Annotated in this window: 47 protein-coding genes (2 of these 47 only partly in view); 11 read left to right on the forward strand and 36 right to left on the reverse strand. The window is 68.6% G+C overall.

Going from position 1 to position 57,671, the window contains the following annotated elements; all coding sequences use genetic code 11:
- The 11 genes from CMC5_RS37780 to CMC5_RS37830 all read right to left on the reverse strand — a co-directional run.
- Positions 1–540, reverse strand: partial view of a penicillin-insensitive murein endopeptidase gene (locus CMC5_RS37780; protein ID WP_050434942.1) — the 5' portion only. 147 nt of this gene lie to the left of the window's left edge; only the first 540 of its 687 coding nucleotides appear in the window; the start codon lies at positions 538–540; its stop codon lies off the left edge, out of view.
- A gap of 24 nt (positions 541–564) precedes the next feature.
- Positions 565–1,188 carry a hypothetical protein gene (locus CMC5_RS37785; RefSeq protein WP_050434943.1) on the reverse strand — a complete coding sequence of 208 codons (624 nt, stop codon included), beginning with the start codon at positions 1,186–1,188 and terminating at the stop codon, positions 565–567.
- Positions 1,185–4,004, reverse strand: a complete 2,820-nt coding sequence (locus CMC5_RS37790) for a type VI secretion system Vgr family protein (protein ID WP_063796422.1) — start codon at positions 4,002–4,004, stop codon at positions 1,185–1,187. The genes CMC5_RS37785 and CMC5_RS37790 overlap by 4 nt, the downstream gene beginning before the upstream one ends.
- 9 nt (positions 4,005–4,013) lie before the next feature.
- Entirely contained in the window at positions 4,014–5,369 is a 1,356-nt protein-coding gene (locus CMC5_RS37795; protein ID WP_050434944.1) for a T6SS phospholipase effector Tle1-like catalytic domain-containing protein, read from the reverse strand.
- Entirely contained in the window at positions 5,366–5,782 is a 417-nt protein-coding gene (locus CMC5_RS37800; RefSeq protein WP_050434945.1) for a hypothetical protein, read from the reverse strand. Before CMC5_RS37800 ends, CMC5_RS37795 begins: the two co-directional genes overlap by 4 nt.
- Complete coding sequence (locus CMC5_RS37805) at positions 5,782–6,708, reverse strand: DUF4123 domain-containing protein (protein WP_050434946.1); 927 nt, start codon at positions 6,706–6,708, stop codon at positions 5,782–5,784. Before CMC5_RS37805 ends, CMC5_RS37800 begins: the two co-directional genes overlap by 1 nt.
- A gap of 3 nt (positions 6,709–6,711) precedes the next feature.
- Complete coding sequence (locus tag CMC5_RS37810; RefSeq protein WP_050434947.1) at positions 6,712–7,101, reverse strand: PAAR domain-containing protein; 390 nt, start codon at positions 7,099–7,101, stop codon at positions 6,712–6,714.
- Positions 7,102–7,167: 66 nt separating this feature from the next.
- The gene (locus CMC5_RS37815) at positions 7,168–9,387 is read right to left on the reverse strand and encodes a type VI secretion system Vgr family protein (RefSeq protein WP_050434948.1); all 2,220 of its coding nucleotides are present in this window, start codon (positions 9,385–9,387) and stop codon (positions 7,168–7,170) included.
- Between the two features lie 237 nt (positions 9,388–9,624).
- Positions 9,625–10,140 (reverse strand): DUF1579 domain-containing protein, encoded by a 516-nt coding sequence (locus CMC5_RS37820; RefSeq protein ID WP_050434949.1) that lies wholly within the window; start codon positions 10,138–10,140, stop codon positions 9,625–9,627.
- A 17-nt stretch (positions 10,141–10,157) separates the two neighbouring features.
- Positions 10,158–10,790: a lysophospholipid acyltransferase family protein gene (locus CMC5_RS37825; RefSeq protein ID WP_050434950.1), complete on the reverse strand. Its 633-nt coding sequence runs from the start codon at positions 10,788–10,790 to the stop codon at positions 10,158–10,160.
- A gap of 178 nt (positions 10,791–10,968) precedes the next feature.
- Positions 10,969–12,318 (reverse strand): agmatine deiminase family protein, encoded by a 1,350-nt coding sequence (locus CMC5_RS37830; protein ID WP_050434951.1) that lies wholly within the window; start codon positions 12,316–12,318, stop codon positions 10,969–10,971.
- 1,979 nt (positions 12,319–14,297) lie between these two features.
- Between CMC5_RS37830 and CMC5_RS37835 the strand changes: the two genes are divergently transcribed.
- Complete coding sequence (locus CMC5_RS37835; protein WP_156339157.1) at positions 14,298–15,251, forward strand: hypothetical protein; 954 nt, start codon at positions 14,298–14,300, stop codon at positions 15,249–15,251.
- 100 nt (positions 15,252–15,351) lie between these two features.
- Here the strand turns inward: CMC5_RS37835 and CMC5_RS46740 are convergent, their stop codons facing one another.
- The 8 genes from CMC5_RS46740 to CMC5_RS37875 form a co-directional block, all read right to left on the reverse strand.
- A complete protein-coding gene (locus CMC5_RS46740) occupies positions 15,352–16,077 on the reverse strand; it encodes a hypothetical protein (protein WP_218920167.1) in 726 nt (241 codons plus the stop codon).
- A gap of 218 nt (positions 16,078–16,295) precedes the next feature.
- Positions 16,296–17,048 (reverse strand): hypothetical protein, encoded by a 753-nt coding sequence (locus CMC5_RS46745; RefSeq protein ID WP_179955474.1) that lies wholly within the window; start codon positions 17,046–17,048, stop codon positions 16,296–16,298.
- A 31-nt stretch (positions 17,049–17,079) separates the two neighbouring features.
- Positions 17,080–17,838, reverse strand: coding sequence for a hypothetical protein (locus CMC5_RS46750; protein WP_156339158.1), 759 nt, complete (start codon positions 17,836–17,838; stop codon positions 17,080–17,082).
- A 123-nt stretch (positions 17,839–17,961) separates the two neighbouring features.
- Entirely contained in the window at positions 17,962–18,732 is a 771-nt protein-coding gene (locus tag CMC5_RS45395) for a hypothetical protein (protein WP_156339159.1), read from the reverse strand.
- A gap of 158 nt (positions 18,733–18,890) precedes the next feature.
- Positions 18,891–19,697 carry a hypothetical protein gene (locus CMC5_RS45400; protein ID WP_156339160.1) on the reverse strand — a complete coding sequence of 269 codons (807 nt, stop codon included), beginning with the start codon at positions 19,695–19,697 and terminating at the stop codon, positions 18,891–18,893.
- A gap of 151 nt (positions 19,698–19,848) precedes the next feature.
- A complete protein-coding gene (locus CMC5_RS46755; protein WP_082363167.1) occupies positions 19,849–20,670 on the reverse strand; it encodes a hypothetical protein in 822 nt (273 codons plus the stop codon).
- Positions 20,671–20,928: 258 nt separating this feature from the next.
- Positions 20,929–21,450 (reverse strand): DinB family protein, encoded by a 522-nt coding sequence (locus tag CMC5_RS37870; RefSeq protein WP_050434959.1) that lies wholly within the window; start codon positions 21,448–21,450, stop codon positions 20,929–20,931.
- A gap of 33 nt (positions 21,451–21,483) precedes the next feature.
- A complete protein-coding gene (locus CMC5_RS37875) occupies positions 21,484–22,752 on the reverse strand; it encodes a hypothetical protein (RefSeq protein WP_063796736.1) in 1,269 nt (422 codons plus the stop codon).
- 108 nt (positions 22,753–22,860) lie between these two features.
- Between CMC5_RS37875 and thiD the strand changes: the two genes are divergently transcribed.
- Positions 22,861–23,661, forward strand: a complete 801-nt coding sequence (thiD, locus tag CMC5_RS37880; RefSeq protein ID WP_156339161.1) for a bifunctional hydroxymethylpyrimidine kinase/phosphomethylpyrimidine kinase — start codon at positions 22,861–22,863, stop codon at positions 23,659–23,661.
- 83 nt (positions 23,662–23,744) lie between these two features.
- On the opposite strand, the gene CMC5_RS37885 is transcribed toward thiD, so the two are convergent.
- The 7 genes from CMC5_RS37885 to CMC5_RS37915 all read right to left on the reverse strand — a co-directional run bounded on the left by CMC5_RS37885 (position 23,745) and on the right by CMC5_RS37915 (position 29,050).
- The gene (locus CMC5_RS37885) at positions 23,745–23,999 is read right to left on the reverse strand and encodes a DUF4266 domain-containing protein (RefSeq protein WP_050434962.1); all 255 of its coding nucleotides are present in this window, start codon (positions 23,997–23,999) and stop codon (positions 23,745–23,747) included.
- 112 nt (positions 24,000–24,111) lie between these two features.
- Positions 24,112–24,702 (reverse strand): hypothetical protein, encoded by a 591-nt coding sequence (locus CMC5_RS37890; RefSeq protein ID WP_050434963.1) that lies wholly within the window; start codon positions 24,700–24,702, stop codon positions 24,112–24,114.
- 312 nt (positions 24,703–25,014) lie between these two features.
- Positions 25,015–26,364, reverse strand: a complete 1,350-nt coding sequence (locus CMC5_RS37895) for a PD40 domain-containing protein (protein WP_050434964.1) — start codon at positions 26,362–26,364, stop codon at positions 25,015–25,017.
- Positions 26,355–27,218: a TonB C-terminal domain-containing protein gene (locus CMC5_RS37900; protein ID WP_156339162.1), complete on the reverse strand. Its 864-nt coding sequence runs from the start codon at positions 27,216–27,218 to the stop codon at positions 26,355–26,357. The genes CMC5_RS37895 and CMC5_RS37900 overlap by 10 nt, the downstream gene beginning before the upstream one ends.
- A gap of 20 nt (positions 27,219–27,238) precedes the next feature.
- Complete coding sequence (locus CMC5_RS37905) at positions 27,239–27,682, reverse strand: biopolymer transporter ExbD (RefSeq protein WP_050434965.1); 444 nt, start codon at positions 27,680–27,682, stop codon at positions 27,239–27,241.
- A 7-nt stretch (positions 27,683–27,689) separates the two neighbouring features.
- Positions 27,690–28,472, reverse strand: coding sequence for a MotA/TolQ/ExbB proton channel family protein (locus CMC5_RS37910; RefSeq protein WP_050434966.1), 783 nt, complete (start codon positions 28,470–28,472; stop codon positions 27,690–27,692).
- A 29-nt stretch (positions 28,473–28,501) separates the two neighbouring features.
- Positions 28,502–29,050 (reverse strand): OmpA family protein, encoded by a 549-nt coding sequence (locus CMC5_RS37915; protein ID WP_245678100.1) that lies wholly within the window; start codon positions 29,048–29,050, stop codon positions 28,502–28,504.
- Positions 29,051–29,390: 340 nt separating this feature from the next.
- Here CMC5_RS37915 and CMC5_RS37920 point away from each other — a divergent pair, with 340 nt between their 5' ends.
- The 6 genes from CMC5_RS37920 to CMC5_RS37945 all read left to right on the forward strand — a co-directional run bounded on the left by CMC5_RS37920 (position 29,391) and on the right by CMC5_RS37945 (position 36,376).
- Positions 29,391–31,049, forward strand: coding sequence for a hypothetical protein (locus tag CMC5_RS37920; RefSeq protein ID WP_050434967.1), 1,659 nt, complete (start codon positions 29,391–29,393; stop codon positions 31,047–31,049).
- An 11-nt stretch (positions 31,050–31,060) separates the two neighbouring features.
- The gene (locus CMC5_RS37925) at positions 31,061–32,626 is read left to right on the forward strand and encodes a vWA domain-containing protein (protein ID WP_082363168.1); all 1,566 of its coding nucleotides are present in this window, start codon (positions 31,061–31,063) and stop codon (positions 32,624–32,626) included.
- A 42-nt stretch (positions 32,627–32,668) separates the two neighbouring features.
- Entirely contained in the window at positions 32,669–33,640 is a 972-nt protein-coding gene (locus CMC5_RS37930) for a serine/threonine protein kinase (protein WP_050434968.1), read from the forward strand.
- A 111-nt stretch (positions 33,641–33,751) separates the two neighbouring features.
- Positions 33,752–34,600 (forward strand): PAS domain-containing protein, encoded by an 849-nt coding sequence (locus CMC5_RS37935; protein ID WP_050434969.1) that lies wholly within the window; start codon positions 33,752–33,754, stop codon positions 34,598–34,600.
- A 40-nt stretch (positions 34,601–34,640) separates the two neighbouring features.
- Positions 34,641–35,807: a hypothetical protein gene (locus tag CMC5_RS37940; RefSeq protein WP_050434970.1), complete on the forward strand. Its 1,167-nt coding sequence runs from the start codon at positions 34,641–34,643 to the stop codon at positions 35,805–35,807.
- Between the two features lie 50 nt (positions 35,808–35,857).
- Positions 35,858–36,376 carry a peptidylprolyl isomerase gene (locus CMC5_RS37945; protein ID WP_050434971.1) on the forward strand — a complete coding sequence of 173 codons (519 nt, stop codon included), beginning with the start codon at positions 35,858–35,860 and terminating at the stop codon, positions 36,374–36,376.
- 84 nt (positions 36,377–36,460) lie between these two features.
- Here CMC5_RS37945 and CMC5_RS37950 read toward each other — a convergent pair whose 3' ends face one another.
- Positions 36,461–37,960, reverse strand: a complete 1,500-nt coding sequence (locus CMC5_RS37950) for a serine/threonine-protein kinase (RefSeq protein ID WP_050434972.1) — start codon at positions 37,958–37,960, stop codon at positions 36,461–36,463.
- Between the two features lie 323 nt (positions 37,961–38,283).
- Positions 38,284–40,722, reverse strand: coding sequence for a M4 family metallopeptidase (locus CMC5_RS37955; RefSeq protein ID WP_050434973.1), 2,439 nt, complete (start codon positions 40,720–40,722; stop codon positions 38,284–38,286).
- Between the two features lie 635 nt (positions 40,723–41,357).
- Here CMC5_RS37955 and CMC5_RS37960 point away from each other — a divergent pair.
- Positions 41,358–42,677, forward strand: coding sequence for a monooxygenase (locus CMC5_RS37960; RefSeq protein WP_082363174.1), 1,320 nt, complete (start codon positions 41,358–41,360; stop codon positions 42,675–42,677).
- 110 nt (positions 42,678–42,787) lie between these two features.
- Here CMC5_RS37960 and CMC5_RS37965 read toward each other — a convergent pair whose 3' ends face one another.
- The 7 genes from CMC5_RS37965 to CMC5_RS37995 form a co-directional block, all read right to left on the reverse strand.
- Positions 42,788–43,561: a succinate dehydrogenase/fumarate reductase iron-sulfur subunit gene (locus CMC5_RS37965; RefSeq protein WP_050434974.1), complete on the reverse strand. Its 774-nt coding sequence runs from the start codon at positions 43,559–43,561 to the stop codon at positions 42,788–42,790.
- A complete protein-coding gene (locus CMC5_RS37970; RefSeq protein WP_050434975.1) occupies positions 43,561–45,471 on the reverse strand; it encodes a fumarate reductase/succinate dehydrogenase flavoprotein subunit in 1,911 nt (636 codons plus the stop codon). The genes CMC5_RS37965 and CMC5_RS37970 overlap by 1 nt, the downstream gene beginning before the upstream one ends.
- 24 nt (positions 45,472–45,495) lie before the next feature.
- Complete coding sequence (locus CMC5_RS37975; RefSeq protein WP_050434976.1) at positions 45,496–46,179, reverse strand: succinate dehydrogenase cytochrome b subunit; 684 nt, start codon at positions 46,177–46,179, stop codon at positions 45,496–45,498.
- Positions 46,180–46,369: 190 nt separating this feature from the next.
- Positions 46,370–47,884: a vWA domain-containing protein gene (locus CMC5_RS37980; RefSeq protein WP_050434977.1), complete on the reverse strand. Its 1,515-nt coding sequence runs from the start codon at positions 47,882–47,884 to the stop codon at positions 46,370–46,372.
- A 189-nt stretch (positions 47,885–48,073) separates the two neighbouring features.
- A complete protein-coding gene (locus CMC5_RS37985; protein WP_050434978.1) occupies positions 48,074–49,537 on the reverse strand; it encodes a vWA domain-containing protein in 1,464 nt (487 codons plus the stop codon).
- Positions 49,538–49,721: 184 nt separating this feature from the next.
- Positions 49,722–51,200, reverse strand: a complete 1,479-nt coding sequence (locus CMC5_RS37990) for a vWA domain-containing protein (RefSeq protein WP_050434979.1) — start codon at positions 51,198–51,200, stop codon at positions 49,722–49,724.
- Positions 51,201–52,043: 843 nt separating this feature from the next.
- Positions 52,044–53,852 (reverse strand): hypothetical protein, encoded by a 1,809-nt coding sequence (locus CMC5_RS37995; protein ID WP_050434980.1) that lies wholly within the window; start codon positions 53,850–53,852, stop codon positions 52,044–52,046.
- 334 nt (positions 53,853–54,186) lie between these two features.
- On the opposite strand from CMC5_RS37995, the gene CMC5_RS38000 reads away from it, so the two are divergent.
- Positions 54,187–55,290: a vWA domain-containing protein gene (locus CMC5_RS38000; protein ID WP_050434981.1), complete on the forward strand. Its 1,104-nt coding sequence runs from the start codon at positions 54,187–54,189 to the stop codon at positions 55,288–55,290.
- 61 nt (positions 55,291–55,351) lie between these two features.
- On the opposite strand, the gene CMC5_RS38005 is transcribed toward CMC5_RS38000, so the two are convergent.
- On the reverse strand, positions 55,352–56,944 hold the full coding sequence (locus CMC5_RS38005; protein WP_050434982.1) for a serine/threonine protein kinase: 1,593 nt from the start codon (positions 56,942–56,944) through the stop codon (positions 55,352–55,354).
- Positions 56,945–57,381: 437 nt separating this feature from the next.
- Between CMC5_RS38005 and tssC the strand changes: the two genes are divergently transcribed.
- Positions 57,382–57,671: the 5' end (the start) of a type VI secretion system contractile sheath large subunit gene (gene tssC / locus CMC5_RS38015; RefSeq protein WP_050434984.1), read on the forward strand. 1,180 nt of this gene lie beyond the right edge of the window; only the first 290 of its 1,470 coding nucleotides appear in the window; it begins with the start codon at positions 57,382–57,384; the stop codon falls past the right edge of the window.

The raw sequence follows: 57,671 nt of genomic DNA on the forward strand, positions 1-57,671 counted from the left end.
GTTCGGATCGGTGATCTGCACGGGCGACCGCGCCCCGTCCGCGCGCTGCGGCCGGATGTCGACATCGGTCCCGCGCCGGTGCGAGCCGTGCGGCGGCATGTGCCCGCCCTGCGCGAAGCTGATGTCGCCGATCCCGATCTCGATCCCCTCTTCCCGCAGCGACGCCGCCAGCGTGCGCAGCGACTGGATGGTCGACGGCGTCCCCCACACCCGATCCGGGTTCACGTAGAGGTACAGGTTCTCGTTCTCCACGGAGAGCTGCGAGAACGCCACCGTCGTCGCGTGCGGCACCTCGCCGAGAAGCGTCCGCCACGTCCGCCCGTGCGGATCCACGCGCCCATCCGGTGACGACAGGCGCACGATCCGCCGCTGGAAGGCGATGATCGCGCGCTGCGTGAGGTCGTCGAGGTTGCCGTCCTCCGGCACCCGCCCGATCTCCGCGACGATGTGCGCGTTCTTGTTGAGCTGCTTCTGGACGAGCAGCACATCGTCGTGCGCGTTCTGCCCGCCTTGTCCGACCGAACCACTGAGACGATACATCGGCGTTCCTCCCGCACGGGTGGGCTACCCGGCGACCTCCGGGGGCATCCCGACGATCGCGCAGATCTCCTCGAACGCCTTGCGGCGTGACGCCTCGTCGTCCGCCCCGAGCTGCAACCAGATCGGCCGGTAATCCCACGACAGCGGGTCCGGAGAGAGCCCGGCCATGTAGAACAGCATCGCCCCCGCGTTGCAGCGGATCTCGAACTCGGGGTGGTGCAGGCAGGCCCAGGCGAGCGCGTCGCGGATCACGGGCGACCGCATCGGCTCCGCGGCGACCAGCGCGGCGAGCCCGCTGTCCATGTCTCCCTCGCGGATCACCTCGGCCACGATCTCGTCGGCCTGCGGGATCGCTTCCAGGGAGGCGAGCGCCTTCGCCATCGCCACGCGCATCCGCCCGGTGGCCTCGGGCAGGCGGCGCTTCATCGGCATCACGGCGCCGCGCGTCTCCGCCGCCGCCAGCGCAGGGGGCGCGCGCCAGTCGTCGATCTCCAGCCGCTCGATGAGCAGCTTCTCCGCCTCGCGGCGCTCGTCCTTCTCCAGCCCGAGGAGGGTCTCGATGTCGACGGACTCCTGCCACTCGCGGCCGAGGCCTTCCACGCTCGCCAGGAACCGAACGAGATCGTGCGACGGATGTTCGAGGCTCATGCGCCCTCCTGCGAGGTCTGCACCGGCGGCACGGACGGCGGCGGCGGCGGCGGTGCCGGGGGCGGCGCGGTCCCGAGGACGGCGCTCATCGGCACGGGGACGAGATCATACGTGGCGCCCTTCTCGTCCGTGTACGGACCGTTCGGGTCCGACTTCATCAGCAAGACGTTGATCCCGGTCACCTCCGGGTTCGCCGCCAGCACCTTCACCTCTTCACGGAGGATGGCCGTCTCGCTCACCGGCACCCGGGAGACCACCACGTTCACCTCGCCCTTCGCCTGCTGCGCCAGACGGCGCGAGATCGTCTTCCAGGCCGGGTTCGACAGCGCCCACGGGTCCTTCCCTGCGGTGTTCGCCAGCGTGTCACCGCCCGGCGTCATCTCCAGACGTGCCGCCGGGCTCCCTCCATTCGTCTTCTGCGCGGCGTACTGTCCCGCCACCAGCCCGGCGAGCCCGCCGCCCCCGGACCAGAGCACCGTCCCTCCGGGCGGCGTCGTCACGTCACCGCTCACGGCGAGCTTGAACAGCTCCAGCATCCGCACGTTGTCGGGCGCCGCGACCTTGTCCTTGATCTCGAACTGCTTCTTCAGCGCGTCCGACACCCCGTGCGCCTTCAGCTTGTCCAGCTCGCGGATGACGCCCGTCTTCGACTTCGCCTCGACCGCCAGCGCCGGCTCCTTCGGGTGCGAGCCATGCCCGTGCCCCGCCGAACCGCTCACGTTGATGTCGACCTTGCGCCCGGAGATGACCACCCCCGCGCCGTCGATGCGCAGGAAGCCCCCGGGCCCCTTCACCGTCACGTCGGGGGCCTCGTTCGTCACCACCGGGCTCAGCGCGTGCAGCTCCTTGCCTGCCTCGCGCGCGAACGTCTTCGCCACCTTGATCTGGTACTTCTGGTAGACCATCAGCGAGCGCGTCTGGCCCACCTGCTCTCGCCGGTTGCCCTTCACGTGCACGGCGAGATCCCACTCGTCGCGCTCGCGCCGCGCCCCTCGGACCACCACGTCCTGGTCCTTCTCCACGAGGAGCCAGCGGTTCTTCTCGTTCAGCTCGAACTCGTCGAGCCGGATGAGCTGCCGCTTGTTCCCCTTGATCAGCGTGTGGTGCACCGAGCCGATCATCGCGTGCCGCTCCTCGCGCGTGACCTGCAGCCGGTTGCCGTCGACGGTCTCGATCTCGTTGGCGATGACCAGCTTGTCCCGGTCGTGGCCCACGGTGAGGATCTCGTCGTTCTTCACGAGCTTCCGCTTGTTCTTCTCGGCCTGCATGTAGACCAGCTCGTCGCCCTTCTCGTCGTCGAACTTGATCTCGTTGAAGCCGTTCGACGAGGGCGCCGAGTCGCTCTTCCATGTGCTGACGGTCTTGTAGTCCGGCAGTTTGTAGGGCACCGGGTGCGTCGCGTTGTACAGCCGGCCCACCACCACCGGACGATCGGGGTCGCCTTCGATGAAGGTGACCATCACCTCTTGCCCCACGCGCGGCAGGTTCAGCCAGCCGTAGCCCTTGCCGCCCCACCCCTCGTTCACGCGGATCCAGCACGAGCTGTTGTCGTCGTCGGAGCCGTAGCGATCCCAGGGGAACTGCACGCGCACGCGCCCGAACTCGTCGACGTGGATCTCCTCATCCAGCTTGTCCACGCCCTTCGGCCCGACCACCGTCACGGTCTGCACGCCGAGCACCAGCGGGCGCGGCGTGATCAGCGGCGGCCGGAACGGGACGTCGGCGAACACCGCGTGCCCGAGGACCTCCCACTCTCCTTCTGCCGTCCCCTCCAGCACCATGTCCGTGACCAGGAGCTCTCGCCCCAGATCCGGGTGCGGGTGGTGCTCGACGCGGAAGATCACGCCGGGCTCCAGGTCGTTCAGGTTGCTCTGGAACGCCACGCCACCCCGGTCGGCGCGCGCGCTCTCCAGTGCCCGCGTCGCGCGATCCTTCCCGTGAGGTTGCTCGTGCCGCGCCACGCCCTTGTCGTCGGCGACCGGCGTGTTCCCACCGGCGGCGCCCTCGACGAAGAACCCACCCGGCAGGTAGTGGTACTGCTCGTAGCTCGACTCGGGCGCGCCTGCGCGCGGCGCCTCGCCGAACAGCTCGTAGCTGGGCTTGCGGAAGTCGTAATCCCGGATGGTGTAAGCGCCTGGCCGCACCTCGCGCACGAGCTGCACGCGGGACACGAACTCGCGCTCCGCCGCCTCGTTGGGATCCTCTGCGTAGGGGACGGGATCCCCTGGCCGCCTCTTCCCCTGGTGCAGGGCATCGCTCAGGAACAGAGCGCCGCTGCCGCTGTCGTCGTCGGGGAAGGTGTAGGCGATGCCCGCCTCCTCCAGCAGCCGGCTCACGAAGGCGAAGTGGCTCTCGCCGTAGAGCACCTTGAACTCGAGCTTCGGGTACTTCCCTCGATCGATGTGCCACTTGCGCGGCACCGCCCACTCGTCGAGCAGCTTGTCGACGATGTCGGGGATCGACATGTGCTGGAAGATCCGGTGGTCCCGCTGCTGCTCCAGGATCCACAGCGTCGGCAGGATCCGCAGGTAGTACGTGGACAGGACCTTGTTCTCGCGGCGCTCGCCGTGCGTCTGCTCGATGTAACTGCAGACGCCGTTCCACGCCCGGCTGCCACCACCCGCCACGCCCGCGTAGCCTGCCGTGAGCCGCAAGCTCGCCGGCTGGCCCACGATCGCGTCCAGCGCCACGTCGGGGTTCTCGGAGCGCGCCCACACCGAGACGGCGTAGGGCGTCGAGACGGCCTGGTGGATCGAGAAGCGGATCACGGAGAGCGATGACTCCCCGCACTCAAAGCTGAGCTCTAGAAACGACATCGTGGAGCCCTACTTCTTCGGCTGCGGGCCCATGTAGAGCACCGTCCGCTGCTTGCGCCCGAGGAACTTGTCGTGCCCCCAGCGCGAGTCGTGGATGTAATGGATCTTGAGATTGATCATGGCCGGCAGCTTGTCGCGCTCGTCGTAGTACATCGTGCGGTACTCCTTCGACGGGAACATCTGGATGTACTGCTTGCCGATCGCGTACGGCCTGCCGGCGCGGTAGCCGTCGTACTCGTTGTACCAACCCTCGAGATCTCCCGGCACCGACACCGTGAGGTTGTTGAGCGGCACCTCGGCGCGCTTGCTGGCCTTGTACATGTCGCGCAGGGGGATGAGCGCCAGCTCCGGCTGCTTCGGCGGTACGTACGGCTCCGCCGGGATGGTCACCTTGTAAGGCATGCCCCGCGGCCCCGCCCGGTACTCCGTGCGCGCCGGCTTCGCCGGGATCGCCGGCGTGATGATGTAGCCGCCACCCACGTCGCTGTGTGCGCCCGGGTAGAACAGCTCGATCATCGTCGCCTTGTAGTCCTGCGGCTCCTGGTAAGCCCTGCGCGTCGACGCCCAGAAGCCGTTCTTGTCGGCCGGATCCATGAACAGCGACGACAGCGGGAAGTTGCTGCGGATCTCGTCCTCGGCCGCCATGTGCACCGTACGCTCCACGTAGGTGTGATCGACGAACAGGTTATAACCGGCGAGATCGTTACCGATGTCCAGACCGCCGAGCCCGAACGACGCCACCGTGTCGAACACCCCGAGGAATGTCGGCACGATCCCTTTGTGGTGCTCGTAGGCGGGCTCGCGGATCACCACCCGGCCCACGGTCCTGTACTTCCAGCCGTTGCGCTTCTGCAGGTTGTTGATCCCGATCGTCTTCACGCTGTTCACGAAGTCGCGTGCGATCGCAGCCCCGCGGCTGAAGCCGTACGTGTCGTACTGCTTCTCCTTCGCGAGGTGATTGTTGTTGTTGCTGTAGAAGTCTTCCAGCTGCTTCAGCCCCCACAGCACGCGCGCCTTGCCGCCACCACCGAAGGCGTTGCCGCGCCAGTCGTATGCGGTGTTCGACGACCCCTCCCCGTTCGCGTGCGAGTCGGTCCCGACGCCGTGGTGGTAGATGGGCTTCAGCACCGTCCCCTCGGTCTTGTAGACCTGGAACAGCTTCACCACGTTGGTCGGCGCGTTCTCCGCCGTTCCCGGGTTGCGCGCGTCGACGTTCTCGTCGCGCTGCTTGCTGTTGTTCGTTCCGTCGAAGAAGACGCCGATGCGCACGCGCCCCACCGGGCACTCGGCCGTCCCGCTCGGCGCGATGCGCGGCATCGCCTGCGCCTTCGTCATGTTGTCGATCGCCCGCTCGGCCGCGCTCATTGCAGTTCCCCTTCATCCGGTGTGGGTAGACCGAGCGCGATCCAGTAGGCCTCCGGATCGCTCTGGCTCGCCGCCTCGTCCCAGGCCTTCTCCGAGACGGCATACGTCAACGCATCGATCCGCTCGTCGGGCTCCCCGTGGTCCGGGTTGAAGAGCTCTCGCTGGATCGCCGGATAGCGATCGAACTCCGGGTGGATGCGCATCATGTGCGCCACGAACACGGTCAGGCTGTACTCCCAGGTCAGCCCGTACGCGCGGCCCCGCTCGATGCCGTGCGCCACCCGCCGACGAAGCAGGTCGTCGGACAGGATCGCCACCGCCTCGGTGTGGTAGCGCCGGAAGTGCGTCACCACCCGGTCCACGAACGCCGGATCCCCCGTCTTCTGCCGCTGCTCGCGCGTGACCAGGAACATCAGCCCACCTCCGCGTCGAACCGAGCCAGCCCACCGTGCGCGTCTTCCATCAGGAACGCGCCCACCTGCTGCCCGAACAGCTCCGACCGCTGCTTCGGCGTCGTGATCGGCAAGAACTCCCGCAGCACCCCCGGGTCGTAGAAGCGGAAGTAGAACTTCTTCCGCGTATCCGCGTCGGCGATCATCAAGAACCTGCGCAGGTGCCGCCGCAGCTCCTTGAACGACCGCACCGACCGCGACGTCTCCACGAAGATCCCCCAGCGCTGCTCCCACCCCTCGCGCACCAGCCGCCCGAGCAGCTTCGAGCCCCGCGGCAGCTCCACCAGGTGCGGCGCCACGTGCTCCATCGACTCACCGTCGATCCCCTCGTACAGCGAGCGGTACGTCTCCACCGACTCCCGCAAGAGCACCAGGATCCGCTCCGAGCGCGCCGCGTCGAGCACCGCGTACAGGTTCCCTTCCACCTTCTGCAGCGCCTGCAGCGCCGCCTCGCTCCGCGCCGCGCGCGCCTCCCGCGCCGCCTGCCGTGACGCGCGGTTCTGGCTCAGCCACAGCGCCGCCAGCGGCTCCACCTCGTCGGGCTCCGCATCGTCCAGGTAGGCGTCGTCGTCGGTCGGCGGTGGCGTCGCCGCCTCCAGGTGCACCATGAAGTCCGTGCCCCCGGCCCGGATCCACGCCCCGTTCTGCACCTCGCCCGCCTCGACCCGCTCACCGCCGAGCAGCGTCCCCGCCGAGCTGCGCAGATCGCGCATCCGGCAGCGCGCGCCGTCCCAGGTCAGCTCGAAGTGCACGCCCGACATCTGGTCATCGGGGATCGCCAGGTCGGCCCGCGCCTTGCGCCCCACGCGCAGCCGCTCACCTGGCTCCAGGATCGCCTTCTTCCCGTCGAGGGGACCGTAGCGCACCGCGAGGATCGCCCGCTGCACGGCTCAGCTCTCCCTGTTCTTCCGGGCGGCCTCGCGCTCTTGCTTCCGCCGCTCGCACTCCTCGCAGAACGGCTCGTCGGTGCGCAGCGTCTCGGCCTGCGCCGACGACCCGATGTTCACCGTCATGCAGCCCATCACCACCTTGCCCCCGTGGTCGGTCGGGTCACCGCGCCGCGCCGCGTCCTTGTTCCCGATCACCACCGTCGGCTCACCCGCCGAGATCGTGTCCGGCGGCCCGATGCAGATCAGCTTGTCGCCCACCCGCGCCGCTGGCCGGTAGCCGATGAGCACGGACACGTCCCCGCTCAGCACCGGCCCGCCGACGTGCGGCTTCGGGCCAGGATCGACCTTGGGGCAGGTGTGCATGTCGGTGATGCGCGCTGCAGGAGGCATGTCCGCTCCTCGTCCTTTCCGCTCGTGTCGCTCGCTCGTCCCTTCGACTCGACCGCCTCGGCCCGCTTACTGACCGATCCCGTCCACCCGCAGATCGATGGGCTTCGGCCGCTCCGGCTCGTTCACCACCGCGACCTTCGCCTCCTCGGGCAGCTCCGGCTTCGAGCCCTCGCCCGAGCCCGCGCTCCCGCCGCTGTTGATGCGCACCAGCGTCCCCCGGATCGTGACGCCGCTCGAATCGATGCGCACGAACCCACCCGGCCCCTTCAAGGTCAGGTCCTTCGCCGCCTCGATCACCAGCGCCGACCCTGCCTTCAGGTGGATCTGCTGCCCCGCCTCGATCGCCGCGTTCTTCGACACCTTCTCGTACTGGTTCTTGTCGACCGTCAGCGACAGGTTCCCGTCGACGCGCTCGTTCCGGTTGCCCACCACGTGCGAGCTCGCGTCCTTCTCCACGCGCTCCCGCTTCATCTGCCGCACCACGATGTCCTGATCCTTGTCGATCAAGATCATCATGTTGCCGTCCGTCTTCTCGTGCTCGTCGCCGCGCACCATCTTCAGGCTGTTCGTGCCCACGAAGGTCGTCCGGTCGTTGTCCGTGATCTCGGTGCGGTCCACCCCCGTCACCTCCACCCGGTTCACCCCCGTCGTCTCCGTCTCGTTCCGGATGATGTACGTCTGCCGATCGTGCCCGATGGTGATGGTCTCGTCGTTCTTCACCAGCTTGCGCAGGTTCTTCTGCGCCTGCATCCAGACCAGCTCCTTGTGCTTGAGATCCTCGAACATGATCTCGTTGAAGCCGTTCCCACCGATCGACGAGTCGCTCTTCCACGTGCTGCGCGTCTTGTGGTCCGGCAGCTTGTACGGCACCTGCTGGGTCGCGTTGAACACCCGGCCCACCACGATCGGCGCGTCCGGATCGCCCTCGATGAACCCGACCAGCACCTCCTGCCCGATGCGCGGGATCACGATCATCCCGTAGCCCGTCCCCGCCCAGCCCTGGCTCACCCGGATCCAGCACGAGCTGTTGTCGTCGAGCTTCCCCTCGCGGTCCCAGAAGAACTGCACCCGCACCCGACCGAACTCGTCGACGTGGATCTCCTGCCCGCGCGGCCCCACCACCACCGCGCTCTGCACGTTGTTGAGCTTCGGCTTCGCCGTGCGCAGCGGCGGCCGGTACGGCATCTCGGTGAACACCGCCCGCGCCGAGATCACCCACTCGTCCTGCGGCGACCCCTCGATCGACAGCTCCAGCACCAGGAGGTCCGTCCCATCGCCGATGTCCGGATGCGGATGCTGCCCGATGTTGAAGATCACCCCCGGCGCCACGTCGGGCACGTTCGTGTCGAACGCCACCTGCTTGCGCCCCACCCGGCGCCCCAGGATCGCCCGCTCTGCGCGCCCCTTGCCGAACGCCTCGTCGTGCCGCGCGATCCCCTTGTCGTCGGCGACCGGCGTGTTCCCGTCCCCCTTCCCCTCCACGAGGAACGACGCCGGGTGGTAGTGGTACTGCTCGTACCGATCCTCGGGCGACGGCGCGGGCGTCGACTGCCCGAACAGCTCGTACGAAGGCCGCCGGAAGTCGTAGTCCCGCATCGTGTGCACGCCTGGCCGCACCTCGTGCGACAGCCGCACCCGCGTCGCGAACTCCTTCTCCGACTCCTGGTTCGGCTCCTCCACGTAGGGCAGCGGCCCGCCCCCCCGCTTCGGCCCCTGGTGCAGCTTGTCGTTGAACGTGATGTTCGACCCGCCCTCGTCCGGGAACGTGAACGCGAAGCCTGCCTCCTCCGCCAGCCGGCTCATGAAGGCGTAGTCGCTCTCGCCGTACTGCACCTTGTATTCGAGCTTCGGATAGCTCCCGCGATCGATCTTCCACGTCGGCGCGATGCCCCACTCACCGAGCAGCTTGTCGAGGATGTCGGGGATCGAGAGGTGCTGGTAGATGCGGTAGCCGCGCCGCTGCGTCAGCAACCACGTCTTCGGCGCGATGCGCAGGAAGTAGCTCGACTCCGCCTTCTGCCCCGGGATCGGCGTCACCCCGTGCGCCTGCTCCACGTGGGTGCAGACCCCCGTCCACGTCCGCGCGCCGAGCTGCGCCACGTACGCCGTCCCGTGCACGATCTTCAGCGTCGCTGGCTGACCGATGATCCCTTCCAGATCGACGTCCGGCTCCTCGCAGCGCGCCCAGATGGACACGTTGAAGAGGTTCGACACGGACTCTTCGACCGTGAAGCGGCGGACATGCAGCGTTTGTCCGGAAGCAACCGTGAGCTCGAGGATCGGCATGGAGCACCTTCGCCCCGAGCTGGCCGCACACCGCTCCGTGACGCTCCGCGCGGGGAGGCGACATGCTAACGCAACAGGCTTGTCCTAGATATGGAGATACCGCAGCGGACGGATGCTGCGATTCAGTGGATGCTCACCCTCCGCGATCCGGTGGCGAGGCTACATTGCCGCGGTGCGGCGAACCGGTTCTCGTGATCCGCTCCACACTTCGGCGGGTGCTGACGCCAGGACGCCGGCTCAGCCCGTCGCGGGTGCCCGGCGCCGGTAGTCCGTCTCCATCCCCTTCGCCTCCGTGCCATCCGGCAGCACGTTGAAGTGGGTGATCACCAGCCGATCCGGCCCGTCGACCGTGATCTCCGTGCGCCAGCCGTAGCGGTTCCCCTGCCCGTCCCCGTAGCTCCCCAGCACACGGAAGTCCCCCGACGTGCTCCCTGCCTCGCCGACCGAGAACATGATCGCCGTCCCGTTGTGCATGCTGTCCACCCACGCCGTCTCGTAGCGCGCCTCGTCGAGGTGGGCCCCGTGGATCGCGATCCCCGACAGCGGCTTGCCCTGGAACGCCCCCTCGTACTCGTGCACCACGAACCGCCCTCCGAGCGCCGACCGGATCGTCCCCCGGCACGGCGACTCGTCCGCGACCTCATCGGGCTGGAACCACACCCGCGTCGTCCCTTCCCACTCCCCCACCATCAGCGCCAGCCGATGATGCGCCCCGCGCTCTGCCTGCGACTCTTCCAGCGTCAGCTTGCTCATGCTCGCTCCCCTCCCCTTCAGACCGCGCTCATCGCCAGCTCGGGCGACCCGACCCCCGGTGCCTCGTCCTCCTCGCGGAGCCTGGGCACGCTCTCCTTGGCCGGGTGCTTCCCGCGCACGTCACGGTAGAACGCGCGGATGCGCTCCATGTCGGCGCGCACGTCCCCCGTCGGCGTCACGAAGCCACCGATGCCGCAGGTCTTCTTCTCGAAGTCCAGGTACCCGAGCCCGATCGGCACCTGCGCCGCCGTGGCGATGCGATAGAACCCGGACTTCCAGTGCCCCACGGTGCCGCGCGTCCCCTCGGCCGGGATGGCGAGGACCAGGTGCTCGGCCCGCTCGAACTGGTCCACGGCCCAGCCCACGCGGTTCTTGCGCGCCCCCCGATCGATCGGGATCCCACCCAGCGCGCGGAGAATGCCGCCGAACGGCGCGCGGAACAGCTCCTGCTTGCCCATCCACGAGATCGGCACGCGCATCACGTACGACGTGGCGAGCATGAACGGCAGGTCCCAGCCCGACGTGTGCGGTGCCGCGATGAGCACGAACTTGTCGTCCGTGGGCGCTTGCGTCTCGAGCTTCCACCCGAAGGCTGCGAGCCACGTCTTGCCGATCCAGTAGGTCAGGGCGCCGCCCCGGTCATTTCCCATGAGACGGCGGAGGATAGGGCAGCGACGCCTGGAAGCCGAGCCTTCTCGCGGCGCGCGTTCCCCGGGGTGCTCGATCGCACACCGGGGCCGCTTCAGGCCCCGATGTCGCTCAGCGCAGCGCTGCTCGGCTCAGCTCAACTCAGCCCAGCTCGGCGCAGCTCGACGTAGGTAGCTCTGCTCAGGGATTCCCGACGACCGGCTGCTGCTGGGTGATGCAGTGCATACCGCCGCCACCGGTGTGCAGGGCCTCCGGGTTGATCGGGATGATCGTCCGGCCCGGGAAGGCCTGCGAGAGGATGAGCTGCATCTCCGCGTCCTTCGCGGCGATGATCGGATTGCGCCCCGGCTTGTAGTACGCGGGCACGAGAACCACGTTGTTCGTGACCACGTAGTTCATGTAGCTCGTCGCCAGCACCACCGTGATCGGGCTGTCCGTCGGGATGGTGTGGTTGTCCTCGAACGTCAGCGTGGTGATGTAGTCGTACGTCGAGTCGCCCGGCCCCATCGTGTCGAAGATCAGCTCCGGCGCCGGGACGCGGATGATCTCGATGTCCTTGCCCTCGGCCGTCGTCGCCGAGTCGATCGCCGCCCGCGCCGCTTCGAGCCGGAGGCGCCCCTCGGCCGCGATGGAATCCACCGCCGCCTCGGCCGCCGTCACCTCGGTGAGGAGCACCTTGTCCTCGGCCACGAACCGCACGAACTCATCGACGTGACCGCCCACGGGGAGCGCCGTGTACACGTCGCTGGGGAGCCCACGGTTGCGCCAGTAGGAGAGATCGTCCTCGGGCACCCCCTCCGGGACCCAGACGATCTTCTTGATGCCCATCTTCTTCTTGTATTCATGCTCGATCTGGGCGCGGCTCATGCCCGGATTGCGGTGGAAGGCCACGGCGTCCGCGAGAAGCATCGTGCCCTTGCCATTCACGTCGATCGCACCGCCCTCGCTGACCATGTTCGAGCTGCGGATCGGCAGCCCGAGCAAGGTCCCGATGTCGCGGTCGAGCTGATCGGTGTCCCACGGATCCTCGCTGGAGTGCCCCTGATAGCCCCAGCTATTGAACGCGAAATCGGTGACGGCGAGCTGCCCCGCCGGGTTCTTCAGGAAGATGGGCCCCGTATCCCGCAGCCAGATGTCCATGAGCGAAGGCAGCACGTGCAGCCGCACGTGCGAGCGCGGAACGCTGTTCAGATCCAGGACATCTTCGACGTATTCCACCTCCTCCTCGCTGGCGACCGCGATATCGACGTTCACATACGGAGCGAGCGCCTCCACCATCTCCAGGTAGACGGGCTCCCTCGGTCTCGCCATCGTGCCGTCGTACATGGGCCACGACATCCAGAGGGACTCGTGCGGCTCCCACTCGGCTGGCATCCGGAACGGTCCGGCCAGGCTCGACTCGCTCACCTCGGTGGCATCGTCGTCGGCATCGCGCTCGACGTCGGTGACGTCCATCTCCGCGCAGCCGGCGCCGCAAAGGAAGAAGAGGCCCATCAATGCGGACGCATTCCAGGAGAACAGAGGCTTCATTATCCATCCCTCCGAACTGGGCAGGCTCAGCGCATTCTGCGCTCGTCACGAGGACACCCCGTAAAAGCCGGAGTGCGCTTCTGTCCTTGCCCCAGGGTGCTTTCAGACGCTGGGCTTCACGACCCGCTGTCTGCGATGTCAAAACGTGGATTCAGGATGTCCACGATGCGGATCTTACACGGAATGATGTTCTGCACAAGCACGCAATGGCTGCGGACGACTTCCCAATGGTCGGGTGCCTTCGTACTGCATTCCACCGACATGTCTCCTCGGAACGATCCCTAGGCGTGTCCGGGGAGGGCTCGTGGGGAGGGATCGCGGGGTGCGGGGCTGACGCCCCGGCTGGCATGTCGAGGGCAGGCACCAGGCCGCCGACATGGGTCGCGCTCGTCTCCCACACGCGGAGAAGATGCTGCCCGTCCTGGCGACGTTGCGCGCGTGAAATCCTCCACCCTGCGCGCCCCGACGCGTCGGAGGCATAAGGCACGGAGCACGCCAACCGCCCTCGAGCGGCATGGCGAGTAGATTGCAACACCAAGCATCTGTCCCCCTGAGGAAGATCCTGGTGATTCGGGAACAGGGGCTCGGCACGACCTGGGCTCAGGCGGAACCTGCTGGCCGTCATAATGCCCACGAGGCGCTCCAGCGATTCACGCATTGCGGAGGCCTATAGGGAGCAGCCACCCTCCGAGGGAGTGACCTCGAGTCATTTCCTCGTGCGCGCCACATCACCCCGGGAGGTCGCGCGCCACGGCCACGGCCACGACGAGGCCATACCGCGCCGAAGTGACGCCCCGGCGTCGGGGCCACGCAGCAGTGACGCCATGGCACCTGGACCTCATGCACCGGCGCTGCGTGAACGAGGTGGCGCGGACGACGCGACGGGGTGACGCGCAGGCGGCGGGGTGGCGGTATGACGTGCACGGGTGCCACCCCGTCGGCAGATCCGCGCGGCAGGAATGGGGAGAGGCTCGGCAAGATCCCGGTTGTAGGAGGGCGCACACGCGTTCCACGTGGCAGGAACCCGGTTGTAGGAGGGCACACATGCGTTCCACGTGGCAGGAATGCGGTTGTAGGTGGGCACACAGCACATGCTCGCGGCAGCCGACAGGAGGCACGCGGCAACCGACAGGAGGCACCCGGCAGCCGACAGGAGGCACGCGGCAGCCGACAGGAGGCACGCGGCAGCCGACAGGAGGCACGCGGCAACCGACAGGAAGCACCCGGCAGCCGACAGGAGGCACGCGGCAGCCGACAGGAGGCACGCGGCAGCCGACAGGAGGCACGCGGCGGCCGACAGGGACTCCATGGCGGTCGACAGGAAGCACGCGGCAGCCGACAGGGACCACCCGGCAGCCGACAAGGAGCACCCGGCGGCCAACAGGGACTCCATGGCGGTCGACAGGAACGATCCGACGGCCGACAGGTACGCCCCATCGGCGCCGGGTCACGCCGCCAGGCGCCCACGATCGGCGCGCGGGTCCTGCACGCCCTTCCTCACGAGACGCAGCGCCTCCTCACGACGTCACGAGACGAGGCGCCTCCTCACGACGACGCCCTCGCCTCGGCGCTCCGACCCTTCCCTGGTGAATGCACGCGCCAGGGCATCGACGATAGCCCCCCTCTCTCCCAGTCACGCACGTCCTCCCATCAATCACCACATCTCATTGCAGGCGTCCACGGCTCTCCTATCGCCACATATCGTCACATAGGGCCCGGTGTTACAGGGTGAAATTGCGTTTCGCTCGGGCAGCTCTTATTGCTTTGACGTTCCCCTGAGGAACCTTGCCTGGAGGGATATCGACATGAACCAGTACGACAATGCGGAGAGCCATCCTGCCAATCCCAATCACGCCGCGCAGCTCGCCCTCGATCCGGAGGAGCGCGACGTCTCGGGAGCGGCAGTGCTTTTCAGCAATCTCCTCTTAACCCTGACCGCGCACGCTCCCTCGCCCGAAGCGGTGGCGCGGTGGCGCGCCATGCTCCCGGATGCCGAAGCGCGGGTCGACGGCCTGCAGATCGCCTCGAACCGTGTCATCTCGGCGCTGGTGACGGAGTACGCGGCGATCGTGCCGCACCTGCTCGATGAAGCGTTGCCGGGCTACGGTCCACGACGCGCTCACTACGCGCTGACGCTCGCGTCGCAGCACGCGCAGATCTACGCGGGGGTCTTGAAGGTGGAGGCGATCCGGGCCGGCGCCTCGGAGCACAAAGGCATCAGCCTCCAGGAGGCGCGCCAGCGGCGCTCCCACCTGCTCGGGCTCCTGCTCGACGCAGCGCAGGGCAACGCACCGTTGCTCGCCGCGCTGGGCAAGGCGGCACGGCGCGGATCGAAGCAGCCCGCGCACGTCTCTGCGAGCCTGCAAGGCTTGAGCGCGGTGGGGCGGCAGCTCCTGAACCAGGCAGCTGGCAACCCGGGCCTGAACGAGGCGCTCAGCGACATGGGCCTCACCCTGAGGACGCTGGAGCTCGCCGAGGAAGCAGCGCTGGCCATGGGCACGGCGCGCGAGGCCCACGACGTGGAGCGCGTGGTCCACCGCCAGGAGTCGGACGAGCTGAATACGCTCGACGGTCGCCTGTGGTTCGAGCTGGAGGCCCTCCAGCGCGCGGCAGCCCGAGCCCGAGGGATGGGGCGGAAGGTGCCCGCGGTGCGGCTCGCAGCGCTGCTCCCGAGGCGCCGCCGTCGCCCCGCTTCGGAGGCGCCGCCGAAGGGCGCCATGGCCCTGAGCTCCAGCGGAACCTCGAGCGCCACGGCCGGTCCGAGCTCCACCCGAGCACCGAACTCGTCACGGGCACCGAACTCGTCACGAGCACCGAACTCGTCACGAGCACCGAACTCGTCGCGAGCACCGAACTCGTCGCGAGCACCGAACTCGTCGCGAGCACCGAACTCGTCGCGAGCGCCGAACGCTTGCGTGACCGAGGCGCTGTAGCGCCGGAGGGCGCGCGAGGGCGGAGCGCGCGAGGGCGGAGCGCGCGAGGGCGGGGGTCGAGGCGCGTCCCCGCCCCTCCCCAGCGCACCTCGCTCGACGTCTAGAAGCGCCCCCGAAGGGTGAGCCCCCCCGGACCGACGACCAGCGTGGCGCTCGGCACGCCGGGGGGCTCATCGTCGACAGGCACCTTCTGCGCACCGAGCACGGTCAACGTGATCCCACCGCCCACGGCCAGCAGACCGCCCGCGATGACCGCCGCGCTCCCCAGCTTGGCCGTACCGGCATCCCCGGTCCCGCACCCAGCTCGAGCGCATTCCACGTTGGTATCCGCGATCCTGAACAGGAGGATGCCCATCGCCGTGGCCGCCACGCCCACCGTCGTGAGGCTGATGCCGCCCACCATCATGCCGATGCTCCGCCGCTTCATCGGCCTGTCGTCGGGTGAAGACCCATCGATGCGCAGGACGCCGGTCGTGGAGAACGCTTCGCCGGGGTCCGATGGCGTGGGCGCCGCCCCGTATCCAGGCGCCCCGTATCCAGGCGCCCCGTATCCAGGTGCCCCGTATCCAGGTGCCCCGTATCCAGGCGCCGCCCCATATCCCGCTGGCGATCCGTATCCCGCTGGCGCCGACCCATATCCCGGCGCCGACCCATCCCCTGGCGGCGGTTGCCCTTGCGCTGCTGGCGACTGGGCCTGAGCTGGGGCGAGCGCTGGCTGCGCCGGCCCCGGGCTGGACGAGGGCGTCACGACAGCGGGCGACGTACCGCCCGAGGCACCGCCCACAGGCGCCGGCGTCGAGATCGGCGCTTCAGACCGCGGCGCCATCTGCGCAGAGAGCTCGGGGGCCATCAAGCTCCCGGCGACGAGTAACGCGAGCGCAAGACAGGGGATGGAAGATCGCGACGTCATGCTGGAGAGACAGGCCACGCCAGGCCGAACGTCAAGTCGCAGCAAGATACCGACCGGCGGCGTGCACACAGGCCAGCGAGAGCATCAGGGTCAAGCCAGCACGATCCCCTCGGACCGGGCCGACGGCAGGCGCGCTAGAACTGGCCGCGGAGCGTGAGGCCGCCCGGACCGAGGAGCAGCGCGGCCTCCGGCGCCTCGGCGTCGCCGTCGATGACCGGCACCCTCTTGGCCCCGTAAACGATGAGCGGGATGCCGCCACCCACGGCCAGCAGACCGCCGACGATCAGCACGATGGGACCAGCGGGAGGCGAACTCTCTTCACACGAGGGGCAAGGGCCCTCATACACGCAAGGTGGGCAGTCGTAGGAGTTGGAACTCAGGGACATCGCCGTGCCCAGTGTCGTGAGCACCGCGCCGACCGACGAGAGCACGATGCCTCCCACCATCATGCCCACGCTCCGCCGCTTCATGGAGATGGGGGCGTCCCCCGGCGGGGGTGCATTGGGACCATAGCCGGGTGGATAGCCATACCCTGGCGGCGGATAGCCATAGCCTTGTGGTGGATAGCCATACCCGGGCGGTGGATAGCCATACCCGGGTGGTGGATAGCCATACCCTGGCGGCGGTTGACCATAGCCTGGCGGCGGATAGCCAACCCCGGGCGGTGGATGGCCTTGAGCAGGCGGCGGTTGGCCATTGCTGGAGGACGCCTGCTCACCCCCTTGCAGGGATGGCCCACCGCCTGGTGAAGCACCGGTGGAGGCGGATGGGAGCCCCGGCGGCTCCCGGGGTGCTGGCGCAGGTTGCGCGACCAGCTGGGTCGTCGTCAGGGTCGCGGCGACGAGCAGCGCGAGGCGGAGGGGAAGAAAAGACAGGCTCCTGAACATCTCTCGATGAGAAGGGGGACCGGATGCGACGTCAATGAAACTGTCCCTGGAACGTGAGCCTCCCGGGCCCGACGAGCACCGACACCGCGGACGCAGACGACGGCGGCTCGTGCACCGGGACGCGCTTGCCGCCGATGACGATCAGCGGGATCCCCGCACCGAGGCCCACCAGCCCACCGATGGTCATGCCCATGACGACGTCCTTGGCCGGCGGGCTGTTGGTGAGCTCCAGGGACATGCCATAGAGCGCACCGGCGAGGATCGACACCGCGCCGAGGCACGTGAGCGCGATACCCCCCGTCATCATCGCCGGACTTCGCCGCACCGTCTCGACGGGCACCTCCGTCGGCGGCGTCGAGGCGCCCCCTCCTGGCGGCGGATACCCATACCCCGGCGGCGGATACCCATACCCCGGCGGCGGATACCCATACCCCGGTGGTGGATACCCATACCCTGGCGGTGGCTGGCCCTGCCCTGAGGGTGGATACCCATGCCCTGGCGGTGGCTGACCCTGCCCTGGCGGTGGCGGACCCTCTGCAGAGGGCTGGCCCTCCGCGGGTGGCTGCGGCAGCGGAGGCGCGGGAACTCCGCCCGCCGGCGGCGGCTCTTGCACCGGGTCTGGCGAGGACGTGGCAGCGGCCGCTGGTGGAGCGGCGGCGGCTGGAGGTGCCGCGCCAGGTGGCGTGGCGGGAGCACGCGCCGTCGGCGCAGGCTGGGCAGCGAGATCCGCCGACAGGAGACACGCTGCGGCGAGGGCCGCGAGACCGATGAAGGTGACGTTCGGGGCCATTCCGCCTAGCTGACGCCCTGCACACGGCGTCCGTCAACGGAAAGCAAAATGGCGACGCTCCTTCGCCATCACGGAGAGCCCAGCGGTGACGGCCAGGGAGAAGGGCACCGGCATGGCCGATCGTCAGAACTGCCCTCGAAACGTGAAGCCACCCGGACCGACGTGCAGCGCAGCCGCCGGGACGCGGGGAGGATCGCTGGTGGCAGGTACCCGCTTGGCGCCGACGATGATCAGCGGAATCGCCGCGCCGATGCTCGCGACGCCACCGAGAATCATGCCGACGCCGACGGCCTTGCCCACCGGCGCGTCCTCGCAGGTGCACCACACACAGATGGGGCACGCCCTCAGGGTCGAGACGATGAACACCATGGAGCCCGCCGCCGTCCCCGCGAGACCGAGCGACGCGAGCACGATGCCGCCCACCATCATCCCCGTGCTCCGCGGCTTCATGGGAATGCGCGGTTTCCCCCGCGCGTCGAGATCGTACCTGGGCGACAGATAGCCATGTCCTGGCGGCAAAGCGTCGTCCCCTGGCGGTCGATGGCCGAACCCTGGCGGCAGAGCGCCACCCCCTGGCGGCAGAGCGCCACCCCCTGGCGGCAGAGCGCCCCCCCCTGGCGGCGGAGGCGCAGCCCTTGAAGCCTGGGCGTCATCCCTTGATGGCGGCTGTGCCTGGGTCGCCCCGGGAGGCGCGACGGGGAGTGGCTGCGCTGGCGCCGGGTCCGACGGGTCCACGGCCGCGCTGGCTGGGGAGTCGGCCGGCGCTTGGAGCGCCCCGCGGAAGGGAGCGCCGGGAGCGCCGGACGTCGGCGCCGGCTGAGCGACGAGCGTCGTCGCGACGAGGCTCGCTGCGAGGAGCAGCGCGCTACCGAAGACGAAGGGTCTCGGGGCCACACTTCACCAGACGCGATGGCAACGGCCCGGTCAAGCCGCAGCACGACGGCGACGCCTTCGGGACGGCCTCGATTCGGAACGGCCTCCATCCGGAATGACCTCTGTCCGAGGAGCGGGACGGGCCCGAGTCAACGCTGACTGCGGCGCCGACGCCCGGCTCAGAACTGCCCGCGGAACGTGAGCCCTCCCGGACCGAGCAGCAGCGCAGCCGCAGGGGCTTCGGCGGGCTCCTCGATGACGGGCACCTTCCTGGCACCGATGACGATCAGCGGAATCCCCGCACCGACGCCCAGCAGGCCACCGATGATCAGGGCGATGCCGCCCGTCTTGCCCCCTTTCTCCTCGCAGGGGCAGTAGCCGTTCGACATGCACGGTTCGCACAGGATGTTGTCCGAGGCCATGTAGACCATCGTGCCGAGCGACGCGACCACGGCGCCGATGGAGGAGAGCAAGATGCCGCCGACCATCATGCCCTTGCTCCGCCGCTGCATGACGATGGGCGGCCCCCCGGGCGGAGGGGCCTCGGGATTGACGCCCGGAGGGTAGCCAGCCCCTGGCGGTGGATAACCATACCCTGGCGGATAGCCATAGCCAGGCGGGTAGCCATAGCCAGACGGATAGCCATAGCCAGGCGGCGCTTGCCCAGGCCCCGGCGGCGGATAGCCAACCCCTGGCGGCGCTTGTCCAGGCCCCGGCGCAGCCTGACCAGCGGGCGGCGGGGGCGCCTGGGATTGCGCCGACGGCGCGACGAAGCTCGATGCGGGAGGTGACTGCCCCTGGGTCGACGCCGACGGGGAGGCCGTGGCATCAGGAGCCGGCGCGCTGGAGGCGCCGCTGGATGCGCCAGGCCAGGGAATGGGCTCCCGGGACGTCGGCGCCGGCTGGGCACCGAGCGCGCCGGTCGTGAGGCTCGCAGCGGCGAGCAAGGCAATGCCGAGAGGGAAGGGTGAAGCTCGCCTGGTCACACCTCAGCAGACGCGGAGCAGGTCTGGCCGTCAATACGTGGCGACGAGCGGCACCATGCTCGGCACGTGGCGACGAGCGGCGCCATGCTCGGTGCAGGATGGGGACGAGACGCTCCAGCGCATCCATCGCGGCGTGGAGCCGGATGCTCCGTCACTGGAACTGACCTTTGAAGGTGAGGCCGAGGGGCCCGACGACCAGCATGGCCTCGGGCGGGGAGTAGGGCACCTGGTACACCCGGACGCTCTTGGCGCCATAGACGATCATCGGAATCCCCACGCCCATGCCCGCGAGCCCACCGATGATCAGGCCAGCGCTGGCGCCCCCCAGGGCCCGGTCACGCTCGTACACCGCGAGGATCCCCGCCACGAGGCCTCCGGCAAAACCCGCCATGCCGAAGGTCGTGAGCGCGATGCCGCCCACCATCATCCCCACGCTCCGCCGCCGGGTGTTGCTGGGCTTCTTCTCCTTCACAGAGTAGGGGTCTTCCCCGGGCGGCGGAGGTACGTACACACCTTCGGGATCGCTCTCGGGCGGCGGCTGCCCGTAGCCGGGTGGATAACCGTAGCCAGGTGGATAGCCGTAACCGGGTGGGTAGCCGTAACCGGGTGGATAGCCGTAACCGGGTGGATAGCCGTAACCGGGTGGGTAGCCGTGGCCGGGTGGATAGCCGTGGCCGGGTGGGTAGCCCTGCCCTGGCGGCGGCTGGCCTTTCCCCGACGGTGGTTGCCCTCCCCCTGGCGGTCGCTGCGGTGACGGAGCGACGGCTCCGTCGGCGGGCGGCGGAACGGGCGGCGGAACGGGCGCCGGGTCCGACGAGGGCGCGGCGGCGGAGGACGGCGGTGCCGCAGCGGCCGGAGGTGCTGCATCGGTCGGGCCTCGCGCCGTCGGCGCTGGCTGGGCAGCGAGTTCCACGGACAGGAGACACGCTGCGGTGAGCGACGCGATGCCGAGCAGGGAGGCGTTCGGGGCCATACCTCAGCAGAGGCCATTTGTGCGACGGCGGTCAACGCATAGCAAAATGACGACGTCCTCGGATCGGTGCCTCGCCCAACGAAGGGGTATCGGGGGTCCCCGGGAGGCGGAGGGTCATCTTCGGGCACCGAAGGACCCTCCTGGGGCGCCGGGTGGCCATCCCCGAGCCCTGGATGGCCGTCCCCGGGCGCCAGATGGCCATCCCCGGGGAGCGGATGGCCATCCCCGGGGAGCGGATGGCCATCCCTGGACGGATCGCTATCGCTTCACGCCGTGGAGGAACCGGGCATAGCCGATCTCGGCGGCGCTCTTGGTCAGCTCCACGCTGGCCCAGGCGATGACGTCGGCGAAGGGGCGCTCCTGGAAAGGCCACCGCGTCCGGTCCGGGGAGCGCAGGTCGTCGTCGGTGAGCGGCTCGATGGCCTCGCGCCACCGTGACTGGAGCCGGCCGATCCAGGCGCGCAGGTCGTCGGCGTTGCCAGGCCACAGGATGTCTTCGCGCGCGAGCTTGCCCTCGCCGAAGGAATGGTCGAGCACCATCGACCACCAGAAGCCGAGGTGCCACGTCAGCCAGGCGATGCTGGAGGGGCCGAGGTCGTAGCCTTCACGATCCGGCCAGTCGGCCCGCCACGTGCCCTCCGGGAGCTGGGTCACGTGGAGCCCGGCGTGCGCGGGGCGCCACAGGCACTCCTCGGTGGTGAGGGTTTCGAGGTGGTAGCTCGTGAGGGCCCACGCGATATCGAGCTGTCGAAGCAGACAATCACGCACGTCGTTCGCCATGACCCGTGTCTCCTGAGAGGGTGGACCCGCAGGTCAGCGCACCTGGGAGACGCGGGCAATGGCCTCGGCGTCGAGGCGCTCCTCGGCGGCCTCTTCGAGGGCGGCGCGGAGGGCTTCGTCGGCGGAGGTGTCGGCGGCGATGCGGATGCGGGTGCGGGCGTCCGGGTGCTCGACGATGCGCAGCGCGAGGGCGGCGCCGATGCGGCGAGAGGGGGGGGCAGTGCTGTCGTCGAGGATGAGGAGCGCGTCCTCGGGGGTGAGGCGGGGGGTGATGCGGTAGTCGCCGGTGCCGAGGAGGCGGCGGAGGTCTTCGCGCCAGGCGGCAGGGTCGCGGTCGCGGCGTTCGAGGGCGTCGTGCGTCGGGTGGTCGTGCGGGCCGTGGAGCGGCTGGGCGCTCGCCTCGCGGACGCGGCGGGCGAGGGCTTCGAGCAGCTCGATGGGGGCGCGCAGCTCCCGCGGCGGGAGGGTGTCGCGGCAGATGAGGCGGAGGCGATCGCGCTGGAGTTCGAGGTCGGTCAGGTCGGTGAAGGAGACGAAGTCGCGGGTGAAGGCGCCTTCGATGCGCACGCCATCGCGGCCGACGGTGACGCGGGTGGGGCGCGCGGCGCGGCGGCTGAGCCAGACGGACACGAAGCAGGCGAGGCTGAGGACGCCGATGAACCAGGGGCTGTGCTCTTCGCTGGGGAGGATGACGGTGACGAGCGCCATCCAGACGAAGAGGGCGACCGGCAGGGTGATGCAGCCGGCGGTGATCTGGCGGTCCGGGGTGTCGAGGGGGATGGTGATGCTGTGGTGATGGAGGTCGAAGCCGAGGGCACCCAGGAGGCGGCTGGCGTCGTCTTCGGTGGGGACGTGGAGGTCGAGGACGCGCCCGTGGGTGAGGCGCAGCTCGACGCGGGGCGGGGTGCCCGGGATGAGGAAGGCGGTCTGGATGTCGTCGTGGGAAATCCGGCGCGCGCGGCGTGAGGAGCGCACGCTCAGGCCGTCCGGGCCAGCCGTGACCTCGGCGTGTCCGGCCGAAGGGATGGAGGTGGTGATGATGAGGAAGCCCAGCGGGGCGAGGATGGCGGCCGTGACGAAGGCCGGGCCATAGAGCGCGAGCAGGACACCCTCGATGGACTGGAGGGCCGGGAGCGCGAAGGCCGCTTCGAGTCCCTGGAGAGCCAGGATGGCCAGGGGAGGCGTGCTGATGACGAAGAGCGAGAGAAGGCCGCAGAGAAGCCCGAGCCCCTCGTGTCGCCCGGTGATGCGAACGCGAGCGACCTGGGCGATGTCGGAGGGTGGCCTGGTGGCGTTCGACATCGGGATGGGAGGCAGTGTGAAAGGGTGCTGCGCGGCTGACAAGATGGGGCGATTGCCCAGGGCGATGCTTGCGTCGATGGGTCAGGTGACGCAGGGTGCGCCAGCATCATGAAGGGACGAGTGCTGATCGTGGCCGGCTCCGATCCAGGGGGCGGAGCGGGCATCCAGGCCGATCTGAAGGCGGTGACCGCGCTGTCCGCCTACGGGGCGACGGTGATCACGGCCCTGACGGCGCAGAACACGCGCGGGGTGTTCGGGGTGCACGCGCCCCCGGTGGCGTTCGTGGCGCAGCAGATGGAGCTGGTGCTCGAAGACATCGGCGCCGACGCGATCAAGACGGGGATGCTGCACGCCGCCGAGGTGATCGAGGTGGTGTGCGCGTCGCTGGATGAGTTCGCGAAGGGGGTGCCCCTGGTGGTGGACCCGGTGATGGTGGCGAAGGGTGGCGCGCGGCTCTTGAAGCCGGAAGCGGAAGGGGCGCTGCGGTCCTTGCTGCTGCCGCGGGCGACGATCATCACGCCGAACCTCCCGGAAGCCGAGGCGCTGCTGGGGCAGCCGATCGAGGGCGTGACCGGGATGCGCAAGGCGGCCGAGGCGCTGCTCTCGATGGGGCCTTCGGCGGTGCTGTTGAAGGGCGGCCACGGGACCGGGCCGGTGGTGGTGGACGTGCTGCGCACCGCAGAGGGAGAGCAGCTCTTCGAGGCGCCGCGGATCGAGACGCGGGCGACGCACGGGACGGGGTGCACGCTGGCGTCGGCCATCGCCGCAGGGCTCGCGCAGGGGCTGCGCGTGGAGGCAGCCGTGGCGCGCGGGCGGCGGTACCTGCGGGAGGCGATGCTCACGGCGCCCGGCTTCGGGCACGGTCACGGGCCGCTGAACCACGCGCACACGGTGCGGCCCTTCGACTGAAGCGCCGCGCGGAAGATGCTGGAGGCGCCGCGCGACGGACACGCCATCGGCAGGGTCGGCGAACTCCGAGGGGAGGGCCGCGCTCAGTTGCAGCCGCAGCCGCTGCCAGCGCCGGCGCTGCCGCCGATGGCGCCTTCGGTGATGGCGCGGAGATGGGACTCGCCATGGCCGGCCATGTCGGTCGCCGACATGGTGGGGTGCGCGAGCTTGGCGCGCTCGTAGGGCGCCACGTTGGCGCAGCCCGTCGCCGCGACGAGCGCGGTCGTCGCCACCACGAGGGTGAGGGCGCGGGCTGCGAGGGTGCGAACCGAGGACGGGGTGGAGCTGCGGAGCGTCATGGCGCCAGGCAGCGTGTGCAGGCGCCATGCCCGCTCGTGACACACCGAACTCACCGCAAACACAGTGAAATTCGTGTGGCGAGGCGCCGGCGTGGGTCGTGAAGGTGGGGAGTCAACGATCCAGGGCGGGGGCCTGGGTGATCCAGGTATCCTTCAACCCTGCCGTCGAGCGGTCACGGCACCCGCGCCCGGCGGGTTCGTCGCTCAGGATCACGCTGCCCGTTCTGTCCTCGAGCGGAAGCGTGCCCTGCCAGACGAGTACGGGTCCACCTTGCGCATCGGTGATGTCCCGGAGCACACGGAGCACCACGGGACCGGGAGGGACGGACGGCACCGCCACGGCGACGTCGTACGCGCACGTGGTGTCGCAGCGACCCGACTCCTCCGGGGCATCCACCTCGGTCAGCTCGACGAGGCTGTCGACCCGCTCCACGCGGGCGCCCCGACGACCGCAGCAGCCGAGCATCACGCGCGCATCGGCGACGCGCAGCGTCTCGGTGGCGGGATCGTGCTGCCAGCGGAGGATCTCGGCGGAGCAGTAGTCCGGCTCCTGGCCCGACACGAGCCGCTGCGCAGGCTCCGCAAAGCCACCTCGCTCGCTGAGGATCTCCTCCGGGATGGCGCCGGGTGGATCACAACCCACACCGGCCAGGAGGCCAGAAGCTGCAACGATCACTCCCAGAATGTTCCTCGACCACATCATGCGTCGTCTCCACGCTGCCGCGCCCGCAAGGTCGTCGCCCTGCCGTCGTCCCAGCGAGCTTTCGTCGCGTCGCTCGAGGTGAGTCGCTCGGAGAGAATGCAACCCACCTGCCACTGCGACGCCGACGCCGAACAGAGGTTCCCGGGCGGTCACAGAGGCGGCAATCGCTCGGTGGCTCCAAGGTAATGACGCTTTGCTCCCTGGAAAGGGGCAGGCGATCACCGCGACGGCAGGGCTTGCCCTGCGTCATTTTCGATCGGCAGCGGGCGGCGAAGGCGATCCGTTCTGGATCGCGTGGCGCCGCGTGGAAGCTCAGTTCTTGAGTTCGACGCCCTTGCCTGGCGGGAGCGGGTCCCAGCGCAAGGAGTCGCCGAGCAGGTTGGAGATGCGCTTCGGCCGGAGGCCGTCGACGCGCATGACATAGAGGCCAGGGCCCTCACCGGATTTGCGGGTGGAGAAGAAGGCGACGAGGCGGCCATCGGGGCTGCACGCGGGGTAGCCGTTGCTGCCCTGGCTCTGGGTGAGGCGGGCGAGGCCGCCGCCGGTCTCGCCGGACGCAACGAGGTCGGTCTGCTTGCCGGCGCCGACGGCGAAGATCGCCTTCACGCCGTCGGGGTGGTTGCAGAAGGTGGGCGCGCTGGCGAAGAGGCCGTCGGGGGAGATGGGCTTGCCGTCGACGTAGATGCGCTGGCTGTATTTGCCCTCGCCCGAGAAGGCGAGCTTGCCGGAAGGGCTGAACGCGGGGTGGAGGGCCATGCCGACCGGCGAGGCCTCCTTGAGGTTGGCGAAGTCGGGGCCGCTGAAGACCTGGATGGTGGGCCCGACGCCGACCGAGACGGCGACCTGCGCGCGGTCCCTGGAGAAGGCGATGCCGTAGACGGAGCCCTTCACCGAGAGCGGGACGGGGCCCTGGCCCGAGGCGGTGTAGACCCGGTAGGCCTCGCCGCGGCCGCTGCCGGCGTAGAACAGCTCGTCGTTCTTGCCGAAGGCGGGGGCGATGGCGACGCGCTCGGCGGGGGAGACGGCCTTGGCGTCGTGGCCGTCGGCGTCGATGGTGAAGACGCGGCGGAGGGAGCCGCTGCCGGAGGCGAAGGTCATGTGGCTGGCGAAGCCGCCGTTCTGGCCGGTGAGGGCGCCGATCACCTGGTCGGCGATGCGGTGCGACTCGGCGCGGAGGTCGGCGAGGGGGACCTGGAAGCGGCGGTCGAAGACGGCCTTGTCGCCGTAGCGGACGAGGTAGGCCTGGGCGCGCAGCTCGGCCTTGTCGGCGCCGCTCTTCTTGCCGGAGAGCTTGACCACCGCCTCGACGCCCTTCTGGGACCAGGCTTTCACGTCGACCGGGGAATCGGAGAGGTAGAGGCCGTCGGGGGCCTTGTCGTCGGAGAGGACCTCGAACTCGCCGCAGAGGTCGAGGTCGCGCCGGACGACGGAGCGGAGGGTGACGTCCTCCATGTCGGAGGCGAGCGAGGGGAGGACGCCGACCTTGGGAAGGGGTCGGGTGGCGCCGGCGACGACGGTGATGTGGCCGAGCAGCTCGTCAGGGTTCGGTGTGCCCTGAGCTTGGGCCTGGGCCGGAGCCTGGGCCTGGGCCTGGGGAGCGGGGGAAGCGAGGACGGCGCATGCGGCGGCGAGGAGGCCGATGCACCAGCGGGTCAGTCGCATGTTTTCTCCGTGCAGACGAACGTGACGCCGATCGATTTGGTCCCGAGGTCGGGGTAGTTCTCGGGCGGCGACGGGAGGGACTGGCCGCGGGCTCCCTCCAGGGTGGCGCGCGCGGCGGCGTCGAAGGCGGCGTTGCCGCTGGGGTTCAGCGTGTAGCTCTGCATGGTCCCGTTGGACAGGACGATGACGGCGCTCGGCCTGTACTTGGTCAGCTCCTCGGGGGGGAGGCCGGACCCGCCGACGCGGAAGCGGCTGGAGAACCAGCGGCGGACGCGGTCGAGGTAGAGGTCGATGGCGCGGGCCTTCAAGGGGTCGGTCTCGGTGCCGTCGATGACGCCGTCGGAGTGGCCTTCCTGATCGACGTTCGCCACCTCGACGTCCACCGCCGCGTCGAGGACGATCTCCACTTCCTTGGCGACCTCGGCGTCGGGCGGGGGGATCTCCGTCCCCGCGTCCGCGACCTTGATCTCGGGCTTGGGGATGTCCTTCTCTTCCTTGCCGGCCTTGGTGCTCACGAACGCTTGCTGTTCGACGCGCGGCTTGGGGGTTTGCTTCACCCAGCGGTCGGGGAGCTTGTAGTTGACCTTCTTGCCGCCGAGCTTGAGGGCGGGGGCGTCGAGGTCGAGGACCGGGATCACCCGGACGGGCTTCTCCGGTCCCTTGTCGATCTCGGGCAGCTCGGCGGGGGCGCTCAGGTTGGCCAGGCTGATGGCCACGCCGGCCCCGACCTGGATCGAGAGGCCGACGAACAGGGCCACGGCGATGTCGAAGGCCCGGAAGTCGCTACGGGGTGGCAGCACGGGGGCCACGCGCGCCCCGGCACCACGCGATCGCTGGTCGTTGCCGTCGGTCATGGGTCAGGGCTGCTCGTGGTTCATGGCTGGGCCGGGGCCTGGCCTGCGCCTTCGACCTCGGGCTCGACCAGGAGGTTGAGCCCCTCGACCCCCGCCGAGCGCGCGGCGGCCACCACCCGGGCGACGGCGCCATAGCGGGCGTTCTTGTCGGCGCGGATGTAGAGCTCCTTCTCCTTCTGCACGCGGGGGTTCTGGGCGAGGACATCCTCCACGTTCTGTGTGACGTCGTCCTCGCCGAAAAGAATCTTTTCTTCTTTGGTGACGGTGACGACGAGCTTGGTGTCCTTGGTGGGGGCCTCCTTGGCCTCCACGTTGGGCAGCTCGACGCGCAGCCCGGCTGTGATCAGCGGGGCGGTCACCATGAAGACGACGAGGAGCACCAGCATCACGTCCACGAGGGGCGTGACGTTGATGTCGGAGATCCCGCCACCGCGCCGTTTCCGGCCTCCGAGCGAAACGCCCATGGGGGCCTCAGCGCCCTTGCCCTGGAGGGGGCGGGGGGCGGTTGGTGGTGACCTGGCGGAGGGGGAGCGGCGCGGTCTCGCGCTGGGGCGGAGGGAAGGCGCCGCCTGCCGGTGCCGGCTCGGCAGCCAGGGTGCCCTCGCTGGCGATGGCGACCCAGCCGTCGGCCGAGGCCTCGACGCCGGAGAGCAGGTCGTCGATGCGCTTGTTCAGCGCGTTGTAGGCGATGAGGGCCGGGATGGCGGCGAAGAGGCCGATCGCGGTGGCGATGAGGGCCTCACCGATGGCCGGCGCCACGACCGGGAGGGACGCGCTCTTCTGCTGCCCGATGCGGAGGAAGGCATCCATGATGCCGTAGACCGTGCCGAAGAGGCCGATGAACGGCGAGGCCGAGGCGATGGACGCCAGCGTCGGCATGAAGACGCTGGCGCGCTGGGTCTCGACGACCAGGGCCCGCTTGGCCACCGACTCCAGGAGCTTGGCGTTGCCCCCGCGGCGGCTGAGCTCCAGGACCACCCGCCCGCCCGGCGCATCCGGGTGGCGCTGCGCGAGGGAGTAGAGCGCGTCCTGGGTGTGGGCGTGCGCCGACTCCTTCTCGAAGCGCGCCTGCGTCGCCGAGAGGCGCGCGACCTGGATGAGCTTCAGCACGGTGATCACCCAGACCAGCACCGCCGCAGCGATGAGGGACCAGACGACCAGGAACACCGGGCCGGACGAGTGCAGGACGAGGGAGACCGCGTCGAGCTTGATCGGGACGGCCAGGGCTTCTTCGGGGGCGTTTTGCAGGGCCATGGTGGGGGGGTCGTGCTGGGGGGGGCTAGCTACTCGGCCAGGAAGACCTCGACCTTGCGGTCGCGAGCCCACCCACCTTCGTCGGTGCCGGTGGCTTCGAATTCACCCTTGGAGGTGGTGGCGACGCGGCCTTGCTCCAGGCCCTTCTTCGCGAGGTAGTCGGCCACGCTCCCGGCGCGCTTGTGGCCGAGCGCGAGATTGTACTCCGTCTCGCCACGGGGATCGGCATGGCCGACGAGGCGCATGTTGGCGCCCTTGAGGGGACCGCTCACGAAGCAGCGGGCCAGCGCGTCGAGCGCGGCAGCCGCCTGTCCCTCGATCGACGAGGAGTCGAAGGCGAACCGGGCCGTGGGGATGTCGCCGCAGGCCTTCAGGATCTTGTCCTCGATGTGGACCGACCCGGAGGAGGGGCTGGCGGTGTCCACCTGCTTCGGGGCGACGGCCGCCGCTCCGGGGTTCAGGTCGGGCGCGGTCGTCTCGCCTCCGGTCTTGGCGGGCGGCTGCGGGTCGGAGCCGCACCCGACCGCGGCAGCGGAGAGGGCAGCTACGGAGAAGATCAGCGCGGTGAGCGTTCTCATGGGGAGGCGTTACCACGCCCGACGCACCCATGCACAAATTTGGGCTGCGGCTGAGCCGGGCGCCTTCGCCTGACACGGATGCCAGGGGTCATGCCCGAGAGCGTCTCCTTCGGACGGGCGAAGCAGCGCGTTTCCAGAAGCATTTCCTCGGTTCCAGGGGCCCTCACCGGAGCCCTCGGACCTCCTGGATCCGGGTGGCACACAGGTTGCCATCTCGCTGCCTCGCCGGACTTTCTTGGCTTCGCTTCGCCGGCATCTTGGCTTCTTTCCTTCGCTTGTTTCTCGAAACTCGAAACCGCCCTGGACCTGATGACGGGGCGGTTCTTGCTTACGCTCACGAATGAACGACCCGACGCGAGCCTCGCTGTACCGTGACTCCACGGCACCCGAGGCGCAGGAGCTTTCCCAGATGCAGCCCACCCGCAAGGCGCACCGTGCCCTCCTTCACCCGCTCTGGCTTCTCTCGCTCGCCCTCCTCGTCGTCAACGATCACATCTTGAAGGGTTCCGGCCTCCTCCCAGGCTGGTTCACCGGCAAGCTGAGCGACTTCGCAGGCCTCATCGTCGCGCCGGCCCTCCTCGCCGCGATGCTCCGCCTGTCGTCGACGCGGGCCCTGGTCGCCGCGCATGTCGCGACCGGCGTGGTCTTCGCGGCCATCAACCTGTCGGTGCCGATCGCCGCCGCCGTGGAAGCCTTGACGGCGCTGACGCCGTTCCCCTGGCGGATCACGGTGGATGCAGAGGACCTGATCGCGCTGCCCGCCTTGCTCGTGGCGTGGCGGGTGCTGGTGCCCGCCATGCGGGAGACGATCGAGGAGCGGCCCGCGATGCACCGCGCGCTCACGGTCGCGGGCGGCATGGCCTGCATGGCGACCAGCTACGGCAACCCCTGCGGAGAAGGCAGCCTGGACTGTGCGCCCCCGGAGCCCCCGATCGCGACGGAGGCGGCGTCCCTCGTCCTCGGCAACACCACCGACGAGGCGCGGCTGATCCGGGTTCGAGCGCTGAAGGAGACGGTGGACGTCGACTGCCAGACGATGCTCGCCGACCCGACGCGGACGCTCTCTCGCGCGCTGTTCGGTCCGGCCGAGACCTGGCTGGTGGAGTCGGGACGCGCGCTGCCTCTCCAGAACGAGCGGTGCGCTGCGTACCTGGTGGACGCGGACGGGCTGCCCATGCAGCTCCTGGCCTGGTCGGCGACCCAGTTCCCGACGGCCATGCTCTCCACGGAGACGCGCGCTCCCGACGCGGGCCGCATGATCACCTTGCAGCTCGACGAGAGCATCGGTCGGCTGGAACTCGACGAGCACCCGGCCGTGCACGAGGCGCCGCCGCTCGAAGAGGCAGCCGCCGCGCCCGGATGCGCTCCGGCGCCCGCCAGCGTGGGCGTGGACTGGTCCGCTCCCCCTTCGGGCGTGGTCGAACTGACTGCCATCGAGTCGTCGCCGGATGGTTGCCATCGCTTCGGCGTCGTCGATGAGCAGGGGAACGCGAGGAGCTTCTACCTCTGCGTGCCCGCGTCGGCGCAGCCGTTCGAGGTGGGCGACAAGCTCGCGGCCACCGCGATCACCTCGGGCATCGGGATGCCAGCGAGCAGCAAGGAAGAAGCGATCGTCAGCGAGGGGCTCCTGCTGCGCAGCGACACGCACGCGGTGGTGGTGCTCCGTGGCAATGCGATCGCGCTGCGCGGGCTCGCGGTGCTCCCGGAGCCGATGACGGAGCCGACCCTGGACGCACAGGTCGTCCCGGCTTGCCTGGGCGCGCACAGCGCCTGCGGGAACCTGGTCTTCCCGCTGGAGCTGTCGCTGCTCGGCGACCACGTGGGCGGGACGCGCTTCCTGCGACCGGGGCAGAGCGTCACGCTGGAGAACGGCTACGGGACGCTCCACCTCGTCCGCGCCGAAGAGCTGCCCATCCGCGACAGCGAGTGCGCCCCCTTCGCCCCCGCCCCGGCCCGGCGCCACTTCGAGTCGGTGCTCGTCGTCCCCATCACGCCCTGAGGAACTCGACCATGCGATCCTGGATGCAGAAGATTCCCTTCGTTCTGGCGCTCGTGGCGGTGCCTCTGGCTGGATGCGGCGGCGATACGGCCGACATGGGCGCCTCCATCGCGGAGCCCCGAGGTCCCGGGAGCACGGGCGTCTCGCAGGGAGGCGCCCAGGACTTCGGCCTGTTCCGGCAGATCCTCGAAGACGGTGGCATCCCCGGGCCTGGCACGCTGGACGACCTCGGGTTCTTCGCCGAGCACAAGCTCGACTACCCGACACCGAACTGCGGCAACGACGTGTGCATGCACGGCCTGCTCGGGGTGATGGGCAACATGATCAGCGGCTCGACGTGCACGCTGATCCAGGTCGGGATGAACAGCCCGATCGACGTGGCCTCGATGCCCCGGCCGCCGCTGCACCTCGTCCTCGCCGTGGACGTGAGCGGGTCGATGGCCGGGGAGCCGATGACCTACCTGAAGGCGGGGCTCGCGGAGATGATCCCGGCGCTCCGCCCGACGGACAAGGTGTCGCTGGTGACGTACGCCGGCCAGGCGAAGGTGCAGCTCGACCGGGTGGACGCCACCGAGGTCGGCGTCCTGGAGCAGGCGTTCCAGGGCCTCAACGCCGCGGGGAACACCAACCTGTACGATGGGCTGTTCACGGCGCTGAAGGTGGCGGAGCAGCACTTCGATCCCGGCTACCAGAACCGGGTGCTGTTCATGTCGGACGGCGTGTCGACGACGGGGCTGGTCAACCCCAGCAAGCTGCGCGCGCTGGCCGAGGGGTATGCGCGGCTCGGTGTCGGGATCACCACCATCGGGGTGGGTCGAGACTTCGACGTGGAGGTGATGCGCGATCTCAGCGAGGTGGGCGCCGGCAACTTCTACTTCCTGGAAGACCCGCGGGCGGTGGTGGAGGTGTTCGCCGACGAGGTGCAGACCTTCCTGGTGCCGGTGGCGCTGGACGCGCAGCTCGATGTGAGCGTGGGCTCCGGGTACACGATCCGCGGGGTGTACGGCACCAACGGGTGGGAGACCGGCGAGGGAGGCGGGACGGTGTCGATCCCCAGCCTGTTCCTCGCGGGACGCCAGTCCTCGGAAGAGCCGATCTCGGAGGGGCGACGCGGTGGTGGCGGGGCCATCTTGCTGGAGCTGGTGCCGCGTGCGGGCGCCACGGCGGTGGCCGATCCCTACGCGGTGGGCTCACTCTCGCTCCAGTACCGGCACCCGGTCACGGGCGCGCTCGTGACGCAGGAGACCGAGATCACCGCGCCGAACACGCCGGACGCGCCGCCTGCGGGCGGCTACTTCACCGACAAGACCGTCGAGAAGGGGTTCGTGATGCTCAACCTCTTCGCTGGCTTCAAGCTCGCCGCGGAGCTGGCCTACGACAGCGATCCGCGCACGGCACGGCGCACGCTGGAGGCGCTCAGGCCGAACGTCGCCACCTGGCTGACCGAGACGCCCGACGCCGACGTCGCCGACGATCTGCGCTACGTGGACATGTTCATCGCGAACCTGATCCAGGCCGAGGCGGACGTGATCCCGTACGAGCCCGCCGATCCGCCCAATCCCTGGCCCGCCGACTGAGAGCGCTCGCCGGGGGCACGCCCTCGCGCTAGGGATGTCCCGGTGAGCGAACCTGCCACGGACGACCTGTTCTTCTCCCTGACGCCTTTCAAGGTCCTCGAAGCCGTCGAGGCCGCCGGGGTGCGCTGCAACCCGGTGTGCTACCCGCTGAACTCGTTCGAGAACCGCGTCTACGAGGTGGAGCGCGAAGACCGGACACGGGTGGTGGCGAAGTTCTATCGCCCGGGCCGCTGGACCGAGGCGCAGCTCCTGGAGGAGCACGCCTTCCTGGCCGAGCTTCTGGAGGACGAGCTGCCCGTGTGCGCGCCGAGGCCGTTCGAGGACGGGAGCACGCTGCGGCGCATCGAGGGGATCTACTACTGTCTCTTCGAGCGGGTCGGGGGGCGCGCTCCGGACGAGCTGGACGACGAGCTGCTGGAGCGGCTGGGGATGCTCGTCGCGCGGCTGCACAACGTGGGCGCTGGGCGGCCCGGGCAGCACCGGCCGCGGATCGACGCCGACACCTTCGTGCGGCAAGAGCTCACCTGGATGGAGGCGCGGGGGACGCTGCCGGCAGGGATCGCCTCGCGCTACGTCACGGCCGCGCGGCGGATCGCCGACCTCGCGGACGAGCGGATGCGGGGCGTGGAGGTGCATCGGTTGCACGGGGACCTGCACCTCGGGAACCTGCTGCTGCGCGATGGGCTGCTCCGGCTGGTCGACTTCGACGACATGGCCATCGGGCCGGCGGTGCAGGATCTCTGGCTGCTGGCGCCCGGGCGTGGTGAGGAAGCAATGCAACAGCGCGCGGTGCTGGTGGAGGGCTACGAGCGCCTGCGGCGCTTCGACTGGAGCACGCTGCGCCTGGTGGAGCCACTGCGAGGCCTCCGGATGGTGCGTTACGCGGCCTGGCTGGCGCGGCGCTGGCACGATCCGATCTTCCCGCGCACGTGGCCCCATTTCGGCACGGCCTCTTACTGGAACGACGAGACCCGCGCGCTCGAAGAGATCCTGGACCTCAGCCTCGAGAACTGAACCGCGCGAGGCGTATTCGAGATCACGAGTTCTCCATTCTCCGCAACGTCCAGATGCCATTTCGTGGCGTCTCGAGGTCGCCAGTGATTTCTCCGGCGATACGCTGAGAGGATGTCGAAAGCTGACCCGACCCAGGCCTCCCTGGAGGCCGAGAACGCGGTCCTCCGCCAGCGTATCGCCGAGCTGGAAGCAGCCCTCATCCAGAGCGATCGGACCTTGCAGACGATCATCGATCAGGTGCCGGGTCTCGTTTATGCGCGAGAGCACGAGTCGCGGAGAATCATCTTCATCAATCACGCAGGCGCGAGCTACCTGGGCCTCGACACGGCCGACGTCATCGGGCGACCGGACAGTGACTTCTTTCCGCCCGAGATCATCGCCAAGTGGCACGAGACGGACGCGCAGGTCGTCGCCACGGGCCAGGTGAGCCACATCGAGGAGTCGGCGCCGTACGAGGATGGCCTGCACACCCATCGCACCATCAAGTTCCCTCTCGTCGACCGAGAGGGTCACGTGCTCGCGGTGGGAGGGATCTCCATCGACATCACCGAGCAACGGCGCGCCGAAGAGCGCGCCCTCATGGCACACCGAGACGCCCTTCGGGAACTCTCGACGCCCATCATCCCGCTCACCGACGATGCCCTGGTGATCCCCGTCGTGGGCGCGCTGGACGCGGTCCGCGCGCAGCAGCTCTTGGAGCAGCTCCTGGAGGGCGTGTCGAGCCGGAAGGCGCGGCTCGTGATCCTCGATGTGACGGCGACGGGCGACTTCGACGCCACCGTGGTCGAGCTGCTCCTCCAGGGGGCGAGGGCCGTGAGGTTGCTCGGAGCGCGTGTGATCCTGACCGGGATCAGCCCGGCCATGGCGCAATCGATGCTCTCGCTGGGGGTGGATCTGGAAGGGGTCGTGACGCTCGGCTCGCTGCTGGATGGGGTGAAATACGCGCTACGCCAGCGCTGACACGCAGCAAAGCGCTATACTCGGCGGCGGACTGCCCCCGATGACCACCACCTTCGCCGCGCTGCTCTTCCGCCCCGCCGAGGTCCCCGAACGCGCTCTCTCCCAGGGCTTCGCCGTCGCGCTGGGCGGCTGGGACGTCCCGGCCCCACGCTTGATGGTCGCACCCCTCCCGGGCCTCCCGGGCTGGAGCGCCGCGTTCTACGCGAGCGGGCGGAAGGTGCTGCGAGGCGCCGAGGAAGAAGAGTTCGAGCACGCTTGCGAGCTGTTCGAGGACGAGCTGCCACCCGCGCTGGGGGTGCTCGATGCCGCGGCGGCGCTCGGACATGCCGACGCCGTGCTCTACGCCATCACCTACACGGAAGGCGCGCTCCACGATGATGGGTGGCGCTTCGATGCGCGCGGGGTGGAGCGGTACTTCGTTCACGAGGAGGACGAAGGCGTCGAGGTGGGGTTCGAGACACCGGAAGCGGGGGGGGCGAAGCTCCTCGAGGTCCCGTCGACGTCCGACGACTCCGACGACGACGAGGTGGCGCCGCAGGTCATCGAGACCGCAGCGAAGCCGCACCGAGGCTCGACCTTCCTCTCGAAGGAGCTGGGCGTCGCCGTGGTCCCGGCGCTCGTGGGGGCCCTCTTCATGGCCGATCGGCGGGTCGACGTGCGCCTGGTGGGAGCCGACGCGGCGGCCATCGAAGAGCAGGTCAGGCGGCTCAACAGCGCGCTGCGCAGGGTGGATGGGCGCGGCGCCGTCGCGTCACCACCGCAGGTCGCCGAGGTGATCGCGCCGGACACCTACCGCGCCTTCGCGCGGGTCTACGACTGGGCGGATCCGGCCGATCCGCGCGACCTCTACCGCGAGCTCGCCATCGGGCGCGTGGAGGGGGCGCTCCGGTTCCTGCGGGCAGAGGATTACCAGGCGTTCGAGGCCGATCCGACGCTACGGAGCGCAGCGCAGCAAGGGTGGTATCCCATCGCGCAGCTCACGGGTTCGGCGCTCACCGGCGCGTCGTCACAAGGTGTGCTGGCGCTCGCATCGGACGGGGATCGCCTCGCGCTGCTGCGGCCTCAGGGCCGGATCGAGGAAGCGGGGCCGCGGTTCGGGGAGCTTTTGCAGTACCTCGCGCTGGGCTGGTCGAAGCGCAACGATGCGGAAGAAGACCTGATCGGCGCGCTCATGTTGCGCGCGAGGCTGCGGGTCGAGACGACCTGAGTCGAGCAGCGATGGCCACGAGGCGGCGTCTGCGTGCTAGCCTGCGCGCCATGGCGAACCCTACTGCGCTCCTCGAGACCTCGCTCGGTAACATCACCGTCGAGCTGTACCTCGACAAGATGCCGATCACCGCAGGCAATTTCCTCAAGCTCGCCAAGAGCGGGTTCTACGATGGCCTCCACTTCCACCGGGTCATCAACGGATTCATGCTCCAGTTCGGGTGCCCCCACAGCCGCGATCCGAAGTCGCCGCGCGCAGGCACGGGCGACAGCCCCGACGGCACCATCCGTGACGAGCACCCGGCCGACGCGAAGTTCTCGAACGAGCCGGGCACGCTGTCGATGGCCAACACGGGCGCTCCGAACAGCGGTAGCTGTCAGTTCTTCGTCAACACCGTGCACAACGGCTACCTCGACTGGTTCTCGCCGGGGCCGTCGAAGCACCCGGTGTTCGGTCGGGTGACGTCCGGGATGGACGTCGTTCACGCGATCGAGAAGACCCCCACCGACCGCAACGACCGGCCCGTGACGCCGGTGCAGATGAAGAAGGTGACCGTCCAGGAGGGGTGATCCCACCTCGACCGGAGCTGCGGGGGGGGCTTCGGTCGGCGGTCGTCGTGTCGAAATCGGCGGTCGAAATCGGCGGTCGTCGTGTCAGAAGCCGATGGTGTCCCGTGTGGCCGTGGGCCTGGGCGTCCCCTTCGGCGTGGAGCCCGAGACGGGGCCTGTGCGCCCCGCGGGCCGAGACGGGGTCGCAGCGCCCGTCGCCTTCGAGGGTGACGTTTGCACGCTCTGCGGCGCCGCAGCAGGACGCTCGCGAGTCGTCTCCGAAGCCGCGGGGGAAGCCGTGGGCTCAGCTTCCGGGGGAGCCGCCACCAGCACCGTCGCGACGGTGGAGCTGACCGGGCGCGTGTCGACCTCCGCCGTCGAGCCGAGCATCGTCGCGCTCGTAAGCGTCGACGTGCCCGCAGCCCCCGCAGGCACCTCGCCACCTCGGAGAAGCAGGACAGCGCCGACGGCCCCGCCGATCGCGGCAAGGCAGGCCACGAGGAGGAGGGTGACGAGCGGCCGCGTCGAAGGCCCCGTTCGAGGCACCGCGCTCACCGCCAGGTTGCCCTGGGCGACGCTGGAAGGACCGCTCCGGTCGAGAGGAGCAGCGCCACCCGGGAGCGCGCTGAAGGGCAGCACGGGCGCTGGCTCGTTCAGCGAGAGCGAGGTCTTCGTCCTGTCCAGCCCCTCGGGAGGCTGAAGCGCTCCCTCCGCGCCGAGGACGGGAGCAGGCAGCGCCGTACCTGACCACGCGGTCCAGGAAGCCCCCATGACCGCCTGCTCCAGCGTCTCGGAAAGCTCCCTGGCCGACTGGAATCTGTGCTGCGGCTCCCGCTGCAGCGCCCGGTGGAACCAGGCGTCGATCGCCAGCGGCAGGCCCGGTTGCACCGCGCTCGGCAACGGATGGACGCCCGTGTACACCGCCACCGACAGCGCCCCCAGCGTGTCGCCCGTGAACGGTGGGCGCCCGGTCATCGCGTGGTATGCGACCACCGCCAGCGACCAGAGATCGGCGCGGTGATCCGTGTGCTTTGCGCTGAAGAGCTGCTCGGGGCTCATGTAGAGCGGGGTCCCGACCATGCTCCCCGTCGTGGTCATGCCTGCGTCCTGATGACTCCCCTGCTTGGCGACGCCGAAGTCGATGACCTTCACGAGGAGCTCCCCATCCACCTCGGTGAGGAACAGGTTGTCCGGCTTGATGTCGCGGTGAACGATGCCCGCTTCATGGGCCCGGGTGAGCGCCTTGGCGACCTGGGTGACGATGAGCGCGGTGTCCCGTGGAGGGAGCGCCCCGAGCCGCTTCACGCGGTCGCCGAGCAGCTCGCCTTCCAGCAGCTCCATCACGATGAAGGGCAGCCCCTCCGAGGTGACGCCGTGATCGAAGACCTGCGCCACGTGCGGGCTCCGGATCTGCGCGGCGGCCATGGCCTCGCGGCGGAAGCGCAGCACCATCGACTCGTCGGTGAGGAGCTGCTGGGCGATGAACTTCACCGCCACCTGGATCCCCAGGCCCAGGTGATCGGCGATCCAGACGCTCCCCATCCCACCCTTCCCCAGGGGCTGAACCAGCCGGAGGGTGGTGGTGATGTGCTGCCCGGGTTGCATGAGGTCTCTCGTCGTACCGGCCTGGGCATGACCCCTGGATGCTGCGCCAGGGCAATCGCCATCCTCCGAAGCCGATCGGGAAGCCGCAGCGTAACTGGGTCACCCTGCATCGCCAAGCGACCTGACTGGCCTCGAGGGACGGTGCCACGGTGGCGCAGCGAAGGCTGCCGTCGTGCAGCGAAGGCTGCCGTCGTGCAGCGAAGAGGGATGTCTGCTGGGCTGGAGCCGAAGGAGCGCGCGCCCGGGAGCGCTTGCGCGAGGCGGGAGAGGAGACGTGGCCACGCTCGGTTCGACGCGCGCGGCCACACGCAGCAGGGCTCAGGTCACAGGTTCGCGGACCCGGGCGTCAGGTTCGTGGAGAGCGCCCAGTCGGTGCTCGCATTGTCGGCGTCCTGCCCGTTCGGGGTCCGACCCAGCGAGACGTCGATCGCGTTGCTGTCCGCCACCGACGCTGCGAGCGCGGTGCCCTCGACGAGGCTCACGGTGCCCACGCCCGGGATGATCGCGGCGGTGATGCTGCCTTCGTAGGAGAGCTTGTCGATGACCGTGCTTCCGCGGATGAGCGCGACGCCCTCCTTGTCGTTCTGGATCCGGTTCGATTGCGCGCCCGTCCAGTTGATCTTCTTCGCACCGGCCGCCGCAGTGACCGCCGTGGAGCCGACCACGAGGTACTGCCCGGGATCGAGAATCCCAGCGGAGCTCAGGTCGACCGTCATGTAGACGGCGTTGTCGCCACCGTTGACGAAGACGAGCGAATGGCTGGCGAGGTCCACGGCGCGGCTGGTCGGGTTGTAGATCTCGACATACTCGGCGTTGTCGGTGCTGATGTTGTCGTAATCGATCTCATTGATGACCAGGTGCTGATGGCCCGCTGGCGCCGAGAACGACCCCTGCAGCGAGACGCCCGCATAGGGCGACCAGGCATGGAGCATGATGTGATAGGTGCCGGGCTGGATGTTGGTGATCGTGCAGGTCTCGGAGTTTCCAGCGGCGAAGGGACGGCACTGGTAAGAGGTCATCGTCGGGACGGTGCCGAACTGGACGTAGAGATCGGCATCTCCCGTCCCACCGGAGATGTTGAAGGACAGGCTCGAGGCGCTCGCGGGCACCTCGAGGCTGAAATACGAAAGGTGCCCTCGGACCGCGCCATTCAGCCCGGAGACGGCCACCCCGTTCTGGAGCGGCGTCGGATTGGGCGTCCCCACGCCGACGGCCTCCCACGCTCGAATCACCTGATCCTGATCGGCCAGGTTGCCCACGATGCTGTAGGCCGCGGCCAGCGTGGCGAACTTGGCATCCTCGAAGCTCGCATTCGACGTCAAATAGTTCGCGTTCGCCGAAAAGAAGATCCTCGCGGCCTTCTCGATGCCGAGCCCGGTGACGTTCACCGTGGTCCGCCCCTGCGGATGCAGCCCTCCCTGCGCCAGGAGATGGAACGCCAGGTTGGAGATCCCCGCCGCGTGATGCACATCCATCCCCGGCGTGTAGTCCGCGAAGTGATCGATCGAATTCCCATCGAGCGAGGGATCGTTCAGGTACCGCATGGCATCGCCAGAGATCGCCGGCGTCCACACATCCTCGCCGATCTTCCAGGTGTCTGCGCTCACGACCTCGCCATCGATGAACCACTCGCAGAGGCTGCCCATGATGTCGCTGAACGACTCGTTGAGCGCGCCGGACTGGCCCGTGTAAGCGAGGTTCGATTCGTACTGGGTGACGGCGTGAGTGAACTCGTGGGCCGTCACATCCAGCGCGGAGGCGAGGTTGCCGACCGTCGTCCCATTGCCGCCGCCGAAGACGAGCTGCGAGCCATTCCAGAACGAGTTCACGTTGTTCACGCCATAACGAACGGTACTCGTGATCGTCCCCCCGGCCCCGTCGAACGAGTCGCGCAGCAGCAGGATCCGATAACAATCGTGGACGGCGCCCAGCCAGTCGTAGTTGGTGTTGACGATGCCATCACCCACGAGAGACTGCCCCTCGGTGCGCGCCAGCGTCCCCGGCAGGGTCGTGGTGTTTCCCGCATTGTGGACCCTGCGGTTCAGCGCGAGGTGCACATGAGGCAATCGCTTGACGATCGTCCGATCGATCGCGTCGACGAGGACGGTATCGTGCACGGGCACATCGTCTTCCGCCATTCCGACGACATCGACGGAGTACACCAGCGCGAGCTTCTCCGCATTCCCCTCGGCCAGGTAATAAGCGAGTTCCACCTCGCCCTTCACCGTCACGTCGCTGGCCTCGGTGGCGTCTCGCGCGATGCGGCGCGCTTCATCCGCGTCGATGACGGCGGCCGCCGGCGCCTCCAGATCGGCGCGCGCGCTGCCATTGGCCGCCGTGATGACGCCATCGCGCACGTGGAGGAGAAGCTCCGCGCCAATCACCTTCAGGCCATTCTTCACCTGAGAGAACCGGAAATGCTGCTCGCCGTTCTCGTCGGTGCGGGCTCGTCGGAGCACGAGTTCTCCCGCGTCGGCGCTGAAGATCGGCGCAATCGCGGTGAGCGCGGCATTGAAGTCCGTCTTCTCCAGGGCGTCGGCGACCTGCAACGCGCCGAGATCGCCCATCACCATGCGCGGAATGGCTGCGTGATCGAGCTGCAGAACACGCGCCTCCGGGAGGGCGGCGAGGTGGGCGAGGATGTCCGCCCCACGCTCGTCACGAGGGCTCAAGAGGGTCTCTTCGTCATTCCCCTGGCATGCCGCTGCGGAAATGAACAACGACGTCAACGCGAGACCACGAAGCAGCTTCTTCCGGATCATGCAATCTCCTCATCAGAACGCACGGAACACGAACGTTGCCTCCGGAGTCATGGCGATTCGCCGCTCCGAGGACGGGGTGGGCTCCATCATGTCGTCCCATTACCTCGAACGCCTGCGCGGCGTTTCGTGACTATGGGCGCGACGGGTCCGGTACAATGTCCGAAATGGGATGAGTGCGTCAATGAGGGCGTGTGGAGGGTAGGACAGCCTTTATCCTAGCTGCGACCGGACCATGAGTTCGGCGCCGGTTCGTCACGAGGGGACCGCCCCATTCGTCGGAGATCGGTGCGCACCGCAGCCCCGTCATCCAGGCAGGTCGAGACGGCGCGCCCAGGCGAAGCGCACGGAGACGAGACGAACGAAGGCCGGGCGCTGAGGCTGGGTGCGCTGAGGCTGGGCGCGCTGAGGAAGCCCATCGCCTGGTGAGCGAGGAGACGTCAGTTCAGAGGCTGCAATTTTCTTTCCGTGAGGATCGAGTCGGCGGGAAGGTGCGAGGTCATGCCGCTGGACGCGCCGTGGTAGGTTGGATCGTTCCTTCCGCGCGTCGCCGCTCTCCGAATCGCTCGCTGGGTTCTCTCCGGCCGAGCGCGAACCTCGGCGACGGCCAGCCCGCCTTCCCTCTCAGGAGAACCTCGATGCGTGCTGCCTTGTCACTCCTTGCACTCATGCCTCTCCTCGCCCTGGCTTGCGGCGGAGGAAATGACGACAGCACGTCGACGTCGACGAGCGGCCAGGGGGGCGCTGGAGGCGTGGGCGGGAGTGGTCCAGGCTCCGGACTGCCCTGTGACGTGGAGGCCGTCCTCCAGAAAAACTGTCGCTCCTGCCACGACAGCTCGCCGAAATTCGGCGCGCCCAACCCGCTGGTGACCCACGACGATCTGCACGCCGCCGCGCGCAGCGACAGCTCGAAGCGCATCTACGAGCTGGTCGGCACGCGGATCCACGACGACGCGAAACCGATGCCCCCCCCGCCGAACGCGCGCGTGTCGGGGGACGAAGCCGCCATTCTGGATGCGTGGGTGGCCGCGGGCGCTCCAGCGAGCGCGGAGAGCTGCGGAAGCGGTGGTGCGGGTGGTGCCGGCGGCGAGGCCCCGCTGGGATGCACGCCCGACATCGAGCTCAAACCAACGTCCCCGTACGTCATGCCGCAGCAGGTCGAGGATGCGTACATGTGTTACGGCGTCACCCTCCAGCTCGATGGAAGGCGCCACATCACCACGCTCGCGCCGCTCATCGACAACAGCACCATCGTCCACCACATGCTGCTGTTCGCTGCCGACGCTCCCTATTCGACCGATCCGCGGCCTTGCAGCGGCGCCACGATGGGCCGCCTGATGGGGGTCTGGGCGCCGGGTGGCCAGGCCCTCCAGCTACCCGCGGAGGCCGGGTTCCCTGTCGAAGGGACGGCCCACTTCATCCTCCAGGTGCACTACAGCAACCTGATGGGGCTCTCTGGCGAGCAGGACAGCTCGGGCTACCGGCTGTGCTCGACGACGAACTTGAGGCCCAACGACGCCGACATCATGGCGTTCGGCACCACGAGCATCAACATCCCCGCCAATGGATCGCAGGACCTCACCTGTGACCTCTCCATCCCGAACTACATCCCCGAGCTCAACATCATCGCGGGCATGCCGCACATGCACAAACTCGGCAGACAGATCGCCACGTCCCTCTTCCCGGGAGGCAGCTCGCCCCCCGTGGACCTCGGCTCGGCCGATCCCTGGGACTTCGACAGCCAGGCGTGGTTGGACGTCTCCACCAAGCTCAAGCCAGGGGACCTCGTCCGGACACGCTGCGCCTGGAACAACCCGACGCCGACCAACGTCCAGTTCGGTGAAGATACGAGCGACGAGATGTGCTTCGGGTTCGTGATGTACTACCCGAAGATCGAGTTCCCGCAGTGGAACTGGGGTCTGCCGGCGTTCGCGTCGAGCTGCAGCCCCACTCCCTGACGGCGGTGCCACGCGACGAGCCGCGCGCAGCGGCTCGCCGTCGCCCCCCTACCTGACGCAGCGCTCGCGGGACCCGACGTCGAGTCCCGGCAGCGCCGCGCACACCGTGTTCATCCAGAGCCGCCAGCGGCCGAGGGCTCGCGGTACTTGAACACCGCCTGCACGTAGTCGCGGTTCATCTTCGCGATGTTCTCCAGGCTGATCTGCTTGGGGCACACCGCCTCGCACTCCCCGACGTTCGTGCAGTGCCCGAACATCTCGGACCGCATCTGCGCCACCATCGCCAGCGTGCGACGGTCCTGCTCCGGTGCGCCCTGGGGCAGCAGGTTCAGGTGCGTCACCTTGGCGGCCGTGAACAGCGAGGCCGAGGCGTTCGGACACGAGGCGACGCACGCCCCGCAACCGATGCAGGCGGCAGCGTCCATCGCCCGATCGGACTTGTCCTTCGGCACGGGGATCGCATTGCCGTCGGGAGCGCTGCCCGCCGGCGTCGAGATGAATCCACCCGCCGCGATGATCCGGTCGAACGCGCTTCGGTCCACCATCAGATCCTTGATGATGGGGAACGCCGTCGCGCGCCACGGCTCGAGCCACAGCTCATCCCCGTCGCGGTAGTGACGCATGTGAAGCTGACACACCGTCGTCCCCTTGAGGGGCCCGTGCGCCTGGCCGTTGATCATGAACCCGCACATGCCGCAGATGCCTTCGCGGCAGTCGTGATCGAAGGAGACGGGATCCTCTCCCTTCTCGATCAACCGCTCGTTCAGGACGTCGAGCATCTCGAGGAACGACATGTGCTCGCTGACCTCGGGCACATCGTACGTCGTGAAGGAGCCGGCGGCCCCCTTCCCCTTCTGCCGCCATACGTGGAGCTTCAGACGCATTATTTGTAACTCCGCTGGCTGGGTTTGACCTCTTTGAATTCGAGAGGCTCCTTGTGGAGCACGGGCTTCTCGCCCTCTCCCGCCCACCCCCACGCAGCGACATGGCAGAAGCGCTCGTCGTCGCGCTGCGCCTCGCCCTCGGCGGTCTGGAACTCCTCGCGGAAGTGACCTCCGCACGATTCCTCGCGGACGAGGGCATCCAGGCACATCAGCTCACCGAGTTCGAAGAAGTCGGCGAGGCGGCCGGCCTTCTCCAGTTCCAGATTGAGATCGCCAGAACCACCGACGCGGACCTCTTTCCAGAAGCGCTCCTTGAGCGCCGGGATGGCTTCGAGCGCGTGGGTGAGGCCCTTCGCGTTGCGCGCCATGCCGCAGTTGTCCCACATCAGCTTGCCCAGCTCGCGGTGGAACGAGTCGACGGTGCGGGTACCGTTCACCGCCAGCAGCTTCTCCAGCCTTTCGCGCACGGCGCGCTCGGCGTCCTTCACCGCGGCGTGCTTCTCGTCGACCTTCGCGAACTTCTCCGACGCGAGGTAATTGCCGATGGTGTACGGGATGATGAAGTAGCCATCCGCGAGCCCCTGCATCAGCGCGCTCGCGCCCAGGCGGTTCGCGCCGTGGTCGGAGAAGTTCGCCTCGCCGAGCACGAACAGCCCGGGGACGGTGCTCATCAGGTTGTAGTCCACCCACAGACCACCCATCGTGTAGTGGATGGCCGGGTAGATGCGCATCGGCACCTCGTACGGGTCCTCGCCGGTGATGCGCTCGTACATGTCGAACAGGTTGCCGTAGCGCTCGGCGATGGTCGCCTTGCCCAGCCGCTCGATCGACGCACCGAAGTCGAGGTAGACACCGAGGGTCGTCGGCCCGACGCCGCGCCCCTCGTCGCACACCATCTTCGCGTTGCGCGACGCCACGTCACGGGGCACCAGGTTGCCGAAGCTCGGGTAGCGCCGCTCCAGGTAGTAGTCCCGCTCGTCCTCGGGGATCTGCTCCGGGGAGCGCTTGTCGCCCTTCTGCTTCGGCACCCAGATCCGACCGTCGTTCCGGAGCGACTCGCTCATCAGGGTGAGCTTGGACTGGTAGTCGCCGGAGACGGGGATGCAGGTCGGGTGGATCTGTGTGTAACAGGGGTTCCCGAAAAGGGCCCCGTGCTTGTGCGCCCGCCAGATCGCCGTGGCGTTGGAGCCCTTGGCGTTCGTGGAGAGGAAGAAGACGTTGCCGTATCCACCCGAGCCGAGCACCACGGCGTCGGCGATGTGGACCTCGATCTTCCCGTCGACCAGGCTCCGGCTGACGATGCCGCGCGCCTTGCCGTCGATGACGATGAGGTCGAGCATCTCCGTCCGCGGGTACATCTTCACCGCGCCGCGGCCCACCTGACGCATCAGTGCCTGGTACGCGCCGAGCAGGAGCTGCTGCCCCGTCTGACCCCGCGCGTAGAAGGTGCGCGACACCTGCGCGCCGCCGAACGAGCGGTTCGAGAGGACGCCACCGTACTCGCGGGCGAAGGGCACGCCCTGCGCGACACACTGGTCGATGATGTTGACGCTGATCTGGGCGAGGCGGTGCACGTTCGCCTCGCGCGCCCGGTAATCACCGCCCTTCACCGTGTCGTAGAAGAGGCGGTAGATGCTGTCGCCGTCGTTCTGGTAGTTCTTGGCGGCGTTGATCCCGCCCTGCGCCGCGATGCTGTGGGCCCGTCGCGGGGAGTCTTGAACGCAGAACGTCTTGACGTTGTAGCCGAGCTCCGCGAGCGATGCGGAGGCAGCGCCACCGGCGAGACCGGTGCCGACCACGATGATGGTGTGCTTCCTCTTGTTCGCCGGGTTGACGAGCTTGAGGTTGAAGCGATGGTTGTCCCACTTCTTGTCGATGGGACCTTCGGGGATCTTGGCGTCTAGCTGCATCGAGAGCGTGCCTCCGGGGCGACCTCAGCGGACCACGCCGAAGAGGACAGCAAGCGGGACGAGAGAAAAGCCAACGGTGAGCAGGAAGGCGAAGGCCACCGCAAACTTCTTGAGTGCCGGGGTGTAGCGCGGGTGGCTGATGCCGAGCGACTGAAACATGCTCCACGCGCCGTGGTAGAGGTGGGCGCCCAGCAGCGCCACGGAGAGCACGTAGAAGAGCGCGACGACCGGCATCTGGAAGCCAGACACCATGTTGTCGTACGGCTTCAGATCGGCGAACTGCGGATGCACCGTGCCCGTCGTCAGGTGCAGCAGGTGGAAGACGATGAACGCGGCGAGGGCGAGCCCGCTGAAGAGCATGGTGCGGGCCGGCAAGTTCGGGTGCCGCTGCCCCGTCTTCCGGTATCCCTCCGGGCGGGCTGCTCGGCTCTGTCGGGTGAGGGAGATGGCGGTGTAGATGTGCACGAGCACCGCCGTCAGCAGCACGACGCGCGCGCCCCAGAGGACGGGCGCCGAGCTGTGGAGTTGCGCAGCGTAGGAGTTGATCTGCTCACGACCTGCAAAGATCTGCAGGTTACCCGCCATGTGGATGACCACATAGCCGAACAGGACCACGCCGCTGAGCGCCATCGCGATCTTCTTCCCGATGAACTCGCGGTAGAAGAGCGTGAGGCGCTGGGCTTGTGAGGGGGCAGCGATGGTACTCATCGACCCCTGACCTCTAGTGGAGCGCGGCGTCGATGGCCAGTCCCTTACGAACTCCGTTGGTTACCGCAGAATTTACGCGGTTTTTTCGCAGGTGCCGTGCCTCGCGCGCACGAGCGTCCCTCACCGCGTGAGGAGAGAAGCCGGCCTCGCGAGGCGTCGAGGCGCGAGGTATTTGGATCAATAATCAGTATCAATAAAAGTAGGGATGCATCGGGAGGAGCTGCGCGATCTCCGAGAGCTCCGGATCGGTGCCGCCGGGATTGGCAGCCACCACCTGAGCCTGCGCATCCCTCAGCGCCGTGGAGCTTCCCTCCTTGAGCGCCTCGGCGTAGGCGATGATCGCCCTGCCCTTGATGAGCTGCGTCGTGCCGCCGGCGAGCAGCTCCCCCACGCTCGCCTCCACCGTCGTCTCGCGCTGCTCGTAGGTGAGCGGCGACTCCCACCGCGCCGTCACCCGCACGGGATCTTGCAGATCGACGACCTCCGGATCGCACGCGCGCACGACCTGGTTGAAGACCATCGCGTCGCCGGGGGCGAGGTGCTGCGGCTCGATCTCGGCCGCGTCTTCGGAGTACTCCTCGCCGTAGAAGCGCTCGATTCTGAGGTACCAGGGCAGCGTCAGCTCCACCTGCACGCTGCGCGCGGCGACCTCCATCACCTCGTCGAACCGGTCCCGAAGCACGTCCCAGGCCTCCTGGGTGCTGTCCAGGTACACGTACGCGCCGCGCCCCTTGTCGGTCACCGCGTCCATGAGCCCATCGTGATAGCCGTCCGCGGGTCCGGCCCCGATCCCGACCAGGTAGATGCCCTCCTGGTCCGCGTCCTCGGCGTGGCTGGCGATGAGCTCCGTCGACGTGATCCCGACATTGGCCCTGCCGTCGCTGATGAGGATCACCCGGTTGAGCCGGTCGGGGCCGTAGTGCTGTAGCGCGAGCTGGTAACCGAAGGCGAGGCCGCTCTCCAGGTCCGTACCTCCGCTCGCCGAGAGCGCGTTCACGGCGTTCTGAAGCCCAGGATCGCTCGGGCCGTTCACCATGTGCCCGCTCAAGACGACGGCGTTCGTCGTGTTCCAGGTGACCATGTTGACGACGTCGCCTTCCGTCAGACCGGCAGCGATCGCCTCCACCGCCGCCTTCTGCCGCTCCATGGGGCTGCCCCCCATGGACCCCGAGGTATCGAGGACGAAGGTCAAGGTCATCGGCCTGCGGACCGCCGCGGGATCGTGGGATCGCACGCCGATCTGCAGGTGGTAGAGGCCTGGCACCTCGGCTTCCTGCATCTGCGGCACGATGCGCAGTCGACCATCGGGCGCGGCCTCGTAGGCGATGCGGTAGTAGTTCAGGAACTCGTAGGTCCGCACCGTCCAGGGAGGCGGCGCGATGCCCGCGCGAAGCAGCTCGCGGGCCTGGGCTGGAGAGCCCATCGAGTTGGAGTCGTCGGCCGACAGATAGAGCACCGGCGCGCTCTCCTCGTCGAGGCCCGCGCAGGTGAACGTCTCCTCGGGCGGCTCTTCGGACTCCGTGGGCGCTTGAGCGTGGTCCTCACCGGCATTGGTGGTGGTGGAGGTCCCCCCGTAGTCCCCGCCGCCCACCTCCGACGAGCCCAGGAGGCCCTCGTCCGGATCACCGCAAGCCGTCAGCCCTCCACAGCCCGCCACGGCGACCATCAGCGTCCACGCGCACCGTTCGAGCCAGCTACCTCGCATCACCCACCTCCAAGAAGCCAAGCAGAAGCCCTTCGCACAGAGCCCAGCAATGACCGTACCCGTGCGATGATCTGGCTCATCTGTCGTCCTGCGAGTCGAGGAGGATGGCTGGACCTCTGACAGCAGCGTCCTGCCTTGCGCCATCGTGGCTCGGCGACCGTGGCATGCGAGAAGGACCGCATCCTCGGATCAGGGCCAGTACCCGGGGTGTATCTGGATGATCTGCGCGATCTCCGAGAGCTCCGGATCCGCACCACCGGGATTGGCAGCCATCACCTGAGCGTAGGCCTCCTTCAGTGCCCAGTTGTTCCCCTCCTTGAGCGCCTCGGCGTAGGCGATGATCGCCCTCCCTTTGACGAGCTGCGTCGTGTCGGCGGCGAGCAGCTCCCCGACGCTCACTTCCACCGTCGTCTCGCGCTGCTCGTAGGTGAGCGGCGACTCCCACCGCGCCGTGACCCGCACGGGATCTTGCAGATCGACGACCTCCGGATCACAGGCACGCACGACCTGGTTGAAGACCATCGCAACCCCGGGGGCGAGGTGCTGCGGCTCGATCTCGGTCGCGTCTTCGGAGTATTCCTCGCCGTAAAACCGCTCGATTCGGAAGTACCAGGGCAGCGTCAGCTCCACCTGCACGCTCCGCGCGGCGACGTCCATCACCTCGTCGAACCGGTCACGAAGCACGTCCCAGGCCTCCTCGACGCTGTCCAGGTACACGTACGCGCCGCGCCCCTTGTCGGTCACGATGTTCATGGGGGTGTTGAAGTAGCCTGAAGGGGGTCCGGTCCCGATCCCGACCAGGTAGATCCCCTCCTGGTCCCCATCCTTGGCGTGGGTGGCGATGAGTTCCGCCGACGTGGTTCCGACATTGACGCCGCCGTCGCTGATGAGGATCACGCGGTTGAGTCGGTCGGGGCCGTAGTGCTGAAGTGCGAGTTGATAACCGAAGGCGAGGCCACTCTCCAGGTTCGTGCCTCCTCTCGCCGAGAGCGCATTCACCGCGGCCTGAAGCCCCGGATCGTCGGGCCCATTGACCATGTGCCCGCTCAAGACGACGGCGTTCGTCGAGTTCCAGGTGACCATGTTGACGATGTCGCCCTCCGTCAGGCTGGCAGAGAGCGCCTCGATGGCCGCTTTCTGCCGTTCCATGGGGCTGCCTCTCATGGACCCCGAGGTGTCGAGGACGAAGGTCAAGGTCATCGGCCTGCGGACTGGATCGGGATCCTGGGACCGCACCCCGATCTGCAGGTGGTAGAGGCCAGGCTCCTCGGCTTCCTGCATCTGCGGCACGACGCGCAGCCGACCCTGGGGCGCGGCCTCGTAGGCGACGCGGTAGTAGTTCAAGAACTCGTAGGTCCGTATCAGCGGGGACGATGGCGCAGCCCCCAGGTGAATCAGCTCGCGGGATAGAACTGGAGAGCCCATCGAGTTGGCGTCGTCGGACGAGAGGTAGAGCAGGGGCGCGCTCTCCTCATCGAGACCAGCGCAGATGAACGCCTCCGCCGGCTGCTCATCGGGGAGTCGGAGCGGTCGGGAACCTGGAGCGTTGTCCGTCGTCGTGTAGGTGGTCCCCCCATCGTTCCCATCAGGCGAGCCCGCGCCGTCGCCCTCGTCGGGATCACCACAGGCCGTCAGCCCCACGCTGACAGCCATGGCGACCCTCAGCGTCCATACGCACCGGTTGCTCCAGCCACCTCGCATCACCCACCTCCCGGAAGCCAAGCAGAGGACCCGCGGCGGAGGCCCAGCAAAAGCCGTGCCCTTACACGACGCTCTCTGCCGTCCAGCGGGTCCAGCCGGGAAGGCTCTCGGGTGCCCGGCTCCGTCGATCTTCAGGTCAATAGGAGGGGTGAAGCTGAAGCAGCTGCGCGATCTCCGAGAGCTCTGGATCCGCACCGTTCGGATTGGCAGCCACCACCTGATCGTGCGCATTCCTCAGCGCCGCGGAGTCTCCCTCCTTGAGCGCCTCGGCGTAGGCGATGATCGCTCTCCCTTTGATGAGCTGCTTCGTGTCGGCGGCGAGCAGCTGCCCGACGCTCGCCTCCACCGCCACCTCGCGTCGCTCATAGGTAAGCGGCGACTCCCACCGCGCCGTCACCCGGATGGGATCCTCCAGATCGATGACATCCGGATCACAGGCGCGCACGATCTGGTTGAAGATCATCGCGTCGCCGGGCGCGAGGTGCTGCGGCTCGATCTCGGAAGCGTCTTCGGAGTACTCCTCGCCGTAGAAGCGCTCGATCTTGAAATACCAGGGCAGCGTCAGCTCCACCTGCACGCCTCGCGCAGCGACTTCCATCACCTCGTCGAACCGGTCCCGGAGCACCTCCAGGGCCTCCTGGGTGCTGTCCAGGTACACGTACGCGCCGCGCCCCTTGTCGGTCACCGCGTCCATGAGGGCGTCGTTGTAGCCACTGGCTGGTCCGGCCCCGATCCCGACCAGGTAGATGCCCTCCCGGTCTGCATCCTCGGAGTGGTTGGCGATGAGCTCCGCCGAGGTGACACCGACATTCGCCCCGCCGTCGCTGATGAGGATCACCCGGTTGAGCCGATCGGGGCCGTAGTGCTGGAGCGCGAGCTGGTAACCGAAGGCGAGGCCGCTCTCCAGGTCCGTACCGCCGCTCGCCGAGAGCGCGTTCACGGCGGCCTGGAGGCCCGGATCGTCGGGGCCGTTCACCATGTGCCCACTCAGAACGACGGCGTTCGTCGTGTTCCAGGTGACCATGTTGACGACGTCGCCCTCCGTGAGGCCGGCAGAGAGCGCCTCCACCGCCGCCTTCTGCCGCGCCATGGGGATGCCTTCCATGGACCCCGAGGTATCGAGGACGAAGGTCAGGGTCATCGGCCTGCGGACCGGATCGGGGTCCTGGGATCGCACGCCGATCTGCAGGTGGTAGAGGCCTGGCTCCTCGGCCTCCTGCATTTGCGGCACGATGCGCAGCTGTCCGTCGGGCGCGGCGTTGTAGGCGATGCGGTAGTAGTTCAGGAACTCGTAGGTCCGGATCGTCCAGGGCGACGGCGCGATCCCCTCGCGGAGCAGCTCTCGGACCTGGGCTGGAGAGCCCATCGAGTTGGAGTCGTCGGAGGACAGGTAGAGCACCGCCGCGCTCTCCTCATCGAGCCCAGCGCAGGTGAAGGTCTCCTCGGGCTGCTCTTCGGGATACGGAGAGGTCGGGGGGGCCTGGGCGCCATAGTCGCCCGCGCCCGTGCCCGAACTCCCCTGGTTCCCGTCCATCTCACCGGGCTCGCCCACGTCGCCGAGCCTGTCCATCCCACTGCAGGCCGTCAGTCCACCGCTGGCCCCCATGACGACCATCAGCGTCCACGCGCATCGCTCAAGCCAGCAACCCCGCATCACCCACCTCCACAAAGCCGAGCGGAAGCCCCGCACGACGACGCGGAGCAACGGTCATGCCGACGCGATACGCGGCTTTCACAATCCTCTCGTTGGCCCGGAAAGGTGGCTCCCCTGCTGACACCAGCGTCCTGCCTTGCCACATCGTGGCGCAGTTACCGTGGCACACTCGCCTCCCCCCCACCGGGGACAGGACGCAGCGCTGCAAGGGGGACGGATGGTTCGCGGTTTTTCGCATGGCACCATGCGAGGGGAACGCATCGCTGTCGTCCTTTCGCGGACATCGATGCGAGAAGAACGGAGCGCTGTCGTCCTTTCGCGGACATCGATGCGAGAAACGAACGGAGCGCTGTCGTCCTTCCGCGGACATCGATGCGAGGAGAACGCATCGCTGTCGTCCTTTTGCGGACATCGATGCGAGGAGAACGCATCGCTGTCGTCCTTTTGCGGACATCGATGCGAGGAGAACGCATCGCTGTCGTCCTTTTGCGGACATCGATGCGAGAAAAGAACGGAGTGCTGTCGTCCTTTCGCGGACATCGATGCGAGGGGAACGCATCGCTGTCGTCCTTTCGCGGACATCGATGCGAGAAGAACGGAGCGCTGTCGTCCTTTCGCGCAGACCCACGCGAGGAGAACGGGTCGCTCTCGTCGTTTCGCGTCGCTCGACCCTGGCCCACGTTGGCGGGACCGTGAGGGTTCAGAGAGACGTGGAGGCCTCGGGCTCCCGTCCCTCTGATCATGCGCTGAGGGAAGCGCTGGCCGTGGGGCCGGTGGCCGTGACGCAGCGTCGCTGCGCTCGGCTCAGTTGATCTGCAGGTTCGGTGCGGCCGTACCCGTCTGCCCACCGCCAGCGACACCGCCCGTGGGATTCGAACCACCCGTGCCGCCAAACCCGGGCACGCCGGTCACGCAGGTATTGCCCCCGAAGGTGAAGTTCACACCGCCACCACGTGCGAGGCAGGCGCTCGGTCCACCACCACCGCCGGCACCAGGGCCGCCCGAAGCGCCGTTTCCGCCCGCGCCTCCAGGCGCGCCCGAGCCGGAGTCATCGGCGCCCGAGCCCGGGGATCCAGGCTGTCCCCCGAGCTGCCCCGCGGCGCCGTTCCCCCCGTTGCCTCCGCGGCCACCGTTGCCGGTCGAGATGGTGTTGTCGGTGATGATCACCCTGCCCGCCGCCGCGAAGATGCCGAAGCTGCCGCCACCCCCCTGGCCCCCGAGGCCTGCCGCACCGCCCAGCCCTCCGCAGCCGCCGCTGCCACCGCCGCCACCGCGATCGGCGCTGCACTCGTTGACGCAGACCCCGAAGGTATAGAAGCACTGGGAGCCGCCGCCGCCACCGCCGCCACCGCCGCCACCTCGGCCATTGGAGCCCGCCGTCCCGTTGCCGCCACTGGCCGGCGAATAGAGCCCGCCTGCAATGGAGCCCAGCACGGCACCGCCCGCGCCGGGTGCTCCCTGGGCGGGACTGAACCCGGGCGAGCCAGGCTGGCCACTGGGGCTGGTCGTGTAGCAACGCCCTGACGACCCTCCACTGCTCCCTCCTGGAGCACTGCCGCTTCCAGCGGAGCCGTTCTGGCCGCCGGTGTTGTTGTACCCCCCGTCGCCGCCTCTTCCCCCGAACTCGACGCAGGCCGTCTGGGGGCCACCCGCCCCCATCGAGCTGCAGCCATTGCAGCCGTTCTGCCCTCCATTGCCGGACGAGGCCACTCCGCTCGCGTGGGCCGTGCCATGCGTGCCGTTGGAGCCGTCCTGGCCTGCCTGCACGGTCATCACGTTGTAGCGCACATAGAGCTCGCCGAGACCGCCGCCCAGCCGCACGCCGTAGGTCGTGGTGCCCACGCTCGGTGACCGGAGCGCTTCGATCGTCATCCCTTCGAGGTGCGTTTCCCTGTCGATCTGGGGTGCATCGAACACCGTCCCCGTGGCCCGCACGGTGGTGGTCACGGTCGGCTTGCGCCGGAACTTGAAGTCGGTGTCGTTGTGATCGAAGCCGCCGTAGATGCTGATGCCGGAGACCACGGAGATCGTTCCTTCGTAGATCTCGCCCGACAAGCAGACCGACGGCACACCCGCGGCCTGCGCCTGCTGGATCGCGGCGGAGATGGTCTGCATCGGGCTCTGACGTGTGCCCGCGTTGGCATCGCTGCCCTGGCTCGCCGACACGTAGACGCACTGTTCGGTGAGGCCGTCACCGCCGTCGCAATTGTCGTCGATGAAATCGTCGTCGATGGGGTCCACGGAGACCGAGGTCTGCTCGCACGCGTACTCGCAGCCACACACGCCCGTGAGCGGATTGCCGTCGATGTCCCAGAAGCCGTCGGGGCATCCGGTGGCACACGGATCCACGGTGCCGCCGCCCTGGCCTCCTTCGCCGCCAGCGCCCTCACCCCCCTGCCCTCCTTCACCGCCACCGCCGCCCGAGGCCGAGGTGGTGCTCGTCGTCGTGGTCGTCGAGGTCGTCGTGGTGGTCCCTCCGCCCGATCCACTGGCGCCACCGTTGCCTCCCCCCGTCGTCGTGGGAGCCGTGATGGAGTCACTTTCCGCGCAGCCATAAGAAGCCAGCATCAGGAAGGAGAGCAAGGACGAGCCGACAAGCAATCGCGCGCGCATCGGTGAATGATGCCGTTCTCTGGCCTACCTGCAAAGTCCCTAGCACTTCGCACCTCGGCGAATTACCAGCCCCTCCCGGGAGTACAGCACGCCTGCACAGCGCGGCTGGATTGACACGTGGCATCATGACGCGTGGGTGCGACGTGGCGCGTGGGCGGCACGCGGGTAGCTCGTGGACGGCACGCGGGTAGCTGGTGGGCGGCTCGTGGGTAGCGCGTGGGTGGCGCGCAGGTGCGAAGCGGATTTCTCTCCTCGCGATCCCCCCTCGCGCTCTCTCTCTTCGCGGTCCCCCCGCGCGGTGCTGCGCGTGCGATAGTGTCGAGACAGCCATTCCATGCGACGCCTGCTCTCCCGCCTCTTCCTCGCCGTGCCCCTCGGGTTGCTCTCCGCCGCGGTTCATGGCGCTTGCTCGCCGGACTCCGGGGTCACGCAGTCGTCGTCCAGCACGACCGGCGGCGAAGATGACGGCGGCCTGCTCGATCCGCCGCCGGACACGGGCATCCTGGATCCAGACGCCGCCTGCGCGCTGGTCACGGAGGAGGCCATCTCCGTCCCGCTGAATCTCTACATCTTGCTGGACAAGTCCTCCTCGATGGCAGGGGACAAATGGCAAAGCGCCAAGGTGGGGCTCACGGCCTTCCTGAATGACGCGCGCTTCGAGGGCATCCGCGTGGCCTTGCGGTTCTTCCCGCGCGCGGCCGACAACGTCCCCGCCTGCGATCAGTTCGCTTACAAGGAACCCGCGGTCGATTACGGGCCATTGCCTGGAAACACGAGCGCCCTCCTGCAGGCGCTCGATGCAGAGACCCCCAACGGGTTCAATACGCCCATCTACCCCGCGCTCGGTGGCGCTTTGCTCAAGGGCATCGAGGTCGCGCAGAACAACCCGGGAGAGGCCTCGGCCGTCTTGCTGGTGACGGATGGGCAACCGGCCGGCCCGCAAGGCACCTGTGGCGGTGTGAACCCCGAGGATCCCACGGTGATCGCGAACCTGGCGAGGACGGGGGCGCAGCACGACCCGCCGGTCCTCACGTACGTCATCGGGCTCCCCGGGGCCGATCAGACGTTTTCGAATCAGGTGGCGAGCGCGGGAGGCACCAGCACGGCCGTGCTCGTGAGCGCCAGCAACGTCGCGGCGGAGTTCCAGGCGGCGCTCACCCGCGTGACCGGTGACGCGCTGCCTTGCGAGTACGAACTACCGACCGACGTGAAGCAAGGGAACGTCGCGATCACGAGCGTGAACGTGCTTTTGACCCTGGGCGCCGACGAGCCGAGCGTGCTCCCCCAGGACGCCGCCTGTGATGGCGCTGGCTGGCGCTACGACATCCCGGGCGACCCGTCGCACATCGAACTCTGCCCCGCGACCTGCGCCTCCTTGAAGCAACAGGACGCCGCGAAGATTCAGATCCTGCTCGGCTGCACCACGATCGTTCAGTAAAGCGCCGCGCGACGCCGGGCCGGCCTCCAGGAGCGCTGCGTGAGGCCGGACCGGGGAGGGCTCAGAACTTGAGCTTGATCACGGCGGCGCCGACGGCGATGACGACCACCAGCAGTCCGAGCACGATCAACGCCATCGGGCTGCGTCGCGCTGGCGCTGCCGGTTTCGTCACCGCGACGCTGGCCGCTCTGCTGCGGCTCGGCTCCGCGCTCGTCGCCGTCGTCTTGGTCGGCGTGAGGACCAGCTTCGGCTCGCTGCTCGGCTTCGGCTCGCGGCTCGACTTCGGCTCGCGGCTCGACTTCGGCTCGCGGCTCGACTTCGGCTCGCGGCTCGACGAGGGGTCACCCGAGGAGGCCGCTTTCAAGGCCCCGCCGGTGCTCTCCGGCTCCGACTTCCTTCCGCTCCCGAGTTCGCCTCGCCCGCTCAGATCCGGCTCCGAGCGTCGCGAGACCCCCGGGTCGGATTTGCGGAGCAGCGAGGGGTCGCCTCGACGGACCGACTTGGGTGCGCTCGAGCTGGGCGCCTCCTGGCCACCTGCAAACAGCAGGGCCACGCTGCGCATCATCACCTCGGTCCCGTCTTCGGGGCGCAGGGGTCGCTCGAACTCGTCGTCCTCTTCGCGAGGCGGGTAGAGGTCCAGCTCCTCGGCGGCGCTCACGATCTTGCCGGTCCGCTCTTCCGCGACGCCAGGCATCAAGGAGGAGACGAGGGTGCCGATGTCCTTCTTCGACATCCGCTCGCCCAGGCCGGCCCTCACCTTGTCGAGGTCCTTCCGGAGCTCTGCCGCGGTCTGGTAGCGATCGTTCGGATCGCGCGCCAGCGCCTTCATGATGATGCGGTCCAGCTCGGGCGGGAGATCCGGCATGATCTCGAGCGGTGCCTGCGGCGTCCGCGTCGTGATCTGCGCCATCACCTCCATGAACCCGCGGCCGCGGAACGGGGGATGGCCCGTGACCAGCAGGTAGAGGAGGCAGCCAAACGAGAAGAGGTCGCTGCGCCGATCGATTTTCTCGCCCGACACCTGCTCGGGGGAGAAGTAGGCGGTCTTGCCCTTGATGACGCCGGCCTTGCTGACCTGGGTCTGGGCGCGCGACTTGGCGACGCCGAAGTCGACGACCTTCACCGTGCCATCGAACCCCACCATGACGTTCTGCGGGGTCACGTCGCGGTGGATCAGGTGAAGCAGCTCACCCGTGTCGTCGCGTACCTCGTGGGCCGCGTGCAGTCCGGCACAGGCGGCGACGGCGACGTGGAGCACCCAGTTGAGCGGGAGCAAGGAGCGCTTGGCGTTCTGAGCAGACGCCAGCTTGGCGAGGGACTCGCCATCGATCCACTCCATCGCGATGTAGGGCCGCTCGCGGACCTCGCCGCAGGCGAAGATCTCCACCACGTTGGGGTGGAGGATCAGCGAGGCCGCCCGGGCCTCGTCCAGGAACATGGCGCGCACGTCCGAGTCGCTGTGCAGCGCATCCGAGACGAGCTTGACCGCCACGACTTGCTCGGCCCCCGAACCGTGCGCTTCCCGGCGTCGAGCAGCCCACACTGTGGCCATGCCGCCAGAAGCTGCGGGGTAAAGCAGCTCGTACTTGCCGACGATGTCACCCGGCGCAAAGCCGTCGTGCTCGTCTTTCCAATCGTCGCCCCACGGGTCCATGCCAGTGCGCTCCCCGACGATGCTAGAGGACTTCCAGCAGGACAAGAGAAACAGAACACCAGATTGATGTTCATGAGCAAAAAGAAGTCCTGCTGACCTTTGAGGTCACCTTCTAGCCAGTCGTCAGCCTCCTGAGGGTAGTTGACTTCGCTGTAGGCTTCAGTTTGCTCGACTGAGGCCGTTTCAGCTATCCGGCATGGGCGAAATCCGCCAGTCGACGCGCCAGGGCCTGCTGAAAGGGGCGAGGAGGGGGGCCAAAGGGGCGACGGCCGGCGCCGCTCGGCCACCCGCGAGGCCCGCGAGGCCCGCGAGGCCCGCGAGGCCCGCGAGGTCCGCGAGGCCACAGCGCCGCCCGAGCATCCGGTCTCGGGCGATCCGGGGTTCGATGCCGGCGGGGGCGTTCACGTCGGCTCAAGGCCGTGGCAATGTGATGGACCATGGAAGCCCAGCCCGCCGAGGCAACGCCCGAAGTCCCCCGGACGATGCTGGAGGAGATCCTGGCGAGCTCGCGGCTGCCGCCAGGGCACGAGGACTACGACGCCGTGGGCCGCGGCGTCCGCGCCGTGGTCGGTGATGTGGTCCGGCGCCGGGGCGCGGACGAGAAGATCGACAACGCGCTCGTCGACCAGATCATCGCCGAGATCGACGCCGGGCTGTCTCGCCAGATCGACGAGATCCTGCACCACCCCGCCGTTCAACGCCTGGAAGCGGCCTGGCGCGCCCTGAA

Source organism: Chondromyces crocatus (assembly GCF_001189295.1).
Taxonomy (GTDB): domain Bacteria; phylum Myxococcota_A; class Polyangia; order Polyangiales; family Polyangiaceae; genus Chondromyces; species Chondromyces crocatus.

Excerpts from the sequence above, each read along its gene's own strand:
- CMC5_RS37785 (WP_050434943.1), bottom strand. The coding sequence starts at position 1,188 with ATGAGCCTCGAACATCCGTCGCACGATCTCGTTCGGTTCCTGGCGAGC.
- CMC5_RS37790 (WP_063796422.1), bottom strand. The coding sequence starts at position 4,004 with ATGTCGTTTCTAGAGCTCAGCTTTGAGTGCGGGGAGTCATCGCTCTCC.
- CMC5_RS37795 (WP_050434944.1), bottom strand. The coding sequence starts at position 5,369 with ATGAGCGCGGCCGAGCGGGCGATCGACAACATGACGAAGGCGCAGGCG.
- CMC5_RS37800 (WP_050434945.1), bottom strand. The coding sequence starts at position 5,782 with ATGTTCCTGGTCACGCGCGAGCAGCGGCAGAAGACGGGGGATCCGGCG.
- CMC5_RS37810 (WP_050434947.1), bottom strand. The coding sequence starts at position 7,101 with ATGCCTCCTGCAGCGCGCATCACCGACATGCACACCTGCCCCAAGGTC.
- CMC5_RS37815 (WP_050434948.1), bottom strand. The coding sequence starts at position 9,387 with ATGCCGATCCTCGAGCTCACGGTTGCTTCCGGACAAACGCTGCATGTC.
- CMC5_RS37820 (WP_050434949.1), bottom strand. The coding sequence starts at position 10,140 with ATGAGCAAGCTGACGCTGGAAGAGTCGCAGGCAGAGCGCGGGGCGCAT.
- CMC5_RS37825 (WP_050434950.1), bottom strand. The coding sequence starts at position 10,790 with ATGGGAAATGACCGGGGCGGCGCCCTGACCTACTGGATCGGCAAGACG.
- CMC5_RS37830 (WP_050434951.1), bottom strand. The coding sequence starts at position 12,318 with ATGAAGCCTCTGTTCTCCTGGAATGCGTCCGCATTGATGGGCCTCTTC.
- CMC5_RS37835 (WP_156339157.1), top strand. The coding sequence starts at position 14,298 with ATGCTCCCGGATGCCGAAGCGCGGGTCGACGGCCTGCAGATCGCCTCG.
- CMC5_RS46740 (WP_218920167.1), bottom strand. The coding sequence starts at position 16,077 with ATGGCGCCGCGGTCTGAAGCGCCGATCTCGACGCCGGCGCCTGTGGGC.
- CMC5_RS46745 (WP_179955474.1), bottom strand. The coding sequence starts at position 17,048 with ATGTTCAGGAGCCTGTCTTTTCTTCCCCTCCGCCTCGCGCTGCTCGTC.
- CMC5_RS46750 (WP_156339158.1), bottom strand. The coding sequence starts at position 17,838 with ATGGCCCCGAACGTCACCTTCATCGGTCTCGCGGCCCTCGCCGCAGCG.
- CMC5_RS46755 (WP_082363167.1), bottom strand. The coding sequence starts at position 20,670 with ATGGCCCCGAACGCCTCCCTGCTCGGCATCGCGTCGCTCACCGCAGCG.
- CMC5_RS37870 (WP_050434959.1), bottom strand. The coding sequence starts at position 21,450 with ATGGCGAACGACGTGCGTGATTGTCTGCTTCGACAGCTCGATATCGCG.
- CMC5_RS37875 (WP_063796736.1), bottom strand. The coding sequence starts at position 22,752 with ATGTCGAACGCCACCAGGCCACCCTCCGACATCGCCCAGGTCGCTCGC.
- thiD (WP_156339161.1), top strand. The coding sequence starts at position 22,861 with ATGAAGGGACGAGTGCTGATCGTGGCCGGCTCCGATCCAGGGGGCGGA.
- CMC5_RS37885 (WP_050434962.1), bottom strand. The coding sequence starts at position 23,999 with ATGACGCTCCGCAGCTCCACCCCGTCCTCGGTTCGCACCCTCGCAGCC.
- CMC5_RS37890 (WP_050434963.1), bottom strand. The coding sequence starts at position 24,702 with ATGATGTGGTCGAGGAACATTCTGGGAGTGATCGTTGCAGCTTCTGGC.
- CMC5_RS37895 (WP_050434964.1), bottom strand. The coding sequence starts at position 26,364 with ATGCGACTGACCCGCTGGTGCATCGGCCTCCTCGCCGCCGCATGCGCC.
- CMC5_RS37900 (WP_156339162.1), bottom strand. The coding sequence starts at position 27,218 with ATGACCGACGGCAACGACCAGCGATCGCGTGGTGCCGGGGCGCGCGTG.
- CMC5_RS37905 (WP_050434965.1), bottom strand. The coding sequence starts at position 27,682 with ATGGGCGTTTCGCTCGGAGGCCGGAAACGGCGCGGTGGCGGGATCTCC.
- CMC5_RS37910 (WP_050434966.1), bottom strand. The coding sequence starts at position 28,472 with ATGGCCCTGCAAAACGCCCCCGAAGAAGCCCTGGCCGTCCCGATCAAG.
- CMC5_RS37915 (WP_245678100.1), bottom strand. The coding sequence starts at position 29,050 with ATGAGAACGCTCACCGCGCTGATCTTCTCCGTAGCTGCCCTCTCCGCT.
- CMC5_RS37920 (WP_050434967.1), top strand. The coding sequence starts at position 29,391 with ATGAACGACCCGACGCGAGCCTCGCTGTACCGTGACTCCACGGCACCC.
- CMC5_RS37925 (WP_082363168.1), top strand. The coding sequence starts at position 31,061 with ATGCGATCCTGGATGCAGAAGATTCCCTTCGTTCTGGCGCTCGTGGCG.
- CMC5_RS37935 (WP_050434969.1), top strand. The coding sequence starts at position 33,752 with ATGTCGAAAGCTGACCCGACCCAGGCCTCCCTGGAGGCCGAGAACGCG.
- CMC5_RS37940 (WP_050434970.1), top strand. The coding sequence starts at position 34,641 with ATGACCACCACCTTCGCCGCGCTGCTCTTCCGCCCCGCCGAGGTCCCC.
- CMC5_RS37945 (WP_050434971.1), top strand. The coding sequence starts at position 35,858 with ATGGCGAACCCTACTGCGCTCCTCGAGACCTCGCTCGGTAACATCACC.
- CMC5_RS37950 (WP_050434972.1), bottom strand. The coding sequence starts at position 37,960 with ATGCAACCCGGGCAGCACATCACCACCACCCTCCGGCTGGTTCAGCCC.
- CMC5_RS37955 (WP_050434973.1), bottom strand. The coding sequence starts at position 40,722 with ATGATCCGGAAGAAGCTGCTTCGTGGTCTCGCGTTGACGTCGTTGTTC.
- CMC5_RS37960 (WP_082363174.1), top strand. The coding sequence starts at position 41,358 with ATGCGTGCTGCCTTGTCACTCCTTGCACTCATGCCTCTCCTCGCCCTG.
- CMC5_RS37965 (WP_050434974.1), bottom strand. The coding sequence starts at position 43,561 with ATGCGTCTGAAGCTCCACGTATGGCGGCAGAAGGGGAAGGGGGCCGCC.
- CMC5_RS37970 (WP_050434975.1), bottom strand. The coding sequence starts at position 45,471 with ATGCAGCTAGACGCCAAGATCCCCGAAGGTCCCATCGACAAGAAGTGG.
- CMC5_RS37975 (WP_050434976.1), bottom strand. The coding sequence starts at position 46,179 with ATGAGTACCATCGCTGCCCCCTCACAAGCCCAGCGCCTCACGCTCTTC.
- CMC5_RS37980 (WP_050434977.1), bottom strand. The coding sequence starts at position 47,884 with ATGCGAGGTAGCTGGCTCGAACGGTGCGCGTGGACGCTGATGGTCGCC.
- CMC5_RS37985 (WP_050434978.1), bottom strand. The coding sequence starts at position 49,537 with ATGGCTGTCAGCGTGGGGCTGACGGCCTGTGGTGATCCCGACGAGGGC.
- CMC5_RS37990 (WP_050434979.1), bottom strand. The coding sequence starts at position 51,200 with ATGGTCGTCATGGGGGCCAGCGGTGGACTGACGGCCTGCAGTGGGATG.
- CMC5_RS37995 (WP_050434980.1), bottom strand. The coding sequence starts at position 53,852 with ATGCGCGCGCGATTGCTTGTCGGCTCGTCCTTGCTCTCCTTCCTGATG.
- CMC5_RS38000 (WP_050434981.1), top strand. The coding sequence starts at position 54,187 with ATGCGACGCCTGCTCTCCCGCCTCTTCCTCGCCGTGCCCCTCGGGTTG.
- CMC5_RS38005 (WP_050434982.1), bottom strand. The coding sequence starts at position 56,944 with ATGGACCCGTGGGGCGACGATTGGAAAGACGAGCACGACGGCTTTGCG.